Origin of the sequence: Paenibacillus sp. GbtcB18, from assembly GCF_019091125.1 — a bacterium.
Classification (GTDB): domain Bacteria; phylum Bacillota; class Bacilli; order Paenibacillales; family NBRC-103111; genus Paenibacillus_F; species Paenibacillus_F chitinolyticus.
In genome coordinates, this window is record NZ_JAGXJX010000001.1 from 574,801 (window position 1) to 631,762 (window position 56,962).

A 56,962-nucleotide genomic window follows, 5' to 3' on the forward strand; every position below is an offset into this window, starting at 1 on the left:
CTGGTGATGTGGTCGGCCGTAGCCCACCCGCACAACGATATTGTACGAATTGTCGGCAAGGAAGCTTATCGTCAGCTGGAGCCGGACAAAGGCATCGACTATCAGGGGTATCTGCTTACCCCGGCTTTTTTCGACTCTCTCTCCAAGCATCAACCGTTCGAGCAGCTGCGCAAATTCGGGGGAGATGTTCTCATCGCACACGGCACGGCGGACGAAGATATACCGGTAGATTACGCCCCGCTTTATCAAAAAATGTTCTGGCTCCGGGCGGACGGACGCTGCGATCTGGAACTCATTTTCCAGGCCGACCATACGTTCTCGAACCGGGACGCCACCTTTACTTTAATAGGCAAAACGTCCGCTTGGCTGGTAGACCTGCAGAAGCGTAAAAGAGAATGGTACGATTGGATGATTTGAATCGAGAGTAGAGAGGATGAGAATTATGGCCAAACCTGTTGAACTGAATGAAGTCTGGATTGACCGGATCATTCAAAGCATTAACGGATTGGAGTACGGAACCGTTCAAATCATTATTCATGACGGCCGGGTCGCTCAAATCGAGCGGACGGAACGGAAACGTTTCGACAACGAGACGAAGCGGAGCGCGGCAGGCGCCGAAGCCAAGCTGCATATCGAACGCAAAGCGAGCGACGGCCGGGGATAGCCTTTTTTTCCTGAATCCTGTACTTAATGAAGACCTGTTATCCATGGGGATAGCGGGTCTTTTTCGTCGATAGGGCTTGAAACTAAGGGGTATGGGAAATAATGTTAGATATTGGAATCGGAAAAAAGGTGGGGCCATTCAAGCGTGAAATAAATTCAGCGTGAAGTCTATCTCAATCCATGATACAATTCTTGATTAGCGGCAAGGAAAGGACTGGAATTGATTGGACAAGGCAGAAGCATGGTTTAAGTTAAAAGAGCGCCGGACGACGATCGGCACGGAAGTGCTGGCGGGATGCACGACGTTTATGACGATGGCGTTCGTGGTGATCGTGAATCCCGGCATTTTAAGCGCATCCGGTATGGATTTTCATGCGGTGTTCATCGCAACGATCCTGACGACTATATTTTCGACGCTCATTATCGCACTGGCGGGCAACTACCCGATCGTCATCGCTCCCGGCATGGGCATTAACGCGTTCTTTGCCTTCGGCGTCGTTCAGGGAGCGGGGGTATCCTGGCAGGTAGCGCTGGGCTCCGTATTTTTGGCCGGGCTTCTTTTTATGCTGGTATCACTCAGCCGGCACGGCCGGTTGTTGATCGAATCCATTCCGGCATCGCTAAAATATGCGATTACAGCGGGCACGGGATTGTTTATTTGTTTTGTAGGGCTGCAAAACGCCAAGCTGATCGTCGCTTCACCGGATACGCTCGTCACCATCGGAAGCCTGCACGAACCGGCAGCTCTGCTGTCCGTTATCGGACTTGTGCTCACATTGGTCTTGATGTCGTACCGCGTCCGTGCGGCGCTTTTTATCGGAATGCTGCTGACGGCGGCAATCGGCTGGCTGATGGGGCTGCTGATTTTGCCGGATCACTGGTTCGCCTGGCCGGGAACGATGACGGGGACGTTTATGCAGATGGACGTGAAAGGCGTATTCGAGCAGGGGCTGTTTGCCGTCACGTTTACGTTTCTGCTGATCTCGGTGTTCGATACGACCGGAACACTGGTCAGTTTGGCGGAGCAGGCGGGACTCATGAAAAACGGCGTTTTCCCCCGTTCCCGGAGCGCGCTTATGGCGAACGCCGCAGGCGTTACGGCCGGTGCCGTCATGGGAACAAGCCCGGTTACGACGCTGATCGAGTCGGGCTCCGGAATAGCCGCAGGAGGCCGGACGGGCTTGACGGGGGTCGTCACCTGCGCGCTGCTGGCCGCCACGTCATTTCTGGCCCCGGTAGCGGAAACGTTGGCTAACCTGCCGTCGGTCACGGCGCCCGCGCTCATTGTGGTCGGGTATTATATGATTACCGACCTGCTGCATATCGACTGGAAAGATTTCGAAGAATCTTTCCCCGCTTTTCTCGTTCTCGTTACGATGCCGCTGACGTACAGCGTATCGACGAGCATCGGGATCGGATTTATTTTTTACATTGTGCTGAAGGCGGCCCGGGGACGGTTCAAGGAAATCCATCCTGTGCTTTACGTGTTCGCTGCGCTGTTTATCGTGCAGATCGGATTTTTCCATGGCTGATCCCCGTCCCGCTCAAACCGAAAAACAAGGGTGATCGGATGAAAGAAAGTCATTTTCATTTAAACGAAGAGACGCGGACGCCTGTCTTTGTTTACCGGTGGGAGCCGGAACCGGGCACTCCTCTTCGAGGCGCCGTACAGATCGCGCACGGTATGGCGGAACACGCGCTGCGTTACAAGCGGTTTGCGGAGAAGCTCACGGCCCGCGGTTATATCGTCTACGCGAATGACCATAGGGGGCACGGAAGAACGGCCGCCCACAAGAACGACTTGGGATATCCGGGGCCGGACGGGTTCGCGGGGATGACGGACGATATGATCGATCTGGGCAGACGGATACACGAGGAACAGGGCGGGCTGCCTCTGTATCTGGTCGGGCACAGCATGGGCTCGTTCCTTTCCCAGAAAGTCATGTACCGGGCTCCGCAGCTTTATGAAGGCGTAGCGCTTCTTGGGACGAACGGACCGAAAGGCGTGATTTTGAAAGCGGCCATTCTGCTGGCGAAATTGCTCGTTTCCCGCAGCGGCGAATGCGCACGCAGCAAGTTTCTGAGCCATACGGCGCTCGGGAGCTTTAACCGGCCTTTTCGTCCGAACCGGACGGAATTCGACTGGCTCAGCACGGACGAGGCGGAGGTCGATAAATTCGTGAAAGATCCGCTTTGCGGATACATCTGCACGACGGGATTTTTTAGAGACTTCTTTATCCATCTGTCCGATATCCATCTGAAACGTCATATGCGGAGCATTCCGAAACATCTTCCGGTTCTGCTTCTGGCGGGTGATAAAGATCCTGTCGGCGGGCAGGGCAAGGGCGTGAGACGTCTTGCGGCCTTGTACCGTAAACTGGGGCTGGAGCAGGTGGACTGCAAGCTGTATGAGAACAAACGTCACGAGATTTTGAACGAAGTGAACCGCGAAGAAGTGATGGAAGACTTGATAAGCTGGCTCGCTTCTACCGGGGGGCTGATTAAAGAACCTGCTACATCCTGAGGAGCAGACCGGACCGCGAAAGCGGTCTATTTTTTTTAGATGCGGCACCGTATAATTAGGGCTTAACAAAAATTCCAAATAAAGGTATTATGGAATCATCTAATCAGGGATGTGATCTTCATAGTGGTTACCGGCACGGTGGTTGGTCTGCTTTTGTTGGGCTTTGTGGCCTGGAAGACTTATCAAGCCCGGCAGGCTTTTAAGAAGGTAGGCGTTGTGGTGGCGAAGGGACACCTGTATGCCCTCGATTTTTGGGTTTTTGCTGCCAGCATGCTTATCCTTGTTCTTTTAATGGGGCAAGACGGCTTGTGGTTTGCCGCAGCATGCGGATTTATCTTTTATCTGGAATGGGTCAAATTGTTTTATTTGGGTACGGAAGGACTTAAATCCGGGACGAAATTTTACGAGCGCAGCAGGTTGATCACTTACGAAATTACGGAAGGAAACGGTCCTGTCATCCATATTATTGTTGCGGGTGAGATGGATCCCGTGCGGCTTTCCTGCAGGGAGAACGATTTTGCTATCTTGAAGGATCAGGTAATCCGTTATTTCGAGGAAAGGCCGGAAGGCTCCCGGTCGGCGGACACGGGAAGAGGGACCATTTCCACGGTGTGAGGACGGTAAAGAAGTACGGGAAGTATGGCATGCTAAAACAAATGAGAAACGTCCTGCGGCAGACCGGTGAATTCCGGATCGCTGCAGGACGTTTCTTATTTAAGCGGAAGGCAGCGACTGCCCTCCGTTCAGTAAAGGCCGAGCGAGATGTATTTGATCTCTACATATTCCTCGATCCCGTATTTGCCGCCTTCCCGGCCGAGGCCGCTTTCTTTCATGCCTCCGAACGGGGCTTGGGCGGAAGAAGGCAGGCCGTCGTTTACGCCGACGATGCCGTACTGGAGTCGTTCGGCGAGTCGGATGGCGTGATTGATGTTGGAAGTAAACACGTAGGACGCGAGCCCGTAAGGGGAATCGTTCGCCTGCCGGACGGCATCGTCCGGATCGGTAAACTCGACGATCGGCGCGACGGGGCCGAACGTTTCTTCCTTCATGATCAACATGGAGCTGTCCACACCTGTCAGCAGAGTCGGCTCGAAAAAGTAACCGGCATGCTTAGGCACTTCCCTCCGGCTGCCACCCGTAATGACGGCTGCTCCGCGTTCCACGGCATCCGACACGTGCCTCTGAATCTTGTTCAGGCCGTCTTCGTCAATGACAGGCCCGATTGCGGAGTCCGGGTCCATGCCGTCGCCGACTTTCAAGGCCCGGATTTTATCCGCCAACAGCTTCTCGAACGCCGGACGGATGCCCTTCTGAACGTAAATCCGGTTGGCGCAGACGCAGGTTTGTCCGGCATTACGGAACTTCGACAAGAGGGTCTGCTCGGCGGCGAGCTCCGCGTCGGCATCGTCCAGCACGATCACCGGGGCGTGTCCGCCCAGCTCCAGCGATATTTTCTTCATCGTATCGGCGGAAGCGCGCATGATGTGCTTGCCGACTTCCGTCGATCCGGTGAAGGTCACTTTCGCCACCCGGGAATCCGCAAACAGCGTATCGCCGATCACGGAAGCTTCTCCGGTCACGATGTTAAGTACCCCGGCGGGTATTCCCGCTTCTTCGGCCAGCTTGGCCATGTACAGCGCCGTTAACGGCGTCTGCTCCGCAGGCTTGACGATGCAGGTGCAGCCTGCCGCGAGCGCCGGGCCTACCTTGCGCGTAATCATGGCGGCGGGGAAGTTCCATGGCGTGATCGCGGCCACGACACCGACGGGCTGACGCAGAACAAACATCCGCTTGGCCGAGCTGGTTGCCGGGATGATGTCCCCGTATAGCCGCTTAGCTTCCTCGGCATACCAGGATATGAAGCTGGCCGCATAGGCGATTTCACCTCTGGCTTCGGACAACGGCTTGCCCTGTTCGGCCGTCATCGTTCTGGCCAGATCTTCCTGATGCCGCATCAGCAGGTGGTACCAGCGCATCAGCATATCGGAACGCTCGTAAGCGGATAAAGTGCTCCACGATTGAAAAGCGGTGTGAGCCGCTTCGATAGCGGCCTTCGTTTCCGCTTCTCCCGAATCCGGTACGGTCGCAATCTCGGCCAGAGTGGAAGGGTTAACGACCGAAATCGTCTTACCGCTGTCCGCTTCGATCCATTGGCCGTTCACGTAATTCAGCCAGCGTTCGGAAGTGCTTCCGGAAGTTGTCGTAGTCATGAAGATCTCCTCCTTTTTGTTACGAAAAAAGCTTACGCAGTAAAAAAGGCGCAAAATCGCCTTTCGGAAAAATATACATGAGGTGAATGCCCGGTAAATGAAAGCAGGCGGAGCCTGTAAAGCTTTTCGCCAACCGGTATCCCTAATGTATTATACCCCTTCCAAAAGCGGATCGCACACCGGACCCCCTGCGGGTTCTATTTCCGTGCTTTCACGGGATTGCGGCAGATAGACAGCACGTGGAAAATGCCTCAATATCCCAGAGGGATTAGGGGATTTTATCAGCAGAGGCCGATCCTTTCCAACTTGCGGGTATCAGCGTCAGCTAAAACGGGTATCTATGAAAGGAGGCTTTTACCGCAAATGGGTAAGACGTCCGGCAGGACGAAGAGTAAATAAGCGCGGGAATTACCGGAACCGTCAACGCGCTCTTGTCACGAGAGACCGAAGAAGATTGAACGGAAGGAAGGGTGAGATCATGAGCGAACAACAACCATCCATGGAGAAAAATACGCAACAGCGCACCGCAGGCGATTCTCTGGGTCAGGTTCAGCTCCCGGCCGATGCCTATTACGGAGCCCAGACTCAGCGCGCGGTGTTGAATTTCCCGATCAGCGGATACCGTCTGCCGAGGGAATTTATCAAAGCCCAGGGCATTATTAAAGCGTCGGCCGCTGCCGTACATAAAGAACTGGGCGAGTTGGACGGGGAGATCGCGGATGCCATCCTGGCGGCGGCGGACGAAGTGATCGAAGGGCGCTGGGACAGCCAGTTTGTCGTCGACGCTTTTCAGGCCGGGGCGGGAACGTCGCAGAACATGAACGCCAACGAGGTGATCGCCAATGTTGCGCTTGAGAAACTGGGGCTGGAACGCGACCGCAAGGACAAGATCCATCCCAACGATCATGTGAACAAAGGCCAGTCGACCAACGATACGATTCCGACGGCCATTTGCATTTCCGTGCACGAATCCGTGGAGCGGAAGCTCCTGCCCGCCCTGGATAAGCTGATCGGCGAGCTCGCGAACAAGTCGAGGGAGTTCCATTCGGTCGTAAAATCGGGCCGCACCCATTTACAGGACGCGGTCCCGCTCCGCCTGGGACAGGAGTTCGAAGGCTACGCGGCCACTGTCGGCCAGATGCGAAAGCAGCTGGAGCAGGCCGCGGACGGCCTCCTGGAGCTGGGCATCGGCGGCAATGCCGTCGGCACGGGCGTGAACACCCATCCCGAATATGCCGCCAAGATGGTAGCGGAGATCGGACGCCGCACAGGCACACCTTACCGGCAGGCCCCGAGCCGGTTCGCCTTTATGCAGAACCCGTCGGCGGCTCTGCGTGTAAGCGGGCTTCTCCGGGATTTGGCCGTGCATCTGATCAAGCTGTCCAGCGATATCCGCCTGCTTAATTCCGGCCCGCAGACGGGCCTTGCCGAAATCCGGCTGCCTGCCGTGCAGCCCGGATCTTCCATTATGCCGGGCAAGGTGAACCCGGTCCTGCCGGAGATGCTGTACATGGTCTGTTGCCAGGTGATCGGCAACGACACGGCGGTGCAGACCGCGATGATAGGCAGCCAGCTTGAAATCAACGTCATGATGCCGGTCATCGCCCACAATGTTCTGCAGTCGGCTCACATTTTGAGCACCGCGGCGGAAGCGTTCTGCGAACGCTGCGTGAAAGGGATCGAAGCCGATGAGGAGCAGTGCCGTTACTGGATGGACCGCAGCTTGTCCCTGGTAACGATGCTGAATCCGGTTATCGGCTACGACAAAGCGGCCGAGATCGCGAAGGAGTCGCTGAAAACGCAGAAACCGCTTCGTCAGCTTGTCGTGGAGAAGGGAATTCTAACCGGGGATGAATGGGAGCGGATTGTCCAGAACAGTCTTTCCGAATAAAACGGAAGCCGCTTGCTTGGGAAATCAGACAGATTGGCCGAAAAAAAGTCCCGGCTCGTGCATGCAGAATACTGCACGAGCCGGGACTTTTCGCTAGGGAATGAACAGGGAGCGGGGCGGGGAAATCGTTTGTGTTTCTGAACAGCAGGTTTCTGTCTTCCTTCCGTGCGGTTCAAACGGCTGCTAGCGCGTGAAGCGTACTTCTTGCGAGCCGCCGTGCTGTACAGCTTCAAATGTAGTTTAGCCCTGCCGTATACGGGAAAGGAAGCGGGAAGACGGACTTCAGTTCCTCCTGCCACCGGGCAGGTACTATCCGGACAGCGGCATCGGGATTGAACAGCAGCGTCATCCAGTCGTCCACGCTCAGGAGAAGATCGGGCAGTCCGTTCAGCGTCAGCCGTACGCCGCCTTCGCCGGTTTCCCGGACGCCGAGCCGCTCCCCGAGCCTGCTCCCGCTCTGCTCGTCCAGATAGGGACGGAGCTGGCTCAGAAGAAGCGGCGCGTCCGTTACGAGAAGGGTGCCTTCATTCCGGCTTTCTTCCGACGGGAAGCTTCGCAGGGCTTCGTGCAGTCCCGTTTCATAAAACGGGACTGCCGCCTGAAACTCGGCCAGCTCCAGCTTTGCGGTAAGACCGGTGAGGAGCCGGGCGGCCGCTTCGGGTGCGCCGGCCCACTCGATCAGCCGGGGAAACCGCATGGATGCCACGGCCGGGTCCGGCACGGCCGCGACGATAAAGGCCGCCGGCTCACCGTCCTTCTCGGCGATCCACGTCTCGTGCCGCAGCTTCAGGCAGGCGGCATAAGCACGCGCGTCGATCAGGCTGCCGAGATCCCACGGGCTCTGCTCGAAAGCCGAGCGGCGGGCGGCGGCCAATCTGCTCATGGCCGGCAGGTCGCCCCGCTCGTACGGCCGCAGCCGGTAGCCCCCTGCGGACTCGTCCGTCTGCAGGGCGGAAGCGCCTCCCAGCGCATAGCGGCGGAGGGAGCCGAACGGCCGGCAGCCTGCGCGGGTGTAGAGGGAGCGGCCGCCGGAGACGAGCAGCAGGGAGCCGCCCGAACGTGCCACCTGCCCGCGGACGGCGGTGAACAGTTCGCCGGCGATGCCTTTTCCGCGGCTTTCCGGGTGCGTGCATACGGAGCCAAGCGAGAAGACCGTAAGCCGTGCGGGGCCGATGCGGATGACAGACGGGAGCAGGCCCATGAAGGCGACGAGCCGCCCGTTTTCGAAAGCTCCCAAGGATTGGGAATGCAGAGCGGAGAAGAGGAATGGGAAACCCTCAGCCATCGAAATCTGCTCGGAATCCCGGAAAATCGAATCCGCCAAAGCGGCGGCCTCCCGCATCTCTTCTTGATTGACAAGCCGGATGTCCATGTAAACATTCTTCCTTTCCGCCGTTTTTAATGGTTTTCTCTATTATAGAAAATGCCCGGCCGCAAAGGCAGGTAAAATTTACAAAACCGTCATAATTTCTGACTAGCCGTTAAGAAGCGGCCTTGGCTGTCCGGACGCTGCGTCCAGTTTGTAAAGGCTAACGCCGGATAAGTAGGAATGTTCTTTATATATGGTATAGCGCCGAAAAGGAAAATTAAGGTATGGCGGTCCAGTGCCTGAGAATACGGTCAAGCACAGATATCGTCACCGACAGAAAAAGCGCCTCTTGGGGGGCGCTTTTTTCAGTGAATCGTCATGAACGGGGAGCTAGAGTCCGCCGAGGCTGTCTCTCCGGTAAGCGGATCTTGCGGCTCGAACCAGATATGACGGTAATCGATATGGCCGAAGGCGTTCAGTCTTAGCCCGCGTACGCTTTTGTGGTAAGTGGTTTGCATTCTCCGGTGATAGAGAAAATGGATCGAACAGTCTTCAGTGAGAAGGGATTCCAGCTTATCGAAAAGATCCAGCCGCTTGCGGGGTTCGGGTTCGGCAAGCAGGAGGGCCACTCTCCGGTTCAGCTCCGCGCGCAGCGGATCGTCGAACATGCGCCGGATCGACCCTTCCTCCTGCATGAACAGCTCCAGCAAAGAGAGCGTCTCGCTTTCATCCAATACGACTTCATATAGAACGAGATCGGCTTCATCCATGACATCGGGTGTTAGAAATTCATCCCGCTCATGGAGCGCCACCCTGATGTGAAGTCCGGCTTTGAGGCAGCGGTTCACGATCCAGTCGATATCTTCGTACGTTTTGTAGGAATCTTTGCAGTGGAGAGTAAGTTCGGTTCCGGCGTAAGCGGAGGAGTACGGAATATCGGCCGTTTCCTTCTCGTCCCGGTAAGGGTCACAGCCTATCCGCAGGCTTTTATCGGGCAAAAAGCTCGCGGCCGCAATGGCCCGGCTCTCTCCCAATTCTTCGACCATCGCGCAAGCTTGAATGACGGAACGCACGTACCGGCGGAGTCCGGCGTCCTGCAAGGGGCCTTCCTTGCGGCGGTTAAACGAAAGCAGCGCACATCCCGAGGAAATGCATTCCACCGCCTGCCAGTCATGCTCGGGCTTGGAGCGGGGCGCGTAGGGAGCACGCTGAACCATATTGCAGGCGTCCGTCATCACGACTAGCTCCGGAGAATCCCGGAGCAGGATATGCTCGACGACATCTAGAAACGGCCGCCCCAGGTAATAGCGTTCGTTGGCGTGCAGCAGATACCCGTAGCCGGGCCGGATCTCCAGCCGGAAAGGACCGGTACCGACGGGGCAGGCGAAGTAGGCCGCGGGGTCCGCTTCGCAAAGTTCCCGGGGCAGAATGGCCGCAGACGGCGAGGTCAGACAGTGCGGGAAAAGCACGTGCGGTTTATCCAGCACGAACTGGATGGTTATCCGGTTCAGAACGCGGATCTGCCGGACATCTTCGAGCATCCAGCGCTGGGGTGAGAACACCTCGGGACTCAGCAGTCTGCGGATGGAATAGGCGGCATCGGCTGCTTCCAGCTCGCGGCCGTGGTGAAAGAGTACGCCTTTGCGCAGATAGAACGTCCAGACTGTGCACGTTTCGTCCGATTCCCAGTGATGGGCGAGACTCGGCACAAAGTCGCCTGCGGCTCTGTCGTACCGCACGATGGTATCGAATAACTGCCGGCTTAAATGGACATCATTGGCAAAGAGCAGGGCGGCCGGATCGAACGTCCGGTAGGGTTTGTTAATGGGCAGGCGCAGCACGTCGGCGTCCTGCTCCGTGACTTTCGCCTTGTATCCGAAATAGCGGGAGACATGCTGGAGAAGCTGTTCTTTCATTAAAGGCGTATCCGCATACTGGTGTATCCATTCGAAAGCTTGCTGATACTGTTCTTTCTCGGCAAATTCAGCCGTTTGCTTCATCAGCATTTCTTCCAGGGTATAATGGAAGTGAAGTTCGGATTTGTTCCCGCGGCCGCGGCCGGGAACCCAGGTGATCCAGCCGGCTTCGGACATTTTGCGGATCACGAGTTTGACGTTGCGCACCGTGCAGTGAAGCCGTTCGGCGAGTTCCTCCAGGGTGAGGGAGACGGGAAGCCCTTGCGGCACCGCGCTGTACGCCCGGCACAATTCAAGATAATGATGGGCAATCTGCATCCCGATCCCGCCTTTACAAGAGAATTTTCTCCTGATTATACAAGAAGCGGGTACGGAGCGAAAGCGAACAGTCTCAAAAAATAAAACGATCCCGGGAGGGGTTCCAGCATGAAAACAGTGCCTGCCGGCAAAGCCGTTATTGTGACGGGAGTGGCATCCGGCATCGGCCGCGTAATCGCGCGCCGCTATGCCGAGCGAGGAAGCGCCGTCGTCCTGGCGGATACGGACGAGGCCCGCGGAGAAGACAACGCGCGGACGATCCGCGAAGGAGGCGGAGAAGCTCTGTTCGTCCCGGCGGATTTGAGCCGGCCCGGCGACATCGTCCGCCTTATCGAACGGGCAGCCGCAGCGTACGGCTCCATCGGCTGCCTGATCAACAACGCCGGCGTCTCCGAATGGAAGTCGCCGTACGATTTGACGGTGGAGGAGTGGGACCGCGTCCTCCATACGAATCTGCGCGGCACGTTCCTGTGCGCGCGGGAAGCGGCGAAGCGGATGCGTGAGACCGGAGGCGGCAGCATCGTGAACATCGCGTCCACGCGGGCGCTGATGTCGGAGCCGTCCTCGGAAGCTTACGCCGCTTCGAAGGGAGGGATCGCGGCGCTGACGCATGCGCTCGCGATATCGCTGGGCCCGGACGGCATCCGCGTGAACTGCATCAGTCCCGGCTGGATCGAGACCGGGGACTACGGGGCGCTGAAGCCGTCCGATCACAAGCAGCACCCTGCGGGCCGCGTCGGCACACCCGACGACGTCGCCAGGGCCTGCTTATATTTGACGGATCCCGCGAACGATTTCGTTACCGGAGAGAATCTTGTCATTGACGGAGGCATGACCCGCAAAATGATGTATGAAGAATAGAAAGACCGGAGCTTCCCGCTCCGGTCTTCGCTTTTTACCCAAAAAATTGTAAACTAATAGAGAAAGGGACTTTATACTAAAGAAGAGGTGTTCTCCATCAAGATTCTTGTCCTATATCTTCTTGTCGTTAATCTTGTCGCCTACGTCTGGATGGGCGCCGACAAACGCAGAGCGCGCAGCGGGGAATGGCGGGTACCGGAGAAGCGGTTGTTTCTGACGGCTCTTATCGGGGGGGCTCCCGGTATCTGGGCGGGCATGTATGCCTACAAGCACAAAACCAGACATTTCACGTTCAAATACGGAATTCCGCTTCTGCTGATCGTCAATGTGATCGTTTTCTGGAAGCTGTTCCGATTTGTGGGGGAGTAGAGTTTCATACCGGGGAGAGCCGGGTAAACGAGACTGGACTGCGCTTGAAGAATAATGAAGAAAAACTCCAATTGATGTGGTAGAATAAAAAAATACATAGAAACTGTTTCAAACGGGATTACACAGGTACAGTGATAGTCGTTAAGCCGGGAAGTCTCCTGAGGCACCGGCGGAAGAGCAGGGAAGTAAGCCATCCGACTTGACTCCTTGAACCAAACACCCTATGATGGAAAGGCTGCCGTCCGCTGCTGCTCGCGGATGGCTTTATGCTGTGGACTTCAATCCCCGGCTCTCGGCGCGATGCGCCCTGGTTTCGGCCGGAAACGCACATTCTTTTTAACGACCGGAGGAGATCGTGATGGACCATACATTTCTGATCGTCAAAGTGGCGGAACAGGAACAATTACATACGGTGATCCGAACCTTAAAACAACATATGCTGGCTCCGCTGGTGGCCTGGAAAACGCCCGGAAAGAGACACCGGTCCCATCTGATTTTGCGGGGGGATCTCGCCCGTTTGACGGAGGCCAAACTATTGCTGGGCGGACTGATGTCGGCTCAAAGCATCGAGATGGATTTTCAGGTGCTGACGCTCGCGTCGTAGCGGCTCTCTCCCCGTTTTGACTCGTTCGAATTGAATCCCCGTCAGGTTGTCAGTCCAATATCGGTATGATAAGGTGGACATACATCCTTTTTTTTGAAGGGGGCGCCAGACGGAATGAATCCCGATTTTATTTCCATCCAGATGACAGACGGCGAATTGAAATATTCCCATAAGAAAAGTGGTCTGGGACTTACGGTCACGACGAAAGAACTCATCGTCCAGAAACCCCACGTCAATTACTATATCCCTTTGCAGGCGATTCTCAGCATCGTGCCGTTCGAAGCCAAAGGACGCACGCTCACGTTCTCTTCCCGGAACGGAGGCGGGAGCGAGCTGACCTCGATGTCGGCGGGCCTTCCGCATTACAAGCTTAGCGTCAGCGGCGTAAGGCTTCATAACCGGAGCGGCATCTTTACGATGGGCGCGGTGGAATTCATCGTTCCGCTGCGCGACGAACTGCTGCTCACCGTCTCGCGTTTGAGCGGTCTTCACGCCGTCGAGTAATCGTCGCAGCGCAAGCGCATGCGCTTGCGATCCGGAGCGCCGGGAACAGCCGGCACATACGAAACCCCCGCAGTTTCAAAGCCCTACGGCATTGAAACTGCGGGGGTTTTTGCATAGCCGGTTCCGGTGTTCGGAGCGTCCGTGCCTTGCCCGGCTAACGCGTGTGCCGTTTGCAGCGGAAGGCTCAGGCCCTGTCCGACGAAGATTCGGGCCGGTAGCCGGCTTCCGCTTGCGTCTCCTCGCCCAAGCCGCCGTCGTCTTCGATGGTTCCGGCTTCGTAAGACTGGAGGAACTGCTCTCTGGTCAGTTCCGTTCCATGCGCGGTTGAAGCTTCCGCCGAATCCAACGAGGAATGCGGAGCACCCAGTACGAAATTGGGATCGTGATTGTCGGTCATAGACATCATCTCCTTCTACAAAACCTCCGCGGGGGAGGCCGTGATCGGATTTAGTATGTTCCGTATCCATACGGATTATAGAAAAGAAAAAACAGGCGGGACATCAAAAAAACTTAAGTCCCGTCTGTTTTTCGTTTTCTTCCGCGCCTTTGAAAAACTGCTCGACCAGTTTATCCAGCCGCACGATCTGGTGGCCGTAGTCATAGATCCCGGAAGCGACCACAACGAGCCGGTGCAGGTCACCGGTACTGCTGGAGGCGTCCGTAATGAGCCTCAGGAAGGCGTCGTTTTTGAGATCCATCGCTTCGAGCTTCTCGTAGGACTCGTTCTTGTATTTCTTCTCGAATTTCATCAGGACATACTCGTGGTATTGAGTAAGGGCTTCCAAATGCTCGTCGACGAACTCGTTCATTTTTGAAGTGCGCGATGCTTGGAAATAATGTTCTTCGACCAGTTGTAGGATATCCACGCCTTTGCGCAGGGTGTGAAGCATCTGCTTGTAGACGACAAGTCGCTTGGACTGGCTGTATTTCAGCCGTTTGAGTTTTTTCTGCTCTTCTTCGAAGAGCTTGTATTTCTCCTCCAGGCGGAACAGCGCGCCCACGACACCGTCTTTCGTTTCCTGAAAAACGGATTCTTTCATTTCATTGGAGATGACCGTCCTCTGAAGAGGCGATATCTGATTGAAGACCCCGTGAACTTCTTCCATAAATCGTTTCTGCCAATTAGGCGGGAAAAAAAGCACGTTAATGACGAAAGCGGACCCGACCCCGAGCGAGGTGAGCAGGAACCGGTTAACGGCGAACCACCAGTGGCCCCCGGAAGCATCCATTACGGCGATTACCGTTACGAGAGTAAGGCCGATGTTCGCTTCCATTTTCATTTTAAGACAGATCATGATGGCCAGAATACAAACGATCCCGATCGCGATCGGGTGCTTGGGAAAAAACGTACCGGCGACGAGGGCGAGCGCGGCTCCCAGTGTGTTGGTTTGCAGCTGATCGAGAAAATAACGCCAGGACCGGTAAATGGACGGCTGCAGGGCGAAAATCGCGGCAACAGCGGCAATAACCGGGGCGGTCGTATGCAAAAGCATACTTAAGTACAAAGCTAGAGTGACGGCCATGCCCGTCTTTAACATTCTGGCTCCGAACGTCACATGCGGTAACTCCCTTCAGATGGTTCGAGATGACGAACTCATTATCGCATTGCAGGTGCGGCTGAGTCAATCGGCCGGGAAATTCCCGGCAGAGCAGGCTGTATAAGCGCCTCGGAAAATGGTAAACGTGACCGACGAAAGGTAAATGCTGTTAGTTTCACATACCCGCGGGAGCGGTTATTGAAAAGGTGTAGAGGCTGGGAGGCGTATTATGGAGCTACTGTTAATCGTCATCTATTTGGGGATCGTCCTGCTCGTTATCGAAATTTCGGCGGTATTGATGATGCTCACCGGGCTTGACAACGAAATTGCCCGCTTTCAAGTCACTTCCTTGCTGACGGGCACGGGTTTCACCACACAGGAATCCGAGCTCATTATCCGGCATCCGGTTCGCAGGCGAATCGGTATTTTTTTGATTTTATTCGGCGTGTTTTCTCTTGCCGTCATCATTACGCTGGTGTCCAACCTGCTCGAAAAGCGGTTCAGACTACCGGAGCTGCTGGTCATAACGGGTATTCTGGTTTTTCTGCTGCTCGTTTTAAAACTGAAGCCGATGCAAGAACGGCTGAGCAAAAAACTTCATGCGCCTCTGGAGGAAGATGAAGGCGTGGAAGAGCTGCCGGTAAGTGAACTTCTATATAATGACGAAGAGGACTGGATCATTGATATTCCCGTTATTGAAAAATCCGAGTTCGTGCATTGTCATATCGACGATCTGTGCACGGCCAATGAAGACATTAACCTGCTCTTTGTCCAGCGGGGGCCCTTAAGAATCCGGAGACGGGGCGAGAATTCCGATACCCGAATAGAAGCGGGCGATGTTCTGTACGTATACGGAAACAAAAAGCAGATCTCTGAAAAATTCAGCAAAGAATTGGAGCATCGGCATGAAAATCTGGTAGATGAAAATAAGACGGTCTCCCTCTTATAACGAAACTATTCCTTCTTCCATGCGTTTAATAATATGGAAAACTCTAACAGACTGGGAGAGGGATATAGATGAACGACAAACGCGCTTCCCGCTTGCGTAAAGCGGGTATGCTTACGGTGGCCGGCTCTCTTGGAGTCGGTCTTCTGCTGCCCGGAGTGACAAATGCGGCGAATGACTCCGCTTCGGCGTACAGGTTTCAGGAGGACGCGAAAATCGTGTCCGGAAGCGGTCCGGCCCAGCCGTCCGAATCCTCGGATAGCGCCATTTTGGAAAAAGAAGCGAAGATTACAAAGGAAAAGGCGATCGGCAGATTAAGGGAATTATTTCCCGACTTGAAAAATGTAGAAGTATCGTCGGCGAGTCTGGGTGAGTCCACGAATCGCTTTCCCCCTGTTCCGAGGCTTGTATGGACCATATCCTGGTCTGTGACGAAGGGAAATTCCACTTCTTCCTTTCACAGTGAGGTGGATGCCCGGACAGGAGATGTTTGGTCGACTTCATTTCCCGGAGCCTGGCTTAAAGAGGAAGAGAGCTTTTATCCGCCGGCAGTCAACCAGGAGAAAGCTGCCCAGATCGCGCTGGAGTTTGTGAAAAAGGCGATTCCGTCCTTGCAAAACGATAAGCTGGAATCCTTTCTTTCCTACGGCTCGCAAAGCGCGCTTTTCGGTCCGGTCCTGTACGATTTTACATTCAGACGTAAAGTGAACGGCCTGTTTGTCGATTTCGAAGGCATCAACGTCCAGGTGAGGGGGGACGGCCGGGTTACGGGGCTGCTTGCCAGTTTGCACAAAAGCTCGTATCCTTCCCCGACCCCCAAAATAAGCGAGCGGGAAGCCGCCGCCAAATATAAGAAGGATTTTGCGGTCGATTTGCAATATGTAAAGCTTCAGAACGGATCGGGCCCAAAAGAATGGATACTCGGTTATGTGCGGAACCCGATCTTTTATGCCCCTGTCGACGCTCAAACCGGAGAGTATGTATTTCATGGGCTGTATGCCGCGTACGGCACTTCGGCCTACGCGGATGTCCCGAGAACAGGAGCTTCTTTCAAAGCGCATACGGGAGGACCGTTAAGTGCGGAGCAAGCCGAAGAACTCGTAAAAGCGACGGGGTACGTTCCGGAGGGAAGCAAGCTTACCCAGAAGTCCGAGCAGGAAGGCTGGCGTACGCCGGGGCAGGTCGTCTGGAGTCTGAACTGGAAGGAGGAGAACGGACACGGTACCCATGCGATTGTCGACACCCGGACGGGTCAAATCCTGGAACTGAGCGAGAACGGGATTTATCCGCCCTGGAACCAAAATCCGAATGTAAAGACGCGAAGCATACCGACGGAATCCGCGGATGCGAGAGCGCTCCAATTATTTGACGAGCTCGTTCCGCAGGCTTCTGAAAATTGGAAACTGGTGAAGAAGAACAGTGCGGGAAAAGACAACGTCTCATCTAAGAAAAACGAACCGTTTACGTATCAGTTTCAGCGGTTCTATAACGGAATTCCCGTCCAGGATCAGCAGATTATCCTTAACTTAAACGGAGACGGCAGTCTCTACACCCTCCAGCTTCCCTATGAGCAGGAGGCGATTGAGGAGGCTTTGAAGGCGGTGAATCCTGCCGCCGTAACGAAGGAAGAGGCATTGAAGCGGCTTCAGGCTGACGGCCGGGTGAGCTTGTCCTATACGATGAACGGGGCGTTTTACACGGGCGGCGACGATAAAGAAAGAAAACTGCTGCTTGTTTACCGGCAAGGTTCAGAGGAGGAAACGGCCTCGCAGGTGCTTGATGCCGCGTCGGGTAAGCTGCGTGATTTGAGGCCGGTACCGGCTGCGGCTAAGCCGTCCGAGGGGAAGGATATTTCGGGACATTGGGCGCAAAAAGAGTTGGCGGAACTCGTCCGTCTCCAAGTTCTCGTTCCCGGCGCGGATGGCAATCTGAACCCGGATGCCGTTCTTACTTACGGAGACTGGCTGACCATGTTCGCCCGCGGAATCAGACCGGATTCGTATTACGGAGAGAACTACCGCATGGATGAGGCGCTTTATGCGGATGTGCGGCCGGGGAGCCCGTACTATCGGACCGTCAGTTTGCTGACGGATATGAACCGGTTGCAGCCGGACCCGGACAGGAAGCTCGGCGTGGATGAGCCTTTGACGCGGGAGAAGCTGGCATCGGCGCTTGTGAACGAGCTCCGGTACGAGAAACTGTCGTCCTTGCTGGATAAGCCGCTCGGCAAACTTGCCGTCACAGATGAAGGCCGCATCACAAACAAAGCGGACGTTTTCCTCGTCATGAAGCTGGGCCTGCTGCAGGATATCGGGGGCGAATTCCGACCTCAGGACGCAGTGACGCGGGCGCAGGCGGCCATCGTTCTGATGAGGTTGGCGGGGCTTCAAGGCAAAACGGATCAGCCGATATCTTATTAAGCGGGGGAAGAGCCCGGGACAAAGACGAAGCAGATCCAGCTTTGCGAGATGAACGAGGCGTCAAAACGAGCGATAGGGACATAACCTGGCGCGGGAAGAAAGCGTGCGCGCGGGGCTCAGTCGTGACAGTAACGAAGTTCTAAAGAATAGTTGAAAAAAATGCTGCACGATACGTGAACGATGAGGAGTTAGCGGAGCGGCATATAGTCCGGAAGTGAAGTTAATAGAACGGCATTGAATAAGCCCGGCCTGAATGATTCAGGCCGGGCTTATTCGCGGTGCGAATCTGTTGCGGCGTGCAAAGTCAGCTTCATGACCTGCTAAAAGCGGAGTCGGATACAAGTAGGCTCCACGGCTGGTGCCCAAAGCGCGGCTTCGGTGCGATGGAGCCTGACGCGCCAGACACGCGTCTGACCAGTTGCCACTTGGATCGCATCGCAGGCTGGCGACTCCGCGTGCCGCTTGGGACCGCATCGCAGGCCGTAGACTTTGCGTGCGGCTAGAGGCTGCACGGCAGGTTGGAGGCTCCGCGTGCTGCTTGGGACCGCATCGCAGGCCGTAGACTCTGCGTGCCGTTTGAGGCCGCATAACAGCCCGCACGCCGGAAGCACGCAAGATGCGGAGACTCCGAGCCGCCGAGCCGAGGGTCCCGCGCGGCGGCTAGTATGTGCTGCGCGCCCGGCCGGGCAGCCTCCGCTGCAGCCAGCGCAGGGCCCGGGCCGCGTCCGGCTCGATGCAGGGCCGCATGACCGCGGCGAACCGGCGGCCCGACAGCGCGGCCACGATCACGGCTGCGGCCGCGCATCCCGCTGCAAGAGCCGCGGCAGTTCCCGCCGCTCCCGCGTCCATCAGCCGGGCGAGGAGCTGCAGGAGCCCGGCTGCGCCCAGCAGCTTGATGGCGGCGCCATGCAGCAGGAAGACATAGACCGTCCGTCCTCCGAGGACGGTCAAGCGGCTTTCCGCGCGCGGGAGCAGCAGCAGGAACGTGGCCGATGCGGCGGCTTGCGCCGCATAGCAGCCGAGGCGCAGCATCGTGCCGGCCGCGGCGGGGACGCCGAGCTGCGCGTAGCTGCTGCCGCCGGCGAGCCACTGCGCGGCGGTGTCTGCGCCCGCCGCGTGCCAGAACGCGGGCAGCGCCAGCAGCAGCAGCGCCGCGGCGGCCCGGATCGCGCGGCGCTGCGTGGCCGCGCGCCGGCGGGGCTCCCGTTCTTCCCGCCAGTAGTATCCGGCGAGGAAGAACGGGAAGAACACGAGCGTGCGCGTCAAGCCGAGCCACGCGCCCGCTTCCGCCGGCAGGAAGCCGGCCGCGACGCCGAGCAGGACGGCGGCGGCCACCGGATGTTTGAGCCGGGCGAACGGGATAAGCAGCAGCTTCCAGCCGAAGTGCGCGGTCAGAAACCAGAGCATCCAATACGGAAGCCAGAACGAATGCCGGATGCCGGGGCTGTGGAGCCAGAACAGATCCAGGACCGAGTACAGCGTCTGAAAGAAGAGATACTGCAGGGCGATCCGCAGCATGCCGGCTGCCGCCTCGGGTGTCTGCCAGTACTTTTTGGCGAAATAACCGGTTACAAGCACAAACACCGGCAGATGAAAAGTGAAGATGGCGGTCACGACAGCTTGCGCTGCATCCGGCAGAGGCGGCAGGGTAAGCAGCAGGTTGACCAGAACAACGAGCAGAATCAGAAAAAAACGGACATTGGTAAAATACACGGCGGTCGGGTTTCGCATAGGAGTCATCTCGCTTTATGTAAATTTGGTTTTATTCTTATAGAAGAAACGCAAGCAGCCAAACCTGCTGGATGCGGCTGTTAAAGGAATTTAGCTATCTAAAGAAAGTATAGAACTTCTTGTTTTAAGTGATTGTGATATTATTCACATGCACATATTAAGTAACGGTTTTCATTATGAAGAATGTTTGAACATGATTATAATCACTTATTTTGGGCTAAGTGTGATAAATATCACATACATAACTCTTGGCGAGGACTATACTAAAGTCAGAAAGAGAGAACAACACACGAAAGAAGGTGAAGGAGCCATGAAAGAGACAGCTGACCCGCAAGTTCAACAAGGAAGATGCCCACAGTGCGGTTCCCGTATCCACGCAGCCAAAGAAACAGTGTCCGCCTGGGTTTGCGAAGACTGCCGGTTAAAGCCTCTGGTATCCAGAGTCGAAGGCTCCGCCGGCTCATCCGATCTTCCTGAATGATTCGGGAAGAAGAGAAAGCTTTTTACGGCTAAGAATGTGAAAATATTCACAATAAAATACGGGATAAACGAAAGGATGCGAGTATCATGACCGCCCTTCATCTTGTAAACGCGGCACCCGCACATTGTCAGGCATGCGGAGCACGGCTTCAGACACATCCCGAAGGTTATAAGGATTTGTGCTTCGACTGTGTGCAGACTTGGCAAACCGCCAAGGCGCAAAACGCAGGCAAAACCGGACTTCCCCTTCCTCTGGAAGCGGAATGTGGCTTGATCGAGCAGTACTGGCTCTAAATATAGGAAACACACTCAACATCCAATACAGAATACGCAGCTTGAAAGGGGAAATTCATATGTTTAACTGGTTGAGAACGAACGTTTATGCGGCAGGTCTGATGGTGATCCTCCGCTTCTATCTCGGATACGCTTGGATTACGGGAGGATGGCACAAGCTGACGGGCGGATTTGACGCTACGGGCTTCCTGAAAGGCGCGGTAGCGAAGCCGGTTATGGATAAAGCGACCAATGAGCTGGTCTATCCGACCTTCACCGCATTCCTGGAAAACTTCGCACTGCCGAACGCCAAACTGTTTAACGTACTGATTCCGCTCGGAGAGTTCTTGGTAGGTCTGGGTCTTGTCCTCGGCGCACTGACAACGGCGGCAGCATTCTTCGGAGTCCTGATGAACTTCATGTTCCTCTTCGCAGGTACCGTAAGCACTAACCCTTGGATGATTCTGCTCGGTGTCATCGTCATCGCCGCTGGAGCCAACGCCGGCAAGTTCGGAGCCGACTATTACATCCTTCCTTACCTCCGCAAGCTCCTTCGCCATCGCGGAGATCACGGCGCAAACCCTACCCTCGGTGGAGGCAAGACACGCGCCCATATCTGACAGAATAAAATGATCTTCAAAAAAGCCCCGGGTATCCGGGGCTTTTTTTTGTTAAACGGAGAAAGAATGAGCTTGAATCAGCTTGAAGAAGCAACACTCAAATGAATAGGGTTACATGGAAGAGAATGGATGCGGGCTGTCCTTCGGGATTGTTTACAGGCCCTATTCGCGGAGGTAACATACTCTCATGGTCCGTCAGATCAGGCTTCGGACGCAATGTCCGGACGCCTGCTGCGGCCTAACCATCATCTTCATCTGCGCGCTTAATTCTCGTAAGAGAAGCGGGGGACCCACGAACTGGGGTGAATCGGAATGTTTATTCCGTAGGGGCCTCTCAAATCCGAACCCGACAGCTAACCTCGCAGGCGTCATTGGGAGAAAAGGAGTGGAAAAGGAAGAAATGGACCGACGAATTATCCGGATTGAATTGTTTGAATTCGATGTACCCTGCTGTTACCATCATGCCAGAGGAAAGCTTGAGAACTGCAGGTACGGGCTATTGAAACTCACGGACGAGGGCGGAGAGACAGGCTGGGGAGAATGTTTGATGTCTGTGGGCGAGAAGCATTTCGATCTTGTGAATTGGGCCCGGTTTCTGTACCGCTTTCAAAAAAGCACGCTGGCGCAAGCGCTAGACACTGTTCGCTTGTACCGTGTACTCTGGGGGAGTGTGAAGGCGGATCTGGTGGAAATGGCCTTGTACGATCTGAAGGCCCGATCGCTGCACAAACCGTTTGTGGACGTTCTCGGAAGCTTCAGCGGCTTCGGCAGTTTCGGAAATTTCGGAATCGCCGGACATTCCGGACGTTCAGGAAACGGCTCCTTCCGCCCGGAAACGGCTGCCGCCCGGAGTGTCGGAGGCGGCCCTTGTCCGGTCGCGGAACCGCTCTTTTCTTCTCGCGTGAGACAGGCGGTGGGCTTCGGATACGCTGAGGCGGACCGCGAGTTCCCGGTAAGCGGGCTCTTCCAGGCCGAGAGGGAACTTCACCCCGGCTGCTGCGGCTCTCTGCTGGACGATTTGCGCAACGCGTGCATGCTCCGGCAGGAAGGAATGGCGCTGGCGATGCACAAAGATTATTTGATCGGTCCGGCCTGCTGCTTGTGGGAGCACACCGCTGCGGTGCTGGGAGCGGACTGGCTGGAAGAGGGCGGCAACCCGGAACCGGTGCGCCTTGCTCCGCTGCAGGCCGGCGAGGGAATAGCCGGAACCGGTTTTCAGCTGGATCAGCCGGTGCTTTTTGCAGAATCCCGGGCTTATTTTGTCGTTTTATAGAACGGAACGTTTGCTTTTGAGGGGGAGTTCGCCTACAATAATACCAGAATTCCCCTGAAAGGAGAGGTTCTCGTGTCTACTAACGAATTGAACAACCAGGAATCACTTAAAAAATCACGTATCGTGGTCATCGGAACCGGTGCCGTAGGTTCCACCACGGCGTACACTCTGCTGCTCAGAGAGCGGATGTCCGAGCTTGTCCTCATCGATTATAATCACGCAAAAGCGAACGGGGACGCACTGGATATGAACCACGGCCTGCCGTTTACGGGCAGGGTGAAAGTATGGGCGGGGGACTATTCCGACTGTGAAGGCGCCGATATTATCATTATTTGTGCGGGCGTCGCGCAAAAGCAAGGGGAGACCCGTCTCGATCTGCTTAAGCGCAACGTCGACATTTTTAACGGCATCGTCGAGAATGTGACGAAGTACAATCAGACAGGCATTATTCTGGTGGCGACCAATCCGGTTGATATCATGTCTTATTTTACATGGAAAAAATCCGAATGGCCCGTTAACCGCGTCATCGGCTCGGGAACTTTGCTGGATAGCGCGCGTTTCCGCTATTTGATCGGCGAGAAGCTTCAAGTGGACCCGCGCAGCATTCATGCGGCGATTATCGGGGAGCACGGAGACTCGGAAGTGCCTTTGTGGAGCTTGGCTAATTTTGCCGGACTGCCTCTCGAATTGAATCAAGAGGATAAGGACGAAATTTTCCAGAATACGCGGGACGCGGCTTACCAGATTATCGAGGCGAAGGGATCGACGTATTACGCGATCGCGTTGGCGCTCGACCGGATCTGTACGGCGATTCTGCGCGACGAAGGCGCGGTGCTGAACGTCTCGACGTTTGTTTCCAGTTACCACGGACTGTCCGACGTTTATCTCGGGGTTCCGTGTATTGTGGACCGGACGGGCGTGCGGGAGGTCATTACGCTGCCTTTAAGCGATGAGGAAGAGAACAATCTGCGCAAATCGGGAGCCAAGATCCGGGAAATGATCGATTCGATTTCGGAACGCCTGTAAGCGCAGAGACATGAACAAGGATTGATCAAGTGAATAAAACGTTGAAAAAGCGGCTGGCTATCAGCCGTTTTTTTGCATGCCGTAAGTGTTTTTTAAGGGATCGTACAATTGAATTGACAAATTCACTTAACAAAACTTATAATTACTTATAAACAATTACCGTTTTGCATGAATTCACTTAAGGGTGTGCCGATATGTTTCAGGAAGAACGAATCGAAGCGATTATGGAATACTTAAGGGAACATCAGCGGATGGACGTTAAGGAAATCTGCGACCGATTTGACGTGTCGCGGGATACCGCCCGCAGGGATCTCGTGCGGATGGATGAGATCGGGCTAATCGTAAGGACCCGCGGAGGCGCTATGCTGCCGACCCTTAACCGTGCGGTAACCGCTTATAAGGACCGGATGCAGAGGGCTACGGACGAGAAGAGGCAGATCGGCCGGGAAGCCGCCAAGCTGATCCGCGACGGGCATTACTTGTTTCTCGACACGTCCACGACGGTTGCGACGGTCGCAGAGCACATTCGGACGACGGGCAACGTGATCGTGACGAATTCCATCGATATTGCGGCGAAACTGGCGGACAATAAAAGCTTGAAGGTGCATATGCTTGGCGGCCAGCTGGAACTGGAGCACCGGTTTCTGTTCGGAGCGACCGCTCTCGCGCAGCTGGCGGATTATTACGTCGATACGCTCTTTCTCGGCGCCTGTGGAATCAGTCCGGACGGATTGTCCTATCCGCATGAAGAGGACGGCTCCATCAAACGTGAAATGATCCGCAGAGCCGACCGTGTCGTCGTTTTGGCGGACCATACGAAGTTCGGCAAGCAGTTGTTTTATAAAGTTGCGGGTCTGGACGATCTGGATGTGATCGTGACGGACCGGGAACCGGAAGAAAGTATGCTCCGCCTGCTGGAAAGGCATGATGTGGAGCTGCTCATCGTAGAGGGGGACAATCAGCATGATTAAATTGATCGTTACGGATTTGGACGGTACACTCATGAATGCCGATCTGGAGGTTGCGGACGCGGATGCCCGTATGCTGCGGGAGGCGGCCGGGCAGGGCGTACAGATTTGCATCGCATCGGGCCGGCTGTATCCCGATATCCGCAAGATTATGGACCGTGTCGGGGTGAAGGCATACGGCATCAGCCAGAACGGCTCCGCGGTTTACACCCGGGAAGGGGAGCAGGTGAACGCTTCGCATTTCCCGGCGGACCACGCATCCGACTTGTTCGAAATTGTCTCGAAGCGGGAAATCGTATTCTTCGTCTGCTGCTCGGACGAAACGATTCGCCTTCATAAAAGTACGGACGCTTCCCGGCCTTATGAAGAGCGTCAGCTCAGCCCCGTCGTTCACCAGGCCGATATCGGCCGGGAGATCCGCTCAGGGCAGGTGAAGCCGTGCAAACTTTCCCTGTTCGGCGATATGGAGAAGCTTCTGTCTTTTCGCGAGGAACTGATGCAAAAATATGCGGGCAGCGTGGAAGCCGTCATTTCCGATCATGACTGCATGGACCTGATGCCGGCGGGGATTTCCAAAGGAGTAGGCTTGGCCCGGCTGCTTAAAGAGCTCGGGCTGAAGCATGACGAAGCCGCCTGCGTCGGCGATTCCTTTAACGATCTGCCGATGTTCGCCCTGACGCCTCACAGCTTTGCGATGATCAAAAGCCGGGATGAGGTAAAAGCGGGAGCCGGTCATACGACTTCGTCGGTGGCGGAAATGGTCACGGCTGTTCTGGAGCACAACCGCAGCGGCCGCGGCAATGAGGCGGCGGAAGCGCAGGTCTAACGCCGGAGCGGCCGTACGGCCGAAGCTTCCCGGCTTTCGAAGCCAGCCCCGTCTGTTCCTGCAGCCGCAGGACGGCCGGCGGTGTTCGTCAGCCGGAGCGGACCCGGCAGGAGCGTAATCCCGCCCGCGCCCAAGGAAGCTTTCCGCGGGTGGGAGCGTGATCCTGCGGGTCTGCAGGCGTTTTGCGGGAGAAGCCGCCCACACGGGCTTACCCGGCGCGCATCACCTGTGCCCGGTGCGGCACAACGGCGGCCAACGACAATAACGCGAAAAAGCCCGTCCGGGATACCCGGACGGGTTTTTAACGATGCGGAGCCCCGCACGCCGGACTCCTTTGAATATTCGACTGCCACAATCAGGCACCAACCTGCTGTTCCGCCCATATCCTGATATCAATTCCCGTTATTCATTCCATAAGAATACCTGATATACAGGAGGATGCGGCATGAATCTGCTTCAATCGATTGAACAACACTTCGGCGGCTTAAAAAAACCGACGATGAACGAGCTGAGGGCCGGGCTGGAAGCTTTGTCCCTGACGAGGGACAAAATTTCCCCGTACGTTACCGAGCCGGAGCGGCTGGCCTACGGCCGGCATGTGCTGCTTCGGACTGCCGATGTGGAAGTCGTCGTGATCCATCTGCCGGGGCACAGCAAAACGGCTATTCACGACCACGGGTCTTCGATCGGCTGCGCCCGCGTTATTGAAGGCGAGATGCTCAATGTATGGTACGAACTGGACCGGGGCGGTTATCCCGAGCCTTTTATGGCGGCTCCCGTCGCGGCTGGGGAGTGTATGTATGCGCCACGCGGGCAAATTCACGAAATGCGCAACGAACATGAGGAACGGATTGTAAGCCTTCACGTGTATTCGCCTCCCTTAACGGGGACGAAAGCGTACCTGCCCTACCGCGAGGTCCTCGATTTCGTGATCTGATGTTCACGCGTGAGTCTGCACATCTGCCGGCCCGACCGAATCCCGGGTTTGGTGCGGACGCCCTCCGGCAGCCGGTTCTGCAAAAAGAAAAAGCCCTGTTTCATTCAGGGCTTTTTGAGCTGTTTTCTCAAGCGGCCGGACATGCGCCCTGGCCTTTATAACGATCACACCGCGGACAACAAGCTATCCCGGAGTCGCGGTCTTTTTCGGCTTTTTGGGAAAAATGACATACGACAACGTAATGGCGGCGTCAACGGCCAGAATGATACTCCATACTTTCAAAACGGAGGCCGCAGTCTCGTGGTTCACGATGCCTGCCAAGACCAGGCGGAGCGCAAGCGGACCCGAGGGTTCGGGAGGGAGTGATCCCGCAGGCAAAATTCCGTATGTCACGATCAGGACGGCCGTAACGGCGGCATAGAGAATGAAATGAACGGAGAAATTTTTCAGCTCGCGGCATGTATGTGCGGCTCCCGTTAATTTAAGCGCCGGGGGAGGAAGTTCGTTTTCCGGTATGCCCCGCCATTTGGCCGTCTTTCGGGCGATAAAGGCATCCAGCTTGCGCAGATCGCCCCGTCCGAAGAACAGCGCGTAAGCGAGAAAGATCAGGATCACCAGCTGAAAGGTCTCGAATTGTCCGGTCCGTCTGTAATCCAGGTAGCCGATGGCCGCCATCCACAAATCGCTCAGCAGGAACAGCAGGATAAACAGCTTGCTCAGTTTCCGGTAGTTCCAGACGTAGCGAAGCAGGAGAAAGCACACGATACTGCACCAGAAAACCGCCTCTCCCACGATAAAAAACGCCCACTTATACTGCAAAATAAAATCTAACAATCGAACATCACCTCTGCTTTATGGCTATGTTATGGAGAATAACACATGACGCAGCGTGAGGTTCAAGAGATAATCGTCCCGGGTTACATCGGGGTCGGCTCGACGTGCACATGCACATGACCGACCTTGTGCTTGCGGAGCATCCGCTGCTCCACGTCCTCCGCGATATCGTGGCTCTGGGCGACGGTCAGCTGGTGATCCACGACGATCACGACGTCGAGAAGCACCTGATTGCCGTGAACGCGGGCTCTGACGTCTTCGATGGCTTCCACACCGGGTGTGCCGGCAATCGTCTGTTTATAGAGCGCCAGCTTTTTGTCGTCGAAGCCGTCCGTTAAGGCGTGGGCGGCATCGATGAAAATGCCCCAGGCCGTCTTGCAGATCAGCAAGGACACGAGAACGGCCGCGACGGGATCGAGCCAGGGAAGCCCGAGCCTCGCGCCGATAATGCCCGCGAATGCGGCCAGGCTGACGAAAGCGTCCGAACGGTTGTCGTAAGCGGCGGCCAGCAGCGCTTTGTTGTTGATCCTGCGGGCAAGCCGGATATTGTAGACATACACCCCGTACATAATCGCCGCGCACAGCAAAGCGACCCAAGCGGCAAGCATCCCGGGGGCTTCCAGCTTCGGTCCCGTGAAAGAGCTTATCGCTTGGATAAATACCTGAATGCCGACGGCAAACATGATAAAGGAAGCGATGAGCGCCGCGATGGTTTCGGCGCGGAAGTGACCGTAAGGATGATCGCTGTCAGGCGGTTTGCGGGAGATCCGCAGTCCGATGAGGACCGCCACGGAAGCGATCAGATCTGTGGCATTGTTGAGGCCGTCGGCCGTGAGCGCTTCCGAACCGGCCTGGTATCCGATGCCGAGTTTAAGCACGGTCAGTGCGATATAGGCGACAATGGATGTCCAGGCACCCCGTTCGCCTTGTTTTAAGTCGTTGTATGCTTCCACTTGCGCTGCCTCCATTACCCTGCTTAGTTCTGGACTTCTATCGTACCGGACGATACCCGTGTGGGTCTAGAGAAACAGTGTTGACCCCCGGCTGAAAACATGGGCCGGGTCCACTATGTTGGTACCGGACAACTTTCGGAGAGGGGGAAAAGGCGTGCTTTTCAAGCACCATATTCGCCGGGGGTGGAATGAAAGCGAAAAATTCTTTACAATAGAGTGAGGTATTTAACCCCGCGAAATTTTATAGAGGGATGTTATCCATTACAAAAAGCGCCGATTGCCGGCAAAACGGCATACAAAGAGGCTTACCAACAGGCCCGCCAAGAGAGTAATACAAAGGGTTGTATTTGATCGGTTAGGAGGTATCAGCATGATTCGCAGAAGCACTCTGCTCCTGATAGGACTGCTGCTTGCAGGCATGTTAAGCGGCTGCCTGAGTACCGGCTCCAACGAGGCCAAAGCGCCGCAGGCGCCGGAACCTACGGTGACTCCGGAACCGCAGCCGACGGCAAAACCGGGAGCGGATACCAAGAAGGATACGCCTTCCGAGTTTCAGATCCAGACGAGGCTGCTCGATTTTCATCTGATCGACGAAAGGACGGGTTATGCCTGGGGCGTGACGAATCAGTCTTTGCGCATGTACCGGACGCTGGACGGCGGGCAGACTTGGCAGAACGTATCCCCGCCGTCGGCCGGTAATTTTAAATTTTCACCGGGCTACGGGCAAGCGATATCCTTCCTCGACAAGCAGAGAGGATGGATCGTCCGCAGCGACCTGGAGGGCAAGCAGTCCACGATCTGGCAGACGGAGAACGGGGGAGGAAGCTGGAAAGCCGTGGATCTGCCCGAACAGATGAATCCCGTCGTGCTGGATTTTCAGACGCCGCAGAACGGCTGGATGCTCAGCATCACGGACCCGTCCAAGGCGGACTCGGGCCGCATCCTGTATTCCACCTCCAACGGAGGATCGACTTGGCAGCGGGCGGCAGATGCCCAGCTTCCCCAGGAAGGCACCATTACCGGGCTGACTTTTCAGAATCTGCGGACAGGCTGGCTCTCCATGGAAGTGAAAGGACAGCCGAAGATGTACCGGAGCGAGGACGGCGGGCGGACCTGGAAGGAAAGCAAGGTGATCGCCGCGGCCCGGAGCAGCGAAGCTTGCGAGGTTGTGGACGTGCTCCAGCCGGTTTTCTTCGGATCGGACCGCAGCAAGGGCTGGATTCCGTTTAGCTGTCCGAGCAGCGAGGCGGATCAGTTCCACGGCTTGTTCACGGACGACGGGGGCGTCAACTGGAGTTACGCGCCTTTCAAAGTCGGAACCGACAAAGAGTCCAACGCCTTCACGCTGCCTTTTTTCCTGAGCGAGACCGACGGGTGGTACCTGGATAAAAATATCGTCTATCATACGTCCGACAAAGGTAAAACGTGGGCACCGCTGAACGAGGACAAAATTTTGTCCAGAACGTGGAGCAAATATCCTCAATTGACGCAGCTCCAATTTGTTTCTGAAAATGTCGGCTGGATTCTTCTCGAAACGAAGGATCAGAAGAGGTCTGTTCTCGTACAGACCAAAGACGGCGGCAAATCGTGGTCCGTTTTATAAAAATAAAGCTTCAACCCAAAAACCGCCCCGTAAAGGGCGGTTTATTTAGCTATCATACCCGTCAGTTAAATTAATTCGTTGTCTGTTTTTATTGCGTGTCTTCGTCGCTTTTGTACTCCATCCGAAAGCTCCGTTACGCTCAATTTTCGTTTTGCTAACATCACATCAATATGAATAATAATCGCCATATCCTCCACCTCAGACCGTCAAATCATTTTCTGATTTTATGAGAATCGCTTCTTGCAAAAGCCGTTGCAGGACAGCGGCAAAAAAGGCGATAACCAACGAAGAAAAAATGATAATGAGTCCCAATAATCCAATAGGCGGGTCAACTTTCTTGGCTATAAAATGAATGAGTGGCATGCCTAATACATATAAACCGCTGATGGTAATCGCACAATGTTTTATATGCTTTAATGCATGTACGGATAATTGCGAAAATGAGTTGCTTTTATCTATATAACGCAAAAGATTGAAAGCTTGATAGAGAGCGAAATAGAAAGGGATAGCCGCTCCGTACATAAGGGTGAAAACGAGATATTTCATTGAAGCGACAGCTGGGTATAATTCGGATGCAAAATTCGCTACACGAGGCACTAAAAATATACACAGAGCAAGAACTGGAATCCCCATAAGAATAACCGCTGATTTTAAAAACAATGTGGATGCTTTTTTCATTTATAACCCTTCTTTTTTATCCAGGAGATTTTTTATTGGTTTTTGAAGAACTTCTAAAATGACTGCAACGATACTTGTTGCAAAAATACCCATTAGACTTAGCGATATCGGACCCGCTGCGTCATCTCCTGTGGTTTTAGCAAGCACCATTAAGTTTACGATCACTAACAAAATGAAGAGAATGACAGTAAAGGCACATCTCTTTATAACCTTCAAAGATTTTAGGGATAACTCGGAGAAAGCATGGTTCTTTTCGATATAAGTTAATAGCTTAAATACATGATACAATGCAACAGAAAACGTAACACAGATTCCATACGCGCATACTAAAAGCGGGTAAACCTGGTAATGGTAATCTGGGTTTGCTATGGCATCTCTTCTCGTTGCTTCAGGCAACCCATAGATACACAAAGCAAGCAGTGCAATTCCAGCCAGAAAAATTACTACCTTTAAGAAATTGGTTGAACCTTGTTTAACATTCATTTAAAACACCTCACTTGTTTATGAGAACATGATTTTAGCATATGATTTATCGTTTTACAATAAATTTATATTGTATTTTATCATATTATTATTGTTATTGGAATATCCTTTTGATTTTGACAAAAATAAAAAACACCCGTCCGTAAAGGCGGGTGTTTTTGTGCGGCCGGCCGGTTCAGCCGGGTTTTCCTGAAATTCTATTGCTTCAGTAAAAATTCGTTTCCGTCGATATCCGCAAAACGCGCGTAAGTTCCCCAAGGCATCTTGTTCGGCGCTTCCAGAAAACGGACGCCTTTGGCGGACAACGTCTTGTAGGTTTCCTGAATATCGTCGCATTCGAAAACGACGGCGGCTTTCTGCTTTTCCCACCCCGGCATGATGGCCTTGGGATAAAGCACGAGGCGTGTCTGGGCGCCGGTCGGCGCCACTTCTATCCAAAACGCATCCGGGCCCATCGGGTGGTTGGCCACTTCGGCGAACCCGGCCCGCTCCGTCCAAAATTTGAGGGATGCCTGCTGGTCATCCACATAAACAGCAATCGTGCCCGCTTGTTTGATCATGGTTGTCCTCCTGGAGTATACTCGACATAGGATCTGGATGGTGTATCCAGCCTATAGTATAGTCAAGCTCCCGTCCGAGATCAAATCGGCAGGGAGAAACGGGAGCTAGCGGATCGGCCGAAGCCGTCCACGAACTGACCCCAACAGGACCCGACGAACCGCAAACCGCTGGGCCAGCCTTAAACCGATTCGGCCGAACGTAACCCGGACCCGGCCAACGTAAGATTCACCGATCGCAGACCAGAAAAGAAAGGGGAGCGCAGACTCCCTTAAACCGTTCCGAGGAGTGATTGAAGCCATGAACTTAAACTTATCGCACAAAAGCCGTATGCTGATGATGACAGCCGTTATGTCCCTGCCGCTTGCCCTGGGGGCATGCGGCTCGGAGTCGCAACCCGCGCCCAGTCCCACGGCCGCGCCGACCGTAACCGCAGAACCGACTCCGTCCGCAAGTCCGAGCGGAAGCCCGGAACCGAGCCCAACCCCGGCACCATCGGCCAAGCCGGGTGAAGGAGGCACGACCGGTTCCGATAAAGCCGCGCAAGTTAAAGGAATCATGGAGCTGGCGCGCAAAGGTCAGATTGCGGGCGTGGAATATGCCGCCCACACGGGACTTTTTGACGACGTAGAGAAGAAATGGGGCAAGCCCGACAAGCAGGAAGGCGCGGGAAAAGGCCAGTATGCGACCTATTCGAAGCGCGGAGTGACCTTCGGTTTTAACAAAGGGATGGTGATCTTCGATGTCCGTTCCTATGACAAAGCGCTGCAGCAGCTTGCTCTGTCGGATATCAAACAGACGCTCGGCGAGCCTGCTGAAGTAACGGTCAACGGCGACGACACGATTTATACGTACGGAGCCGGAAGCCAGTATCAGTTGAAATTCGTTATCCCTAAATCGACCGGCAAGGTGGATCACATCTCGGTTTACAGTCCCCAAGATACCAAAAATCTGATGGCCGGATAAAAGTCAGGAGGCTGCCCCTAATTCACGAAGTGATGAAGGGACAGCCTCTTTTTTAATTCTAACCTGATTTAAATGAAGCGCTTCGGCAGGTAAATGAAGCTTGCGGGCGAATTTCAATTGTACAGAGCCTGTACCGATGGAGGGAACAACATAAGACAGGGGGAGCACGACCTTTCTTCATGCAATGGAATTCATTGGGGCAGAGGGAACACCTTTAACGTAAATGTGTATGCGTATGTTTGAATGTAAGGGCTCTCTGCGGAGCTTTGCAAAAAGTTCTGTCGTACCTGAGCCGTTTTTATCACGTAATCTTCGGAGGTGCTATTATTCATGCATTACTTGGCGGATAAAGATCGCTATGCTTCCATGGTTTACAATCGGACTGGCCGCTCCGGCTTGAAGCTGCCGGTTATTTCGCTGGGCCTTTGGCACAATTTCGGCGGATCGGATTCCTATGAGAACAGCCGCGCGATGATCAGAAAAGCGTTTGATCTGGGAATTACCCATTTCGATCTCGCGAACAATTACGGGCCTCCGCCGGGTTCGGCGGAAGAGAATTTCGGCCGGATTTTGAAAACGGACCTTGCGCCTTACCGGGACGAACTGATCATTTCTTCGAAAGCCGGTTATCTGATGTGGGAAGGCCCTTACGGAGAATGGGGGTCGCGCAAAAATCTGACGGCCAGTCTGGATCAGAGCCTGAAGCGGATGGGGCTCGATTATGTGGATATTTTTTATTCCCACCGTTTCGATCCCGAAACGCCGCTCGAAGAAACGATGATGGCGCTCGATTCGATGGTCAGACAAGGCAAAGCGCTCTATGTCGGCGTGTCCAATTATACGGCGGAACAGACGGCCGATGCGATCCGTATTCTCAAAGAGCTGGGGACGCCTCTGCTCATCCATCAGCCGTCGTATTCCATGTTCAACCGGTGGATCGAAAACGGCCTGCAAGACGTGCTGCGGGACAATGGCGTCGGCAGTATTGCTTACTGCCCTCTGGCGCAGGGACTGCTCACGACCAAATACTTGGGCGGAATCCCGGCGGATTCACGCGCGGCCAAACCGTCGGTCTTTCTGCAAGAAAAAGACGTGACGGACGAGAAGCTGGAACAAATCCGCAGGCTGAACGAGCTCGCCGGCGACCGCAAGCAGACCCTGGCCCAGATGGCGCTTGCCTGGGTGTTGAGAGAGGGACGCCTGACCTCGGCGCTGATCGGCGCAAGCCGGCCGGGCCAGATTGAAGAGAACGCGGCCGTTGTCGCCAATCTCGATTTTTCCGAGGAAGAGCTGGTCTTGATCGAATCCGTGCTCGCCTGAAGAAGGGAGCAGTTCCTTGCCATCACCCCCCGGCCGGACAAAATATTCCCATAATGCTGGAAGGACCCTACAGGAAGTGTTATGATGGTAGTTGACTATTTTGGCTGTGCCGATTTACAAAGGGGGAAGAGATGATGGGCCGACGCTTTATTATCGAGTCCGTCCTGGTTGCCATATATGGACAACTGCTGGTGCCCGGGCGTCCGGTAGAGTATATTCTGCCGTATTCCACCGTTGCCGAGCTGTACGAGTTGAAGGACAGCCCGGAGCCGGTTATGCCCGATCCGCAGGAGGACGCGCATGTAAAAGAGATGATCGGAGAGCTGATCACTTTTTTCGAGGATCCGCTGAACAAGAAAAAAATCGAACGGGCCTTGACCGTTCCGTGGCGTAAAAGCCCGCCGATCCTTGTGAACGATATGGTATCCTTCACTGTTGTGAATTCCGTGGACAACGCTCATTACGGGGAATCGTTCGATCCGGTGGAAACCGAACTGATTTTGACCGCGTTGCACGAAAAAGTGCCTATGCTGACCGATCAGGTCGAGCTGGTGGAAAAAATCATTCAGGCGGAAATTCCGGTGCAGATTTACGATGTGGACGATTTCGAGTTTGCGGTGGAAGAGGGCATATCCGCGGACGATTTCAAAAATTTGCTGTAAGGTGCTTCGTTTAAGTGACGCGGGCACACGAAAGACCGCCGAAAGGCGGTTTTTTTCGTTTTCGTTTTCGTTTGGCAGTACCTGTCGACTCCTGTAGACTCACGGGCATATTGCACATTTTCACACTGTGCCGTAGGATAGAGAGTAGACGATTTTCGAGTTGGATCGTTATAAACCGCACCCCGGATTCGACACCTAAGACCTTATCGCAAGGAGGACAAGACTATGTACAAAGCATTAACGATTGCGGGTTCCGATACCAGCGGAGGAGCCGGCATCCAAGCCGACCTGAAAACATTCCAGGAGCGCGGCGTATACGGAATGACCGCCCTGACCACGATTGTCACGATGGACCCGCACAACGGCTGGGCCCATCAGGTTTTCCCGATTTCCACCGAGGTGCTTGCGCCGCAGTTGGAGACGGTCCTTCACGGAGTCGGCGTTGATGCCATGAAAACAGGCATGCTCGGCTCGGTTGATATCATCGAACTCGTAGGCCGTACCATCGACCGGGAGAACGTCGGAAATGTCGTAATCGACCCGGTTATGGTCTGCAAAGGCAACGACGAGGCGCTTCATCCCGAAACGACTGTCAGCCTGCGCGACGTCCTGGTGCCGCGTTCCACGATTGTGACGCCGAACCTGTTCGAAGCGGCCCAGCTTAGCGGACACGCTCCTCTGCGCACCGTGGAAGACATGAAAGAAGCGGCTGCGGCGATCAAGAAGCTCGGCGCCAAATATGTGCTCGTGAAAGGCGGCGGCAAGCTGCAGCACGACAAAGCGGTCGACGTTCTGTACGACGGCGAAACGTTCGAGCTGCTGGAGTCCGAACGCATCGAAACGGCGAATACGCACGGCGCAGGCTGCACGTATTCGGCGGCGATTACGGCGGAGCTGGCCAAAGGCAAGTCCGTGAGAGAAGCCGTTCATACGGCGAAAGCTTTCATCACCGAAGCGATCCGTCATTCGTTCCCGCTGAACCAGTACGTAGGTCCGACGCTTCATTCGGCGTACCGGGTGTACGGCGGCGGAAACTGAGAAGTTTTATCGTTAAGGCCTCGCTTGCATCGAAAAAAACCCGCATCCGGAGATTTTCTCCGTATGCGGGTTTTTTGTGCGTTTATTGGGTCAGGCCTTACTTACGGTTGTCCGTATTGCCGTTTTCGGCGTTTTTCGCCGCTTCGCGGAACATATCCCGCAGCGTGTCCCGGTATTTCCGGTCGTCGTACTTCTCGTCCTTTCGCGGTTCCGGCACGTTTTCCGGTTCCGGCTCGGGACGGAGTCCGCGGCGAAGCGCTTCGCGGTAGTCCATGTCCGAGTGGACGCCGCCGTCTTCACCGGCCGATCCGGACCTTGCGGCCGGGGACTCGTGAGCCGAGGCGCCCATTTCGGCGGCATGCGGCACGGGAACGCCGGACGGTGCGCGATCCGCTGCCGGGGTGCCGCCGGCTGCGGCCGCAGGGGCGGACGGCGTCGGGCGTTCCGCCGGCGTTTCGTCCGCCCGAAGGCTGGCTGCGCCTTCCGCGTGCGGCGCTTCGGAGCGGCGCTTGCGGTCCGCGAACGGGTGCAGCTGCAGCCGCGGCGCCTCCTCGGTGGAAGCGGCCGCGCTTTCCGCAGCGCTCGTTCCAGCGGTGTCCGCGGAAAGCGCTCCGGCTGCGGACGGCTCGGCCGCTTCATGCGGCGGCAGCGGCGCCTCGGCGCGCGGTGTCTGCGCCGCCGGACGGATGCTGCTGCCGCGCAGCGACGCTTTGCGGCCGTGCGTGTGGCCCGCGTGCCGCTGGCTGCGCGGTGGCAGCTCCGGCTCGGCCTCCGGCTGCGCGGGAGGAGCCATCTCTTCGGCCGCAGGGGCGAAGCGTGCTTCCTCCTGCTCTACGGGAGCAGGAGCGGAAGCGGCAGCCGTGCCCGGACGTGCGGGGGCGGGATCCGGCTCCCTGGAAGAAGCGCCCGGAACGGTCTGTTCCGGTGCGCGATGTTCTTCCAGGCTCTCGCGATGCGTGCCGGCACGGTCCGCTTCCGTAAGGTTCGGAGCGGCTTCCGCTCCGCCATTCGCAGAAGGAACTTCTCCATGCGGCCCGGCGGTTTCGGGAGCGTATCCGTCCGTTAAGTTGTTGACCCGGCTAGGGGAAGCTGACTCCTCGGCCGGTTTATCCGGCTGCTGGCTTTGCGCCGACTTGCGGAACAACTTCAGGTTAACCGGGATGAGCACCAGAAGGCCGATGACCACAATGGCCAGAAAATAAAATAAGTCCAACGGGTATCATCCTTTCCTTAACGCATTAGGCTAGCTTTTGGGCGATATCGGCAACCCGTTTGCCCAGAGCGCGTCCCAGAGCCAAATCCGACTCGGTCGGCAGGTTGGGAGGGGCATCCTTGGACGCCTCGACCGGACAAGTGATGCCGACGCCGTAATAGGAGCCGTAAAGCACATTTTCCGGTACGTTGCTCGGCAGGCCGACGATGATCATGCCGTTGTGGAGCATCGGTGTAATCAAGTTCCAAAGCGTCATTTCAATGCCGCCGTGGACAGTCGCCGTTGTGCAGAACGCGGCGCCGACTTTCCCGATGAGCTCGCCTTTGGCCCACATGTAGCCGAGCTTATCGATCCAGCTCTTCAGCCCGGAGCTGATCGTACCGAAATGGCCGGGACAGCCCCAGATAATCGCATCCACGTCTTCCAGCTCGCTGATTTGTGCCTCGTTAACGTGGCGGAGGAGTACCTCGGCCTCCGGGTGAGCGGCGGCGCCTTCCGCGATGGAGCGGGCAAGCGCTTCGGTATGGCCGCTCTCGCTGTCGTAAACTACAAAAATTTTCATAATAGACTTCCTTTCCTGACAAGATCAAATGAGAAGGCGCGGATGTTACACCCGCGCTGTTTGCCCTCTCGAATCCGTCAATTCAATCGGTTCTGCCGGCTTCTCGGCCAATTTTTTCTTGGCGGATTTGCCGTGAGCGACGCGGCGGAAGAAGAAGGAGACAACCAATGCGACAATCGTGAGTCCAGTCGCAACGACGAAGGCGTCATTGATACCTTGAATTGTCGACTGCTTCGTAACGAGTCCGTACAGCATCTGGCTGGCATACGCTTTGCCTGCCGCAAGGGACTGGCCCATCTGTTGGGCGAATGCCGCGCCCATGCTTTCCAGTCCGGACGGATTGTAGTTCGGGTTGGATAAAGACAGGTCGTTGGCATATTGTCCGACATGATAGGTTGTGCGATTTGTCATGATGGTAACCAGAACTGCCGTACCGATCGAAGAAGCGATCTGGCGTGCCGTATTGGATGCCGCCGTCCCGTGACTGGCCAGCTCTCTCGGCAGTTGGTTGAGTCCGGTCGTCATAATCGTCATCGCAATGAACGACATGCCGAACATGCGGATCGTGTACAGCCACATCAGGGTCGAATAGGTCGTATCCGCATTAAGATGGGCGAACTGCCAGGTTGTGATAGCCGTAATGGTAAGGCCGATAAAGGCGAGCGGCTTAATGCCGAAACGGTCGAACAAGGCGCCCGAAATAGGCGACATGACCCCCATCAGGAGCGCGCCGGGCAGCATAAGCAGACCCGCTTCGATCGGGCTGTACCCTCTGATGTTCTGAACATAAATCGGAACGAGGATAGAGGCTCCGAACATGGCCATGTTCACGATACAGCTGACGACGGTACTAAGGGAAAACATGTTGTACTTGAAAACCCGCAAATTCAGAAGCGGGTTTTTGGCGGTCAGCTCGCGAACGATGAACAGGGCGATAAAGACAATGCCGATGACGATGGTAGAGACGACCGTAACGGACCCCCAGCCCTTGCTGCCGGCTTCACTGATGCCGTACAGGAGCGAGCCGAAGCCGATCGTCGACGTAACGAATCCGAGGAAGTCGAATACGGGCTTCGTTACTTTCGTGACGTTTTTCAGCACAAGGAAGGCAAAAATAATATCGAGGATGGCAATCGGCATCGCGACATAGAACAAGATTCTCCAAGTCCAGTGCTCGATAATCCAGCCCGACAGAGTAGGGCCGATCGCCGGAGCAAAGAACATGGCGATGCCGATCATACCCATCGCACGTCCCCTTACTTGAGGGGGATAGATGTTCAGAATAACGGTCATCATGAGCGGCATAATAATACCGGCGCCCGCGCCCTGTACGATACGGCCGATCATCATAATGGTGAAGTTCGGCGCCATGCCGCATATCAAACTGCCGACGGTGAATGAAATCATCGCGGAGATGAACAGCTGCCGGGTCGTAAACGTACCGATCAGGAAGGCGGAAATCGGAATAATGATCCCGTTAATCAGCATGTAACCGGTGGACAGCCATTGAATGGTGTCCGCAGACGCATTGAAATCATTCATCAAATGGGGCAGGGCCACATTGAGAAGCGTCTGATTAAGAATGGTGACGAAGGCACCCAGAATTAAAACGAGAAGCACCGTACCACGATGCTTCGTCATGTCTTCTTCGGGTTCTTTCTCCTTATAGACAACTAATGCTTTTGTTTCAGACATTCCTTAATCGCTCCTTACTTATGGATGCGGACCTCGGCGCTCATACCGGGTACGAGTGCAACCCCTTGATTATCGGTCAGCATAATTTTAACCGGGACAACTTGAGTGACTTTCGTGTAGTTCGCGTTGCTGTTGCTTTGCGGAAGCATGGAAAACGTACCGGCAGTAGCCTGGCCGATCTGATTCACGGTTCCGGTCAGCGTATTGTTCGGGAAAGCATCGACATAGATATCGACGGTCTGGCCGACTTTCACGTTTTTAAGCTGCGTTTCTTCAATGTTGGCATTTACGAAAAGACTTCCCATGTTGTAGGCATAACCGAGCGGTGTGCCGGGAGCTACGGTTTCATTGTCATAAGCGCTAGTCTGTACGACTGTGCCGTCTGCAGGCATAGACACGTTCACCGCGGTAGTTCCTTGAGCTCCGGCCGTTTGAACGGTACCGATCACGTCGCCGGCTTTGAACACTTGGCCGACTTTGCCTTTCCAGTCTTCAAGCTTTCCTGTGGCGGGAGCGGTAATCAGCATTTGCTGGCCGGCGATCTGCGCATTTTCGGTTTTGATATAGGTGGTCGACTGATTATAGAAATAATAGCCGGTAACAGCGGCAACAATTAAAACAATAATGACAACTACGTTGGTAATAACGATTCTGGTGTAACCCATCTTACTTTATTCCTCCTTGGCGTTAAGCCGATCTAAAATTTTTTGGTGCGTGTCCAGCATGCATTGAATCTCCTGAGGCGGGACTTCCAAGATCCGCACAAGCTGTTTATAAAGATGCGAATCTTCATTCATTGAAAGCCTTACCTTCTCCGTACCTCTATCGGTCAAGTTTAATTTGACGTTCCGGCGGTCTTCTTTGCTGCGGATTCGATTCACAAGTCCCATCCCGACCAATTGTTCGATGGCCACGCTGACCGAGCTGTTTGTCTGCTGCATACGCTCGGCAAGCTCCGTCACATTCGTGCCGGGACAATTACTCAGGAGTCGAAGAATCGTGAACTGCACATGGGATAACCCCATCGCTTCCGCATTCGTGCGAAGGATACGCTTGATCGTCTGATTAACTTCACGAAAAGAAGTATAGATGGGGTAAAGCGGGCTCTCCATGCTCTCGCCTCCTATCGTTGCACTGTTTAATGATTCACAAGTGAAACATTCTATAGTAAATATTATGCTACGGAACAAATCACATGTCAAACAAATCAAAACGGAAGATTCTCCACATCTATCCAATCGCGTCTAGGCCGCTTTCGGGCAAAAAAGAAAGAAGGTCGACGCCCTTGGAGGGCGCCGCCTTCTTGTACAGTTGCCGGCGGTATATTCCGGCAACTATCCTTTTAACGATACATTATTTGCGGACGGGAAGCAGCTTTACATATTCATCGGATAGCTGCATGAGGTCCATGATGTAGTCGTAATCTTTGCGGTACTGGCTGAAATCAGCCACGGGCCTGTGCGTTTTGAGCGAGACCGCGGTCCCGTCGTCAAAGCCTTCCCCCGGAACGAACAAGATATCGTTATTGACGAAAGAGCCGGTCGGCAGGTAGTACCGGATTCCGGAAACGTTCTTCGTCACATTGAGCAAATCGTGCCCGAACGGCACAATCCCCGTTTCATCCAGCCGGATGCCGAGCAGGTTGGCTACGGTCGGCATAATGTCCAGCTGGCCGCCGGCCGTTTCGATCTGCTTGCCTTCCTTTTGGGAAGGGGCATGGATAATGAGAGGGATGTTGTACCGGGAAATCTGCTCGTGGTAATCGATTCCGAGCGCCTCGCTGACCATCTTCGGATCGTTATCCTGCGGCTGCAGGCCGAAGTGGTCCCCGTACAGAACGAGAACGGTATTGTCCCACATGCCGTTCTCTTTGAGCTGATTGATCAGCGTTCCGAGGGCATAGTCCGTATAATGGACGGCTTCCAGATAGTCACCGAGCTGCTTGCCCTTGATGTTCTCCGGCAGATCCAGCGTCTGTTTATCCTCGGGTATTTTGAACGGATGGTGGCTGGAAGCCGAAATAAACTGAGCGTAGAACGGCTGATTTTCATTCTTCAGCTCAACGAGCCGTTTCATGCCGGTCCGGTACAGCTCTTCGTCCGATGCGCCGAAGGCATTGAAATTATCGTTCGTATAGGACGGCTTGTCGAAATACTGTTTAAATCCGAGCGCGGGATACATCTTGTCCCGGTCCCAAAATTTGACGTCGTTCACGTGAAACGTATTCGTTTCGTATTGAAGGGCGTTGAGCGCTCTCGGCAGACCGGGCAGCTCGCGGTTGTTGAAGCCGCTGGACATGGCCACGGTAGCAGTCGGGTAAATGGACGTGTTGGAAATAAACTCGGCGTCCGAAGTGTTGCCCTGCCCGACCTGCTGGAAGAAATTGTTGAAATAGAAGCTGGACTTGAGCAGCTCATTCATATTCGGCGTGATGGCTTGGCCGTTCACTTCCAGATTGATCGGGAAGTTCTGGAACGCCTCCAGTTGGACGACGATCACGTTTTTACCTTTCTCGGTGCCGAAATAATTAGGCGCCGCCCCTGGCGCGAGCGGAGCGCTGCGAGGGAAGGAAGCTTCCAGCTCCGTCAGATTTTGTTTCACCTCGGAAATGTCCGCGTAATTGGTTCTGTTGGCGCGGAGTCCGTCAAACAACGAAACGGCCTGATAGGCGAAGAAACCGAGCTCTTCTCCTTTTTTCAGTTCGTTCTTCGTGCCGGAAGCGGCCGCTATGGAACTGGAGGCCAGCAAAACGCTCACGATCATGAGAGCGTAGGTAACCGGCGTCGGAAGCCGGAATGGCACGCGGTTTCTTTTCGGTTTTTTGCGCACGACGATTTTGAACAGCAGAACGATGAGAATATCCGCGAAGAACAAGAGGTCAGCGGGTCTCATAATCGAACGTACGGATGAAGAAACTTGTCCCACTTGATGCAGCTGTTTTAACGTTGTGTAGATGGGGACTGTTCCAAAGTTTTGGAAGTAAATAGCGGATGCGAGCAATGCCAAACTGACTAAGAGATTGAAAATCCAAAAAAGTGCCGTTTTTACACGCCCGGGCCGGAAAAGCTCGATTAGACAGGCGATTACCACCACATCGAAGGCGTCTATTAAAATTTTGTCCAGAGTCAGTTTGTCATAGACCAAGATCCGGAACAGTGCCATTTTGGCAAGCAGCAGCACGATCGTCCAAACAAACATGCTTTTATACCATTCTTTCCATCGAATGCTCATGCAATAGGCTCCTTTCCTTTCGATCTATACTTTTATACAAGAAAAATATTAAGGAATTATGAACGAGTCCCTTTTCATGTCAATCCAAATCGTGGATATAAGACTTTAATTGATGAAATGCCCAGTCATATTAAAAAAGTCTATTTATTAACAAGGAACCGATATACCCCATATTCTTCTGGACTATTGTACCCCAAAAAAGGGAATTGACCAATTTTTTTGTCTGAAAATGTCGCTAATTGTCTAAAAAAGGAATTAAAATTAGAATATATTTCCTGAAGCGCGGCACAATAAAGCGCAAAAGGATGGTGAGTTCCATGTGCAAACAATATTCGTTGACGGCCGATTTAGCCGAGCTTCAGAACCGGTTCCAAGTGGACAAGATAGCGGTTCCGTACAAACCCCGGTATAACATCTCGCCCAGACAGCATGTGCCTGTAATCGTTTCCGTAAACGGGGAGCTTGTGCTGGATGAATACCGGTGGGGGTTCGTTCCCTTTTGGGCGAGAGATGCGGTTAATGCAGACGGGATGTCGGTCCACCAGGACCCCGCTTACCGTAAAATTTTTATGCGTCAGCGCTGTATCGTTCCATGCTCGGGCTTTTATTACTGGAAGACGGAGGGGAAGAAAAGCTTTCCCGTTCGCGTGGTACCCCGGAATCGTGAGGTTTTCGGCATCGCCGGTTTGTATGATGTATGGAGCGACCCGAGAGGGAAAGAGCTTCGGACCTGCACAATGTTGATGACGGAATCGAACTCGCTGATTACTTCTTTCCATAACCAGATGCCGGTTATTTTGAATCAGCATTCGATGGGGGAGTGGATGTCACAGGGGGCGATGGATACCGACCGGCTGATCCCGCTGCTCAAGCCTTTTCGGGCCGAAGCGATGGAAGCCTATCCCGTCACGCCGGCCATTTCCAACCTGGAACTGGACGAATCGCATTGTATAGAAGAGATGAATTTAAAAGTCGCCTGGATAAAAGAGTGATAGGTGAAGCAGCAAGATAGAAAGAAGGAGAAGGAAGGATCGTTCCGAGAATGTGGGTTCCGTAAAAGAGGAGGCTTGTCCCTGGAGACAAGCCTATTCAATTTTTAGGCGGGAGAAGGCTCCGTTTTGGGCCGGGTCTCTTCATCCGTGGACGGATGGATGGCGAATAAAGCGAGAAGAGCCGCCAGAAGGCAGGCCGCACCGAGTACATAGAACAGAATAGTCGGATATCTGGACAGCAAAACGGATACGGCGGGTGGACCGATCGCAACGCCGATGAACCGCATGGAACTGTAGAAGGAAGAGATCGTGCCCCTCTGGGCTTTGTCGATTCCCGCGGTAATGAAGGCGTCCAGACAGGGAAGCGCGAGCCCGATTCCGATTCCGAGCAGGGAAAGCATCGTTAGCAGGCCATACAGCGAGTTGAAGGGAAGACAGCCCAGAGTCGCGCCCAAAGCAAGCAGGCTTCCGATAAAGGTCAGCCATTTCATCCGCTTCTTATGCTGACCGATGATTTTGCCGGTAATAAAAGACGTCAGGCAGAGCAGGGTCAGCGGGATCGCCAGAACGAATCCTTTGAGAATACCGTGCAGATTGTATTTCTCTTCGAGCAGCTCGGACAAATAAAAAAGAGCCCCGAAAAGCAAAAACATACAGATGCAGCCGATAGCGAAAATCGCGTACAGCCATCTGCCCTTCCTGGAAAAGATCCATTTCAGATCTTTCAGAAAAACCGGGAGCGAGATCGGCGCTCCGTCGGTGTTACCGGATTCTTTGGCGGAATCCGTATGCGGCTTTCCGTTTTTGTCTGCCGCTTTGCTTGCCGCCTTCGCGCTCTTTTGGTCCGGGCCGGCTTCCTTGCCGCCGCTTTTCTGCGGTTTTTTGACGAGAAAGAGGACCATCAGGACAGAAATCAGACTGAAAAGGGGAATAGCCATAAAAGGCAGGAACCAGACCAGGGCGGCAAGCGCGGACCCTAGAATAGGGCTTAGTACTTTGCCTCCCGTGTTGGCCGTTTCTATAACGCCCAGGCCGCTGCTGACGTCGCTTTCCTTCACGAACATGTCTCCGACGAGAGGCATGGCGACAGGGGCCGCGCCGGCGGCTCCAATACCCTGCAGCAGACGGCCGAGCAGGATCGTCATATAAGGGTTAGGCATAAACCAGGCTGCAAATCCGCAGACGGCACCCCCGATGCCGGCGATAATCAGACTGGGAATGATAACGATTTTACGGCCGTACCGGTCCGACAGGAACCCTGCGACCGGAATAAGTAGGATCGCCGCAATCGAATAGACCGTAATGAGCAGGCTGACCTGAAACGAGGTCACGTGAAGTTTTTCACGGATCAAAGGCAAAATAGGAATGAGCATGGAGTTTCCAAGAGTCATGATCAGCGGGATGGATGCCACAGAAATGAGATCCCATTTTTTTTTCGCCTCCATAAGGCGGATTCACTCTCCTCGGTCAGAATTCCTCAGAATCTCCGGTGATCCGGTCGCCAAAGCTAGGAATACTTTGTGCAGATGAGAGGAATTTTATCCTGCCGTCCGGAGGCGTCTTCTCGCGGCTCCCTGAGCGGATGAGAGCGGACGATGCTTCAGCCCGCCGAAAGCAGCCGAAGGAGCTGCCGGCTTAGCTGCACGGGATGCCGCGGGAATGCCGCCAGCCGGAAATCCCTTGTCAGCTCGGCAGCCTGCACCGGTTCCGGCCGGTCGGTCAAGCCCGACAAGTATGCGAGGACGCCGAGCAGCGTCTCGGCAGGGACTCCCGCGCGGCGGATGGCGGACACGGACAAGGAGCCGTGCCGCTTGGACAAGCGCTGGCCGTCGGGTCCGTAGAGCAGCGGGACGTGGGTGTAGCGCGGCGGCTCGCACCCGAGGGCACGCAGCAGCATCAGCTGCCGCGGGGTGGAGTCGAGCAGATCCCAGCCGCGCAGGACGTCGGTGATGCCCATGGCCGCATCGTCGACGGCGGCGGCAAGCTGGTAGGCCACGATGCCGTCCGCCCGCTGCACGACGAAGTCCCCTCCGGCCCCGCCGGGAAAAACCTGCGCACCCGCGGCCAGATCGCGGAAAGCGATGTCTTCCGAAGGCATCGCGAAGCGGAGTGCGGGCGCTTTGACCGCCGCGCGCGCTTCACGCTCGGCCTCCGTCAGGTTGCGGCACGTGCCGGGATAGGACGGGCCTTCGGAGGAGAGGCCGTGCGGAGCGCTGGAGATGGCGTGAAGCTCGGCCCTGCTGCAGTAGCAGGGATACAGATGCCCGCGCTCCCGCAGCGTCCGGAGCGCCTCTTCGTAGAGATGCCCTCTGGCGCTCTGCACGAAAGGCCCGGAAGGACCGCCCGCTCCCGGCCCCTCGTCCCAGTGGAGGCCGAGCCACCGCAGGTCTTCGGTGATTTGTTCGGCCAGCTCGGGCCGGCAGCGGGGCTTGTCGATGTCCTCCATCCGCAGGACGAACGTACCGCCCGCCGACCGGGCTTGGAGCCAGGCGAGCAGGGCGGTACGGGCGTTGCCGATATGGAGTTCGCCGGACGGAGTAGGGGCGAAGCGCCCCCGTACTAGGTTTGAGCTCATTGTGGTTACGCCCCTTTCATACGAGATATCTATGAAGATACTCCTTTAAGCGGCATCGTTCAACTTTTCGAGAATGCGGCGTTTCCGGTATAGCATTTTGCCGGCTTCGGCAACGTCCCGTATCGTCCCCCGGTTAAAATACGCCCCGAACAGCATACCGGCGATCGGTATCATCTGAAACAGCTTTTTCCAGCCGAAATTATCCCGGTACGTGGTGACGACTTCCCGCCAGCCTTGGAGCTGGGAGACGGACTGCCGGCCTTCCGCATCGTAAGCGGACAATTTCTCCAGGATGGCTTTCTTTCCCACGATATCAGAGGACGAAAACTGCAAACAGTTGATAATAAAAATACGTTCTTTTTTATCATTGGGGTCATAACCGTAACAGACGGCAATCTCCTGGAGCACTTTCAGGGAAAGGCCCAGCAGGGCGGGAATATCGATCGCCAGTGTAAAAATGCCGCCGAAACCCGTGGTGGCCCCTTGCACGGTCGCGAGCGCGGATCTGGATTCGGCCAGGGAATCCGCGGCCCGGTCCATGACGGCAAGCGGAAGATACGCGGCTTCCCGGATGGAAGGGACGTCATGACGGGCATTTTTTTCCTCCGCCGTATGTTTGGAAAGATGGTCAAGCATCCCTTTCTCCGAAACGAGATATTTTCCGCCGGTTTGAATGTAGCTTCCGATCTCATCGATAAGCTGTCCGATGCGGTCCTGCAGAAAGCGCGGGGTAACCTTGTCCAGCAGGGCGAAGGGGAGGCGGCCGAGCTTTTCCCAGAAAAAGATATCTTTTTGGTCTTGTTCCCATTTGTCGATTTCGTTGAGCCGCATGAGAAGTTCGTCTTTGGTTTCCGTCGGTTGCATGGCCAGACCTCCTGGGTGGTTTCGTGTGTTTTTTAGTAATACGAACAGAAGAAGTAAACCGGTTCAGAAAAGGGGAAATCCGTTTTCGATCATTTACCTTTTTTAGTCCGGAGCGATTTGGTAAACTGGGAAAATCAAAACAAGCACCCAGTACCGACGGAAGATGAGGAAACGGATATGAGATTCAGAGATTTTCACCCCAATGTAAAAATACGGATAACGATGCACTTTGTGACGGGCATCCTAAGCGGTATGGTTCTTCCGTTCATGGCGGTTTATTTCGCCAAAACGCTCGGAACGACGACAGCCGGACTTGCGGTCATGGGCAATATAATCGCAGGAGTCGCGGCGACGTTTATCGGCGGGTATTATGCGGACCGCATCGGTCGCAAAAAACTGATGCTGATCAGCGAACTTGTCTGTACCGCGGCTTATGCCGTAATGGCGGCCGCGAATTCGCCCTGGTACGAGTCTCCGTACCTGACCCTGGGGATGAGCCTTGTTATCGGAGCCGCCTGGGGACTGAGCAAGCCGGCGGCGGACGCCATGCTGATCGACGTGACGGAGCCCGCGGCCCGTAAATTCATGTACCGCATTACGTACTGGCTGAACAACTTGTCGATCTCGATCGCGGGTATCATCGGGGCATTTCTGTTCAGCTCGCACTTGTTCGAACTTCTGCTCGGGGCATCGGTAGTTACGTTTATCTCTTACCTCGTTACCCTGATCTGGTTGTCTGAAACGCTCCAGCCGGCGGCGGGGCACGGTGAACGGGAAGGCGTCCCGAAAACCGGCGGACCTTTTCATATTTTGAAAAGTTATGGAGAAGTATTCCGGGATCGGACGTTTATGATTTACGTTCTGGCCAGCCTCCTTATGGTTTCGGTGGAGTTTAATTTGACGGAGTACATCGGAATCCGCCTGGAGAGAGACATTCACGGAGCCGTTCTGCTGCCGGGCATGACCGGTCTGAACGGTCTTGAGCTTCTGGGCATTCTGAGGACCGAGAATACGTTCGCCATCGTTGTCCTATCGCTTTTTACCGGTTATCTGCTCAAAAAATACGGAGGTACCCGCACGATGTTCGTCGGCCTCTTCCTGAACATTGCGGGCTACAGCTATCTGGCCATGGGCAATCATCCTTGGGCGCTCCTTGTTCTGATGCTGATCGCCACCATCGGCGAACTGGTCTATGTTCCGATTAAGCAGGCGTTCCTCGTGAACATCGTTCCGGACCATGCACGGAGCTCATATATGGCGGTCAACGGCATGCTGTACAGCGGCGCCCATTTCATCTGCGCCATCAATGTCGTGATCGGCGGGTTCCTGCCCGCGTGGGGAATGGCCCTGGTGCTTTTCGCGACAGGCCTGACGGGTATGCTGCTTTTGGGCTCTATCCTTCCGAAGCTTGCACCAACTCCCAATACGGCCGCCAAAAGCAATGTCGCCTCCGCTCTTTGAGAAAAGAAGGGGAAGAGAGCGGCTCGATTTAGAAGGTATGAAACAAGGAAGATGAACGCGGATATATGTACTTGCCGGATCCGGGCTTAACGGGAAGCGACCGGTTTACGGCCTGGGAGGGGCACCTCGTACAAAGCGTTCGCTTCAAAGGGGACGATGGCATCGTCCTCTTTTTTGTGCACTCGGGTGAATGGACGGGAAGCGGTCATTTGGTTTATGCTGTGAAAAGAACTTCCGGACATTTGCTTTGCCGGATTGACCGGTACAAGACCGGTCGCGAGCGGAGCGGTTCTTTTGTGTTTTGGAAAAAACGATTCGGCGCAAACCTGCAAACCGGGCCGTAAACAGGATCGGCCGGAATTCGGCTGCGAATGACTGCGACCCTGCCAATAAAAAAGATTTTGCCTGCGGGAAAAACGTCGCGGTGACTCGTTTTCCGCAGCCATGAATACATACCCAGGGTCGGATGAACCCTTAAAGTTCGGCAGGCTGTACGGTTATGCGTTCAGGCGACTTTTAGAATCGCTTCTATATAATAGAACAAAGCATCATTAAAAAAAGCAATCGTTGACTTTGGATGAATTAAACGGGGGATACAGATATGAACGTACCGGTGGAGGCAGTGCTCCCGGAACTGCTGAATGTGCTGCGGCGGGAGCGGAACGCCGTCCTTATCGCCCCGCCAGGGGCGGGTAAAACGACACGTGTGCCGCTTGCTCTCCTCAAGGAGCCCTGGCTGGACGGCAAACGCATTCTGATGCTGGAGCCGCGGCGAATTGCGGCAAGGGCAGCCGCGGCTTATATGGCGTCCCTGCTGGGGGAAAAGACGGGCGAGACGGTCGGGTACCGGATGCGCTCGGATACGAAGGTCGGGCCGAAGACACGCATCGAGGTCATTACGGAAGGAGTCCTTACACGCATGCTTCAGCGCGATCCGTCTCTTGAAGGAGCGGGAATCGTGCTGTTCGACGAGTTTCACGAGCGGAATCTGGCGGCGGATCTGGGCCTGGCCCTTTGCCTGCAATCCCAGTCTCTGCTGCGGGAAGACCTGAAGCTTCTGGTTATGTCCGCAACTTTGGAAGGAGACGCAGTGGCGGCGCTAATGAACGGTGCACCCGTCGTAACGAGCGAGGGCAGAATGTACCCGGTCGAAACCCGTTACAGGCGGGAACCCGTAAAAGGACCCGTGACAGCAGCCCTCCTGGATACCGTTCTGCAAGCCTGGCGCGAGGAGGAAGGGGATCTGCTCGTATTCTTGCCGGGAGCTCCCGAAATACGGCGGGCGGAAAAAGAACTCGCCGCCCGGCTGCAGGCCGGGCAAGCCCTTGTTGCACCGCTGTACGGCAGCCTGACGCAGGAGCAGCAGGACCGCGCGATTTTGCCGGACCCGCAGGGAAGGCGCAAGATCGTGCTGGCGACGACGATCGCCGAGACAAGCCTGACCGTCGAAGGCGTGCGCATCGTCGTTGACAGCGGCCTTGTGCGCGTTCCGCGCTTCTCGCCGCGCACGGGCATGAGCCGCCTGGAGACGACGGCGGTCTCCCGCGCCTCCGCGGATCAGCGGCGCGGCCGCGCCGGCCGGCTTGCGCCGGGTGTCTGCTACCGGCTGTGGACGGAGCAGGAAGAGAGGCGCCTGGCCCCAGCCGGACGGCCCGAAATCGCGGAGGCGGATCTGGCCCCGCTGGCGCTCGACCTCGCCGTGTGGGGAGCCCGGCCGGACGAGCTGGCCTGGCTCGACGCGCCTCCGGCGGCCGCTTACGCGCAGGCGTGCAGCCTGCTCCGCAGGCTCGGGGCGCTGGACGAATCGGGCGCCGTGACGGCTCACGGCCGCAAGATCGCCGCGCTGGGCCTGCACCCGCGTCTGGCGCACATGGCGCTGATGGCGCTTCCGCTGGGCGCGGGAGGGCTTGCCTGCGAGCTGGCGGCGCTGCTCGGCGAGCGCGACATTCTCCGCGGCACGCCATCGGCCCGGGACGCGGACTTGCGGCTGCGCGCCGAGGCGCTGCGGGCCTACAGCGGTCCGGGGCGCGGATCGCAGCGACCGCCGCACGACAGCGCCGCCGCCGGCACTTCCGCCGCGGAGCCCGAAAGCTTCGCGGACGTGGCTGTGCCGGGGAGCGCGGATGCCTCCGTGCTGCGCCGTCTCGGAAGCGATGCGGCCCGCTGGAAGCGGGAGCTCGGTGTGCCGGAGGGCGAATCCGGCAGTACGGAACGGACGGGCCTGCTGCTCGCGTTCGCTTTTCCCGACCGCATTGCGGGACAGCGGTCGCCCGGGCGGTTTACTCTCAGCAGCGGCAGAGGGGCCGTGCTGCCCGACATGCAGCGCCTCTCGTCGGAGCCTTGGCTCGTTTGCGCCGACCTGGACGATCAGGGCGCGGAAAGCACCATTTATTTGGGAGCTCCCGTGGGGCGGGACGAACTTGAAGAGCATTTTGCCCATGAAATCGTCGAGGAAATAACGGTGAACTGGGACCGGGAGGCTCAGGCTGTACGGGCCCGGAAAAGAACGTCGCTCGGCATGCTTACCCTCCGGGAGATCACTATTGCCGCTCCGGATCCCGAACTTATAAAGGATGCCCTTCTTCAGGGGGTCAGAAGCCAAGGGCTGGAAATGCTGGGCTGGAGCAAACCGGCGAAGCAGCTCCGCGAGCGGTTGAGCTTTATGGCGCATCATGATGACCGGTGGCCGGATGTCTCGGACGAAGCTTTGCTTGCCGCTCTGGAGGACTGGCTGGGTCCGCACGTGTACGGGATGAAAAGCCGGGGAGACCTTCAGCGTCTGAATCTGGCGGCTGTGCTGGAAGCGATGCTCACTTGGGAGCAGCGGAGGATGCTGGATGAGCAGGCGCCGACCCATCTGACCGTGCCGAGCGGCTCCCGCATCCCGGTCGATTACAGGATGCCGGAAGCGCCGGCTCTGTATGTCCGGCTTCAGGAGATGTTCGGGCTCCAAGCTACGCCGGCCATCGGCGGGGGACGCGTGCCCTTGACCCTTCACCTGTTATCTCCGGCACAGCGGCCGGTGCAGGTTACGCGCGATCTGGAGAGCTTTTGGAAAGAGGCTTATTTTGAAGTGAAAAAAGATCTCAAAGGCCGTTACCCGAAGCATTACTGGCCGGACGATCCGCTTGAAGCGATTCCGACCAGCCGGGCGAAGCCGCGCAAATAGTCCTCATAATCAAACAAACCAAGTTTTAAGATAGGAAAAGAATGGAGGTGCCGCTGTGCTTATGAAGCGGGTAGGGCAAGCGATTGCCGCAGGAGTCCTGCTTTTGGGACTCGCCGCATGCTCCGCCGGACAAACCGGCAGCCAGGAAGGCAAACCGGACGCGAGCCGGGAAGAGAACGGAAAGGCGGCGGAACTGACGGTATCCGCAGCCGCAAGTCTCAAAGATGCGCTGGAGGAGATCGGCCGGCGTTACGAAAGCGCCAATAGCGGCGTTAAGCTGCTTTATAATTTCGGATCATCGGGCACTTTGCAGAAACAGATCGAACAGGGAGCTCCCGCCGATCTTTTCATTTCGGCAGGGGTGCCGCAGATGAAGGCTCTGCAGGATAAGCAGCTCATCGACAAGGACCGTTCGGGCGTTCTGCTGACCAATGAGCTGGTTTTGATCGTGCCGGGGGATGCGTCGGCCGGCATCGCCGGTCCGGAAGACCTTTTGAAAGAGCCGGTGAAGAAGATCGCGGTCGGGGAACCCAAAACGGTTCCGGCGGGCAGTTACACGCAAGAGGTCTTGAACGGAGCGGGGATCTGGGATAAGCTGCAGCCCAAAATCGTGTGGACGAAAGACGTCCGCCAAGTGCTGGCCTATGTCGAATCGGGAAATGCGGATGCGGGTTTCGTGTACAAAACGGATGCCCTTACTTCCGGCAAGGTGAAAACGGTCTACACGGCAAAAGAAGCGGCGGGAATTTCGCCGATCGAATACCCGGCGGGAATCGTTTCGGGCACGAAGCAGGCGGAGGAGGCCCGGAAGTTTTATGAGTACTTGTCCGGAGCGGAGGCGCGTGATATTTTTACCCGGTACGGTTTCGGCCTGAAAAGTCCCTGAGCCATGCCGGTGAACATGGAAATGTTCCTCTCTCCGGTCTGGCTGTCGCTGAAGATCGCGCTGCTGTCGGGAATGCTGGCGTTCGTATTCGGCGTATTGGCAGCCCGGCTCGTACATAAACGACCGTTCAAGGGGAGGACTTTGCTGGAAACGGTCTTTATGCTGCCTCTTGTCCTTCCGCCTACCGTTATCGGCTTTCTGCTTCTGCTCGCTTTCGGCCGGAGAAGCTGGATCGGCCGTCTGGCGGAATGGCTCTGGGACCAGCCGGTCGTTTTCTCCTGGGGAGCGGGAGTCATCGCGGCGACGGTCGTCGCTTTTCCGCTTGTCTACCAATCGGCCAAAACGGGCTTCCAGACGATCGACCCGGACCTGGAAGGAGCCGCCCGGTCTATGGGAGCCGGCGAACGGCAGGTTCTGTTCCACGTTACGCTGCCGCTTGCCGGACCGGCGCTCGCGACCGCTTTTGTGCTCGGCTTTGCCCGGGCGCTGGGGGAATTCGGGGCCACGATCATGATCGCGGGAAATATCCCGGGACGGACTCAGACGGTACCGACGGCCATTTATACCGCAGTCGATTCGGGTGACTATGCACTCGCCTGGTGCTGGACGGGGGCGATTGTCGCCTTTTCTTTTCTGCTTCTGCTTGCGGGCAACTTCCGCAAAAATCCGAATGCCGGGAACTCCGCTCCATAAAAAAACCTGCCAAGGCATGCCTCGGCAGGTTTTTAGTCGTTCGTTTTTACGGGTCAGGACCAGCCGTCCTTCTTTAAACGTGCGTCCAGCACGAAGGTGCCGAACGGCAGGAAGGAGGCCAGGATGGCGGTCAATACTTTGAGAATCGACCAGCGGTGGACGAATGTGACGTGTGCGACGGCGAGCAGGAAGAGGACGAACAGCAGTCCGTGCAAGCCTCCTACGACCGTGACGGGCTGAGGGACATCCGCGAAATGCTTGAGCGGCATGGCGATAAACAGCAGCAGGAGGAATGAAATTCCTTCGAGAAAGCCGATCACGCGCAAACGCCCGATGGGAGTGCTGAGCATGGTAACATACACCGCCTGTGTAAGAAAAATAAGGAAGGGAAGAGCCTTCGCTTCTTTACTTTATCACAGAGCGAATGCTACTCTCAAACAAGCCTGCCGAGCCGGCTTCTCCGAGCTGTCCGTCGGCCGAAATCCGGAGGAGTTATTCCACAGTTTCCACTGTATAAACGGCCGGATCCAGCTTCTGGACGAACGGGGTCAGCGTTCCCGCCGAATAGAGCTGGAGCTTGTGCATGGCCCGTGTACAAGCCGTGTAAAACAGCTTCCGCTCGCTTTCGCGGCTGTAGGCGCCGGCGGATGCGTCGTAAATGAGAACGGCGTCGAATTCGACCCCCTTGGCGAGATAAGCCGGGATGACCATGACGCCTTTCTCGAACGAAGGCGTATCCTTGCGGATGAGGCGGAGCTCATCGAGGCCGTTTAGCGCTTCGAAGGCGCGCTCGCTTTCGGCGGCGGTTTTGCAGATGACGCCGATGGACGTGCTGCCATCCGCCTGCAGCGTCTTGATTTCCGCCGTCATCCGGCGAACGAGAGCGTCCGCGCCTGCATTTGCGTCAGTGCCCTTACCCGCACCCGCGGCCGTGAAAACAACGGGCTTGCCGCCTTCCCGGTCGAACGGCTCGATCTGGGCGCCGTCCTCCAGCATCCCGCGCGTGAACTCGACGATTTCCCTCGTCGACCGGTAGCTGCGGTGCAGCACGATCTGCTCGGTCTCGCCGGGACCGTACAGACCGGCAACCGGCGTGCTTCCTTCCAGCGTCGTCGCCTGGGCGAACACGGCCTGGTTGAAATCGCCGAGCACGGTCATGCGGCAGCGCGGGAAGAGTCTTTTCAGAAATTCGAACTGAAAAGGGGAATAGTCCTGCGCTTCGTCGATCAGGACGTGCCGAACGATTGTGTTGGTACGGAAGCCTTCGGTCAGTTCCTGCAAATACAGGAACGGAGTCGCGTCTTCGTACGGCAGATCGCCCCGGTTCATCCGCTCCAGCGTATACGCGCAGATTTCATCCCACCGGGCGGGAAGTCCGTCCCTGTCGTCGGCGTTCTCCGCGGGAACCGGAGTATCCGCCGCCGCAGCCGTCCGGTGCAGGGACTGAAACAGGAGCTTGTTCTCGTAAAGCTGCCGGTACAGGCCGGGAACATCGACGAAGCGAAGCCGCTTCACCCGTGTCCGCAGGGGCTTGAAATGTTCCCGGACGATCATTTTCCGCAGAAGCTGCTCCTCCACGTCGGCATCGTCGAAGCTTTCGCCGCGTCCCCGCCGTTTGCGCAGCTGATTGTAGGCCCGCTGGTACTGCTCTTTATCGAGGAAATCGAGCTCGTCGCGGACCCAGTCTTCCTGCATTTCCCGCTCCTGATAGGCCGCAAGCTCTTCCAGCAGCCATTCTTTCATAAGCTCGATGCGGTTGGCCAGTCGGATAGCGGGATCGTAGCCGTAAAAGCGGTCCGATAAGGCTTGACGGGATACTATTACTTGATCCCGGAAAACGATGTCTTTGAACAGCATATGGTCCTTCAGAAGCCGGTCTTTATACGCTTGAATGACGTGCAGGAAGCGGGTGGAGGCCTTGTAGCGGATTCCGCTCACCCTTGCGGCATACCCGGGCGTCTCTTCATCGGCCAGCACATATTCGATCTGATCGAACGGGTCCTCGATGTTGAAACGTCTGCCGAGCCGGTGATGCAGATACTCCTGAAACGTCGTCTGCTGCATATTTTCCTCGCCTAGCTCGGGCAGAACGGTGGACACGTAGCTGTTGAAAAGCGGGTTGGGCGAAAACAGCACCATCTGGTCGGCGGTTAAGGTTTTCCGGTGTTTGTACAGCAGATAGGCGACCCGCTGGAGAGCCGCGGACGTTTTTCCGCTGCCGGCGGCGCCTTGAACGATAAGCATTCGTGAGCTGTCGTTGCGGATAATGCGGTTCTGCTCCTTCTGAATGGTGGCGACAATCGTCTTCATCTGGGAGCCCGCTTCTTTGCTGAGCACCTGCTGGAGCAGTTCGTCGCCGATCATCAGCCCCGTGTCGAACAGGAAATGGATATGGCCGTCACGGATGATAAACTGGCGCTTCAGTTCGATTTCGCCCTCCACAAGGCCGCCGGGCGTATTATATTCGGCCGGACCGGGCGCGTAATCGTAGTAAAGACTCGCAATGGGCGTTCGCCAATCGTAGACAAGGAAGGTTTCGCCGTCTTCATCGAGAAAGGAAGACACGCCGACGTACACGCGCTCGGCACCGCTCGGGCCGTCTTCTTTAAAATCAATCCGACCGAAATAAGGGGACGGGAGAAGACGATTCATCCGGTCGGCCTGCCTTTTGAGCTGCCGATGGGTTCTCTCTCTCTCGGATAAAACTTCAGCCTGCTGCCTCAAGCTGAGGTACGTATCCAGGATATCGTCGTCATGAGACAGATTGACGGTCACTTCATCCCAAAAATGTTTGCGGATATCGACAACCTGAGACTTGAGCTGCCCGACATCGGGTTCGATTTTACTCAGCTGCTTCCGAAGCTTGGTTCGGACAAGATCGACCCTTTGCTGTTCATGCTGCCATTCTTCTTTGGAAACCGACAAGAAAACCCCTCCTTAAACGTGAAAAAACAACCCGCATAAGCGGCGATACAAAAAAAGTTGACAAAGCTGCGCGAAGGTGATACGATAAGATCAGATAAAAGCGCTCAATACGTTTAATTACTAGTATTGACAGCGGTTTTTTATTTTACCATGCCTACTTAACAAAATCAAACTTAATTTTAAGCCGCCAGGATATCTGGCGGTTTTTTGATTTTTCAGGGATCTGATGAAAGACGGAAACCTGCTCAGGTGACGATTTTGTAAGCCGGCAGCACGTGTTTTGCAAGGGAAATCGATGGGTCATTTCTCTTTATCGCCTTAGACTGGTTCTATCAGCGGAAATGATAAACCCGGAGGAGACTGGATGAGGATGTACCTAGCAGCTATAACCAAACTTGCAAGAAGCGAGAAAGTACGAACGGGAATAGGGGCGCGGACCCTGCTTGCGGCGGCCGCGGCACTTCTTATTGCGGTGCCGGTACCCGCCAAAGCGGCGGGGAGCGTTTCCGGCAAGCCGGATACGACCGCACGGATCGACGCTTACATGGAAGCGGCTATGAAGAGGCTGCATATCCCCGGCGCGGCGCTCGGCATTGTGAAGAAGGACGGCGATACGTTCTATCTTCAGGGCTACGGCACGAGCGATCCAAGCGGCGCGAAAACGACCCCGCAAACCGCTTTCGTGCTGGGATCGACAAGCAAATCGATAACGGCTGCGGCCGTGATGCAGCTTGCGGAGCAAGGGAAGATCAATCTGGAGGCGCCGGTACGCCGCTATTTGCCGGACTTCAGAACGGCTGACCCGGAGCGGTCCGACCGGATACGGGTAAAGGATCTGCTTTACCAGACGAGCGGGTTTTCGAAATACGACGGCGTTGCCGCCCTGACGCAGGGGGATTCGACAATCGGAGCCCATATCGGCGGTTTACATAAAATTTCGCTTGTCCGGGATCCCGGAACCGGTTTCGAATATTCGAACCTGAATTACAACGTACTGGGCGGCCTGGTGGAGAAAGTATCGGGAACGTCCTACACAGCTTATGTAAAAGACTATCTTTTCGAACCGCTCGAAATGAAGAACAGCTTCGGTTCGCCGCAAGAGGCGGAGGGTGCGGACATGGCGGCGGGGTATCAGTCGGTTTTCGGCTTCAAAGTTCCGACCCGGCAGCTTGCGCATTCGGGCACGGTGCCTTCAGGCTACCTGATTTCCACGGCGGAGGATATGACCCATTATCTCAGCGCGCAGATGAACGGGGGCCGTTACAAGGGGAAATCGGTCTGGAGCGAAAAGAGCGGCGCTGCGCTTCACAAACCGGAAGCTTCCATGGGCGGCGGTGCTTCCTACGCGATGGGATGGACGGTCAAAAACGGGGTTCTTTTTCATGACGGAGCGA

The 56,962-nt window shown here is 55.6% G+C and carries 54 protein-coding genes, 1 pseudogene and 1 riboswitch (2 of these 56 running past the window's edge); of the genes and pseudogenes, 31 read left to right on the forward strand and 24 right to left on the reverse strand.

Features of this window, described 5'->3' with window-relative positions:
* The 5 genes from KVT34_RS02840 to KVT34_RS02860 form a co-directional block, all read left to right on the forward strand.
* Positions 1–417, forward strand: the 3' portion of a protein-coding gene (locus KVT34_RS02840) for an alpha/beta hydrolase family protein (RefSeq protein ID WP_042228027.1). The gene continues 417 nt to the left of window position 1, outside the view; the window shows 417 of its 834 coding nt (coding positions 418–834); the start codon falls outside the window, past its left edge; it ends in the stop codon at positions 415–417.
* A 25-nt stretch (positions 418–442) separates the two neighbouring features.
* Positions 443–664, forward strand: a complete 222-nt coding sequence (locus KVT34_RS02845; protein WP_042228026.1) for a YezD family protein — start codon at positions 443–445, stop codon at positions 662–664.
* Between the two features lie 223 nt (positions 665–887).
* Positions 888–2,195: an NCS2 family permease gene (locus KVT34_RS02850; protein WP_217556570.1), complete on the forward strand. Its 1,308-nt coding sequence runs from the start codon at positions 888–890 to the stop codon at positions 2,193–2,195.
* Positions 2,196–2,233: 38 nt separating this feature from the next.
* Positions 2,234–3,187, forward strand: a complete 954-nt coding sequence (locus tag KVT34_RS02855; protein WP_217556571.1) for an alpha/beta fold hydrolase — start codon at positions 2,234–2,236, stop codon at positions 3,185–3,187.
* Positions 3,188–3,310: 123 nt separating this feature from the next.
* Positions 3,311–3,802 carry a hypothetical protein gene (locus tag KVT34_RS02860; protein WP_217556572.1) on the forward strand — a complete coding sequence of 164 codons (492 nt, stop codon included), beginning with the start codon at positions 3,311–3,313 and terminating at the stop codon, positions 3,800–3,802.
* A gap of 128 nt (positions 3,803–3,930) precedes the next feature.
* Here KVT34_RS02860 and KVT34_RS02865 read toward each other — a convergent pair whose 3' ends face one another.
* The gene (locus tag KVT34_RS02865; RefSeq protein ID WP_217556573.1) at positions 3,931–5,397 is read right to left on the reverse strand and encodes an NAD-dependent succinate-semialdehyde dehydrogenase; all 1,467 of its coding nucleotides are present in this window, start codon (positions 5,395–5,397) and stop codon (positions 3,931–3,933) included.
* A 478-nt stretch (positions 5,398–5,875) separates the two neighbouring features.
* Here KVT34_RS02865 and KVT34_RS02870 point away from each other — a divergent pair, with 478 nt between their 5' ends.
* Positions 5,876–7,288, forward strand: coding sequence for a class II fumarate hydratase (locus KVT34_RS02870; protein ID WP_217556574.1), 1,413 nt, complete (start codon positions 5,876–5,878; stop codon positions 7,286–7,288).
* Between the two features lie 229 nt (positions 7,289–7,517).
* Here the strand turns inward: KVT34_RS02870 and KVT34_RS02875 are convergent, their stop codons facing one another.
* Positions 7,518–8,660, reverse strand: coding sequence for a GNAT family N-acetyltransferase (locus tag KVT34_RS02875; RefSeq protein ID WP_217556575.1), 1,143 nt, complete (start codon positions 8,658–8,660; stop codon positions 7,518–7,520).
* 302 nt (positions 8,661–8,962) lie between these two features.
* Positions 8,963–10,831, reverse strand: a complete 1,869-nt coding sequence (locus KVT34_RS02880; RefSeq protein ID WP_217556576.1) for an ABC transporter substrate-binding protein — start codon at positions 10,829–10,831, stop codon at positions 8,963–8,965.
* Positions 10,832–10,939: 108 nt separating this feature from the next.
* Here KVT34_RS02880 and KVT34_RS02885 point away from each other — a divergent pair, with 108 nt between their 5' ends.
* The 4 genes from KVT34_RS02885 (at position 10,940) to KVT34_RS02900 (ending at position 13,169) form a co-directional block, all read left to right on the forward strand.
* Entirely contained in the window at positions 10,940–11,692 is a 753-nt protein-coding gene (locus KVT34_RS02885; protein ID WP_217556578.1) for an SDR family NAD(P)-dependent oxidoreductase, read from the forward strand.
* An 87-nt stretch (positions 11,693–11,779) separates the two neighbouring features.
* Positions 11,780–12,061 (forward strand): DUF1294 domain-containing protein, encoded by a 282-nt coding sequence (locus KVT34_RS02890; protein WP_042228008.1) that lies wholly within the window; start codon positions 11,780–11,782, stop codon positions 12,059–12,061.
* Between the two features lie 358 nt (positions 12,062–12,419).
* On the forward strand, positions 12,420–12,665 hold the full coding sequence (locus KVT34_RS02895; RefSeq protein WP_217556579.1) for a hypothetical protein: 246 nt from the start codon (positions 12,420–12,422) through the stop codon (positions 12,663–12,665).
* Positions 12,666–12,779: 114 nt separating this feature from the next.
* Positions 12,780–13,169 (forward strand): hypothetical protein, encoded by a 390-nt coding sequence (locus KVT34_RS02900; RefSeq protein ID WP_217556580.1) that lies wholly within the window; start codon positions 12,780–12,782, stop codon positions 13,167–13,169.
* 184 nt (positions 13,170–13,353) lie between these two features.
* Here the strand turns inward: KVT34_RS02900 and KVT34_RS02905 are convergent, their stop codons facing one another.
* Both KVT34_RS02905 and KVT34_RS02910 read right to left on the reverse strand, forming a co-directional pair.
* A complete protein-coding gene (locus tag KVT34_RS02905; RefSeq protein WP_217556581.1) occupies positions 13,354–13,566 on the reverse strand; it encodes a hypothetical protein in 213 nt (70 codons plus the stop codon).
* 103 nt (positions 13,567–13,669) lie between these two features.
* Entirely contained in the window at positions 13,670–14,725 is a 1,056-nt protein-coding gene (locus KVT34_RS02910) for an FUSC family protein (RefSeq protein ID WP_042228001.1), read from the reverse strand.
* A 211-nt stretch (positions 14,726–14,936) separates the two neighbouring features.
* On the opposite strand from KVT34_RS02910, the gene KVT34_RS02915 reads away from it, so the two are divergent.
* Together KVT34_RS02915 and KVT34_RS02920 are read left to right on the forward strand one after the other, a co-directional pair.
* On the forward strand, positions 14,937–15,656 hold the full coding sequence (locus KVT34_RS02915; protein ID WP_217556582.1) for a potassium transporter TrkA: 720 nt from the start codon (positions 14,937–14,939) through the stop codon (positions 15,654–15,656).
* Positions 15,657–15,724: 68 nt separating this feature from the next.
* Complete coding sequence (locus KVT34_RS02920) at positions 15,725–18,073, forward strand: YcdB/YcdC domain-containing protein (RefSeq protein ID WP_217556583.1); 2,349 nt, start codon at positions 15,725–15,727, stop codon at positions 18,071–18,073.
* A 660-nt stretch (positions 18,074–18,733) separates the two neighbouring features.
* Here the strand turns inward: KVT34_RS02920 and KVT34_RS02925 are convergent.
* Positions 18,734–19,804, reverse strand: coding sequence for an acyltransferase family protein (locus KVT34_RS02925; RefSeq protein WP_217556585.1), 1,071 nt, complete (start codon positions 19,802–19,804; stop codon positions 18,734–18,736).
* Positions 19,805–20,371: 567 nt separating this feature from the next.
* On the opposite strand from KVT34_RS02925, the gene KVT34_RS02930 reads away from it, so the two are divergent.
* The 6 genes from KVT34_RS02930 (at position 20,372) to KVT34_RS02955 (ending at position 25,270) form a co-directional block, all read left to right on the forward strand.
* A complete protein-coding gene (locus tag KVT34_RS02930) occupies positions 20,372–20,578 on the forward strand; it encodes a hypothetical protein (RefSeq protein WP_217556586.1) in 207 nt (68 codons plus the stop codon).
* A gap of 59 nt (positions 20,579–20,637) precedes the next feature.
* Positions 20,638–21,177: a DoxX family protein gene (locus KVT34_RS02935; protein ID WP_217556587.1), complete on the forward strand. Its 540-nt coding sequence runs from the start codon at positions 20,638–20,640 to the stop codon at positions 21,175–21,177.
* 250 nt (positions 21,178–21,427) lie between these two features.
* A riboswitch (cyclic di-AMP (ydaO/yuaA leader) is annotated at positions 21,428–21,560 on the forward strand.
* A 2-nt stretch (positions 21,561–21,562) separates the two neighbouring features.
* A complete protein-coding gene (locus KVT34_RS02940) occupies positions 21,563–22,450 on the forward strand; it encodes an enolase-like domain-containing protein (protein ID WP_217556588.1) in 888 nt (295 codons plus the stop codon).
* 87 nt (positions 22,451–22,537) lie between these two features.
* Entirely contained in the window at positions 22,538–23,476 is a 939-nt protein-coding gene (locus KVT34_RS02945) for an L-lactate dehydrogenase (RefSeq protein ID WP_217557233.1), read from the forward strand.
* Positions 23,477–23,670: 194 nt separating this feature from the next.
* A complete protein-coding gene (locus KVT34_RS02950) occupies positions 23,671–24,447 on the forward strand; it encodes a DeoR/GlpR family DNA-binding transcription regulator (protein WP_042227989.1) in 777 nt (258 codons plus the stop codon).
* A complete protein-coding gene (locus tag KVT34_RS02955) occupies positions 24,440–25,270 on the forward strand; it encodes an HAD family hydrolase (protein ID WP_217556589.1) in 831 nt (276 codons plus the stop codon). Before KVT34_RS02950 ends, KVT34_RS02955 begins: the two co-directional genes overlap by 8 nt.
* Here the strand turns inward: KVT34_RS02955 and KVT34_RS02960 are convergent.
* Entirely contained in the window at positions 25,267–25,653 is a 387-nt protein-coding gene (locus KVT34_RS02960; protein WP_217556590.1) for a hypothetical protein, read from the reverse strand. The two genes, KVT34_RS02955 and KVT34_RS02960, sit on opposite strands and share 4 nt — an antisense overlap.
* A 62-nt stretch (positions 25,654–25,715) precedes the next feature.
* Here KVT34_RS02960 and KVT34_RS02965 point away from each other — a divergent pair, with 62 nt between their 5' ends.
* Positions 25,716–26,207 (forward strand): cysteine dioxygenase, encoded by a 492-nt coding sequence (locus tag KVT34_RS02965; protein ID WP_217556591.1) that lies wholly within the window; start codon positions 25,716–25,718, stop codon positions 26,205–26,207.
* Between the two features lie 183 nt (positions 26,208–26,390).
* On the opposite strand, the gene KVT34_RS02970 is transcribed toward KVT34_RS02965, so the two are convergent.
* Both KVT34_RS02970 and KVT34_RS02975 read right to left on the reverse strand, forming a co-directional pair.
* Positions 26,391–27,041 carry a hypothetical protein gene (locus KVT34_RS02970; protein WP_217556593.1) on the reverse strand — a complete coding sequence of 217 codons (651 nt, stop codon included), beginning with the start codon at positions 27,039–27,041 and terminating at the stop codon, positions 26,391–26,393.
* A gap of 83 nt (positions 27,042–27,124) precedes the next feature.
* Positions 27,125–27,994, reverse strand: a complete 870-nt coding sequence (locus KVT34_RS02975; protein ID WP_217556594.1) for a cation diffusion facilitator family transporter — start codon at positions 27,992–27,994, stop codon at positions 27,125–27,127.
* A 370-nt stretch (positions 27,995–28,364) separates the two neighbouring features.
* On the opposite strand from KVT34_RS02975, the gene KVT34_RS02980 reads away from it, so the two are divergent.
* Positions 28,365–29,597 (forward strand): WD40/YVTN/BNR-like repeat-containing protein, encoded by a 1,233-nt coding sequence (locus tag KVT34_RS02980; protein WP_042227982.1) that lies wholly within the window; start codon positions 28,365–28,367, stop codon positions 29,595–29,597.
* A gap of 113 nt (positions 29,598–29,710) precedes the next feature.
* Here the strand turns inward: KVT34_RS02980 and KVT34_RS31675 are convergent.
* The 4 genes and pseudogenes from KVT34_RS31675 to KVT34_RS02995 all read right to left on the reverse strand — a co-directional run.
* Positions 29,711–29,794: pseudogene (locus KVT34_RS31675) on the reverse strand (helix-turn-helix domain-containing protein); the annotation flags it as partial.
* 1 nt (position 29,795) lies between these two features.
* Positions 29,796–30,275 carry a DUF2975 domain-containing protein gene (locus tag KVT34_RS02985; protein ID WP_217556595.1) on the reverse strand — a complete coding sequence of 160 codons (480 nt, stop codon included), beginning with the start codon at positions 30,273–30,275 and terminating at the stop codon, positions 29,796–29,798.
* Positions 30,276–30,758 (reverse strand): DUF2975 domain-containing protein, encoded by a 483-nt coding sequence (locus tag KVT34_RS02990; RefSeq protein WP_217556596.1) that lies wholly within the window; start codon positions 30,756–30,758, stop codon positions 30,276–30,278. It lies immediately after the preceding gene.
* A 197-nt stretch (positions 30,759–30,955) separates the two neighbouring features.
* Positions 30,956–31,318, reverse strand: coding sequence for a VOC family protein (locus tag KVT34_RS02995; protein WP_217556597.1), 363 nt, complete (start codon positions 31,316–31,318; stop codon positions 30,956–30,958).
* Positions 31,319–31,616: 298 nt separating this feature from the next.
* Here KVT34_RS02995 and KVT34_RS03000 point away from each other — a divergent pair, with 298 nt between their 5' ends.
* The 4 genes from KVT34_RS03000 (at position 31,617) to pdxK (ending at position 35,302) form a co-directional block, all read left to right on the forward strand.
* Positions 31,617–32,282 carry a YjgB family protein gene (locus KVT34_RS03000; RefSeq protein ID WP_217556598.1) on the forward strand — a complete coding sequence of 222 codons (666 nt, stop codon included), beginning with the start codon at positions 31,617–31,619 and terminating at the stop codon, positions 32,280–32,282.
* A gap of 330 nt (positions 32,283–32,612) precedes the next feature.
* The gene (gene mgrA, locus KVT34_RS03005) at positions 32,613–33,602 is read left to right on the forward strand and encodes an L-glyceraldehyde 3-phosphate reductase (RefSeq protein ID WP_217556599.1); all 990 of its coding nucleotides are present in this window, start codon (positions 32,613–32,615) and stop codon (positions 33,600–33,602) included.
* Between the two features lie 134 nt (positions 33,603–33,736).
* Positions 33,737–34,264, forward strand: coding sequence for an ADP-heptose synthase (locus KVT34_RS03010; RefSeq protein ID WP_217557235.1), 528 nt, complete (start codon positions 33,737–33,739; stop codon positions 34,262–34,264).
* Positions 34,265–34,489: 225 nt separating this feature from the next.
* Positions 34,490–35,302 carry a pyridoxine/pyridoxal/pyridoxamine kinase gene (gene pdxK / locus KVT34_RS03015; RefSeq protein ID WP_217556601.1) on the forward strand — a complete coding sequence of 271 codons (813 nt, stop codon included), beginning with the start codon at positions 34,490–34,492 and terminating at the stop codon, positions 35,300–35,302.
* 97 nt (positions 35,303–35,399) lie between these two features.
* Here the strand turns inward: pdxK and KVT34_RS03020 are convergent, their stop codons facing one another.
* The 6 genes from KVT34_RS03020 to KVT34_RS03045 all read right to left on the reverse strand — a co-directional run bounded on the left by KVT34_RS03020 (position 35,400) and on the right by KVT34_RS03045 (position 42,003).
* Positions 35,400–36,515 carry a hypothetical protein gene (locus KVT34_RS03020; RefSeq protein WP_217556602.1) on the reverse strand — a complete coding sequence of 372 codons (1,116 nt, stop codon included), beginning with the start codon at positions 36,513–36,515 and terminating at the stop codon, positions 35,400–35,402.
* Positions 36,516–36,540: 25 nt separating this feature from the next.
* Positions 36,541–37,077: an NAD(P)H-dependent oxidoreductase gene (locus KVT34_RS03025; RefSeq protein ID WP_042227966.1), complete on the reverse strand. Its 537-nt coding sequence runs from the start codon at positions 37,075–37,077 to the stop codon at positions 36,541–36,543.
* Positions 37,078–37,122: 45 nt separating this feature from the next.
* Entirely contained in the window at positions 37,123–38,772 is a 1,650-nt protein-coding gene (locus KVT34_RS03030) for a DHA2 family efflux MFS transporter permease subunit (protein ID WP_217556603.1), read from the reverse strand.
* A gap of 14 nt (positions 38,773–38,786) precedes the next feature.
* Entirely contained in the window at positions 38,787–39,437 is a 651-nt protein-coding gene (locus KVT34_RS03035; protein WP_009672433.1) for a beta-barrel domain-containing protein, read from the reverse strand.
* Between the two features lie 6 nt (positions 39,438–39,443).
* The gene (locus KVT34_RS03040) at positions 39,444–39,884 is read right to left on the reverse strand and encodes a MarR family winged helix-turn-helix transcriptional regulator (protein ID WP_217556604.1); all 441 of its coding nucleotides are present in this window, start codon (positions 39,882–39,884) and stop codon (positions 39,444–39,446) included.
* Between the two features lie 241 nt (positions 39,885–40,125).
* A complete protein-coding gene (locus tag KVT34_RS03045; RefSeq protein WP_217556605.1) occupies positions 40,126–42,003 on the reverse strand; it encodes an LTA synthase family protein in 1,878 nt (625 codons plus the stop codon).
* A gap of 317 nt (positions 42,004–42,320) precedes the next feature.
* Here KVT34_RS03045 and KVT34_RS03050 point away from each other — a divergent pair, with 317 nt between their 5' ends.
* The gene (locus KVT34_RS03050; RefSeq protein ID WP_217556606.1) at positions 42,321–42,995 is read left to right on the forward strand and encodes an SOS response-associated peptidase; all 675 of its coding nucleotides are present in this window, start codon (positions 42,321–42,323) and stop codon (positions 42,993–42,995) included.
* A gap of 104 nt (positions 42,996–43,099) precedes the next feature.
* On the opposite strand, the gene KVT34_RS03055 is transcribed toward KVT34_RS03050, so the two are convergent.
* The 3 genes from KVT34_RS03055 to KVT34_RS03065 form a co-directional block, all read right to left on the reverse strand.
* Positions 43,100–44,440: an MFS transporter gene (locus tag KVT34_RS03055; protein WP_217556607.1), complete on the reverse strand. Its 1,341-nt coding sequence runs from the start codon at positions 44,438–44,440 to the stop codon at positions 43,100–43,102.
* A gap of 155 nt (positions 44,441–44,595) precedes the next feature.
* Entirely contained in the window at positions 44,596–45,570 is a 975-nt protein-coding gene (gene gluQRS, locus KVT34_RS03060; RefSeq protein WP_217556609.1) for a tRNA glutamyl-Q(34) synthetase GluQRS, read from the reverse strand.
* A 45-nt stretch (positions 45,571–45,615) separates the two neighbouring features.
* Complete coding sequence (locus tag KVT34_RS03065; RefSeq protein ID WP_217556610.1) at positions 45,616–46,434, reverse strand: EcsC family protein; 819 nt, start codon at positions 46,432–46,434, stop codon at positions 45,616–45,618.
* Between the two features lie 177 nt (positions 46,435–46,611).
* On the opposite strand from KVT34_RS03065, the gene KVT34_RS03070 reads away from it, so the two are divergent.
* The 5 genes from KVT34_RS03070 (at position 46,612) to modB (ending at position 52,643) form a co-directional block, all read left to right on the forward strand.
* Entirely contained in the window at positions 46,612–47,895 is a 1,284-nt protein-coding gene (locus tag KVT34_RS03070) for an MFS transporter (protein WP_217556611.1), read from the forward strand.
* A 65-nt stretch (positions 47,896–47,960) separates the two neighbouring features.
* Positions 47,961–48,239, forward strand: a complete 279-nt coding sequence (locus KVT34_RS03075; RefSeq protein ID WP_217556612.1) for a hypothetical protein — start codon at positions 47,961–47,963, stop codon at positions 48,237–48,239.
* 257 nt (positions 48,240–48,496) lie between these two features.
* On the forward strand, positions 48,497–51,064 hold the full coding sequence (gene hrpB / locus KVT34_RS03080) for an ATP-dependent helicase HrpB (RefSeq protein ID WP_217556613.1): 2,568 nt from the start codon (positions 48,497–48,499) through the stop codon (positions 51,062–51,064).
* A gap of 55 nt (positions 51,065–51,119) precedes the next feature.
* On the forward strand, positions 51,120–51,950 hold the full coding sequence (gene modA / locus KVT34_RS03085; protein WP_217556614.1) for a molybdate ABC transporter substrate-binding protein: 831 nt from the start codon (positions 51,120–51,122) through the stop codon (positions 51,948–51,950).
* A gap of 3 nt (positions 51,951–51,953) precedes the next feature.
* Entirely contained in the window at positions 51,954–52,643 is a 690-nt protein-coding gene (gene modB / locus KVT34_RS03090) for a molybdate ABC transporter permease subunit (RefSeq protein WP_217556615.1), read from the forward strand.
* A 53-nt stretch (positions 52,644–52,696) separates the two neighbouring features.
* Here the strand turns inward: modB and KVT34_RS03095 are convergent, their stop codons facing one another.
* Both KVT34_RS03095 and helD read right to left on the reverse strand, forming a co-directional pair.
* On the reverse strand, positions 52,697–52,993 hold the full coding sequence (locus KVT34_RS03095; RefSeq protein WP_042227947.1) for a DUF3817 domain-containing protein: 297 nt from the start codon (positions 52,991–52,993) through the stop codon (positions 52,697–52,699).
* A 142-nt stretch (positions 52,994–53,135) separates the two neighbouring features.
* Positions 53,136–55,568, reverse strand: coding sequence for an RNA polymerase recycling motor HelD (helD, locus tag KVT34_RS03100; protein WP_217556616.1), 2,433 nt, complete (start codon positions 55,566–55,568; stop codon positions 53,136–53,138).
* A gap of 364 nt (positions 55,569–55,932) precedes the next feature.
* On the opposite strand from helD, the gene KVT34_RS03105 reads away from it, so the two are divergent.
* Positions 55,933–56,962, forward strand: the 5' portion of a protein-coding gene (locus tag KVT34_RS03105; protein ID WP_254634509.1) for a serine hydrolase domain-containing protein. The gene runs 494 nt beyond the window's last position; 1,030 of the gene's 1,524 nt are visible here — the first part of the coding sequence; the start codon lies at positions 55,933–55,935; its stop codon lies beyond the right edge, outside the window.

Excerpts from the sequence above, each read along its gene's own strand:
- KVT34_RS02845 (WP_042228026.1), top strand. The coding sequence starts at position 443 with ATGGCCAAACCTGTTGAACTGAATGAAGTCTGGATTGACCGGATCATT.
- KVT34_RS02855 (WP_217556571.1), top strand. The coding sequence starts at position 2,234 with ATGAAAGAAAGTCATTTTCATTTAAACGAAGAGACGCGGACGCCTGTC.
- KVT34_RS02865 (WP_217556573.1), bottom strand. The coding sequence starts at position 5,397 with ATGACTACGACAACTTCCGGAAGCACTTCCGAACGCTGGCTGAATTAC.
- KVT34_RS02870 (WP_217556574.1), top strand. The coding sequence starts at position 5,876 with ATGAGCGAACAACAACCATCCATGGAGAAAAATACGCAACAGCGCACC.
- KVT34_RS02875 (WP_217556575.1), bottom strand. The coding sequence starts at position 8,660 with ATGGACATCCGGCTTGTCAATCAAGAAGAGATGCGGGAGGCCGCCGCT.
- KVT34_RS02880 (WP_217556576.1), bottom strand. The coding sequence starts at position 10,831 with ATGCAGATTGCCCATCATTATCTTGAATTGTGCCGGGCGTACAGCGCG.
- KVT34_RS02885 (WP_217556578.1), top strand. The coding sequence starts at position 10,940 with ATGAAAACAGTGCCTGCCGGCAAAGCCGTTATTGTGACGGGAGTGGCA.
- KVT34_RS02895 (WP_217556579.1), top strand. The coding sequence starts at position 12,420 with ATGGACCATACATTTCTGATCGTCAAAGTGGCGGAACAGGAACAATTA.
- KVT34_RS02900 (WP_217556580.1), top strand. The coding sequence starts at position 12,780 with ATGAATCCCGATTTTATTTCCATCCAGATGACAGACGGCGAATTGAAA.
- KVT34_RS02905 (WP_217556581.1), bottom strand. The coding sequence starts at position 13,566 with ATGACCGACAATCACGATCCCAATTTCGTACTGGGTGCTCCGCATTCC.
- KVT34_RS02915 (WP_217556582.1), top strand. The coding sequence starts at position 14,937 with ATGGAGCTACTGTTAATCGTCATCTATTTGGGGATCGTCCTGCTCGTT.
- KVT34_RS02920 (WP_217556583.1), top strand. The coding sequence starts at position 15,725 with ATGAACGACAAACGCGCTTCCCGCTTGCGTAAAGCGGGTATGCTTACG.
- KVT34_RS02925 (WP_217556585.1), bottom strand. The coding sequence starts at position 19,804 with ATGCGAAACCCGACCGCCGTGTATTTTACCAATGTCCGTTTTTTTCTG.
- KVT34_RS02930 (WP_217556586.1), top strand. The coding sequence starts at position 20,372 with ATGACCGCCCTTCATCTTGTAAACGCGGCACCCGCACATTGTCAGGCA.
- KVT34_RS02935 (WP_217556587.1), top strand. The coding sequence starts at position 20,638 with ATGTTTAACTGGTTGAGAACGAACGTTTATGCGGCAGGTCTGATGGTG.
- KVT34_RS02950 (WP_042227989.1), top strand. The coding sequence starts at position 23,671 with ATGTTTCAGGAAGAACGAATCGAAGCGATTATGGAATACTTAAGGGAA.
- KVT34_RS02955 (WP_217556589.1), top strand. The coding sequence starts at position 24,440 with ATGATTAAATTGATCGTTACGGATTTGGACGGTACACTCATGAATGCC.
- KVT34_RS02960 (WP_217556590.1), bottom strand. The coding sequence starts at position 25,653 with ATGGGCGGAACAGCAGGTTGGTGCCTGATTGTGGCAGTCGAATATTCA.
- KVT34_RS02965 (WP_217556591.1), top strand. The coding sequence starts at position 25,716 with ATGAATCTGCTTCAATCGATTGAACAACACTTCGGCGGCTTAAAAAAA.
- KVT34_RS02980 (WP_042227982.1), top strand. The coding sequence starts at position 28,365 with ATGATTCGCAGAAGCACTCTGCTCCTGATAGGACTGCTGCTTGCAGGC.
- KVT34_RS02985 (WP_217556595.1), bottom strand. The coding sequence starts at position 30,275 with ATGAAAAAAGCATCCACATTGTTTTTAAAATCAGCGGTTATTCTTATG.
- KVT34_RS02990 (WP_217556596.1), bottom strand. The coding sequence starts at position 30,758 with ATGAATGTTAAACAAGGTTCAACCAATTTCTTAAAGGTAGTAATTTTT.
- KVT34_RS02995 (WP_217556597.1), bottom strand. The coding sequence starts at position 31,318 with ATGATCAAACAAGCGGGCACGATTGCTGTTTATGTGGATGACCAGCAG.
- KVT34_RS03000 (WP_217556598.1), top strand. The coding sequence starts at position 31,617 with ATGAACTTAAACTTATCGCACAAAAGCCGTATGCTGATGATGACAGCC.
- mgrA (WP_217556599.1), top strand. The coding sequence starts at position 32,613 with ATGCATTACTTGGCGGATAAAGATCGCTATGCTTCCATGGTTTACAAT.
- KVT34_RS03010 (WP_217557235.1), top strand. The coding sequence starts at position 33,737 with ATGGGCCGACGCTTTATTATCGAGTCCGTCCTGGTTGCCATATATGGA.
- pdxK (WP_217556601.1), top strand. The coding sequence starts at position 34,490 with ATGTACAAAGCATTAACGATTGCGGGTTCCGATACCAGCGGAGGAGCC.
- KVT34_RS03025 (WP_042227966.1), bottom strand. The coding sequence starts at position 37,077 with ATGAAAATTTTTGTAGTTTACGACAGCGAGAGCGGCCATACCGAAGCG.
- KVT34_RS03030 (WP_217556603.1), bottom strand. The coding sequence starts at position 38,772 with ATGTCTGAAACAAAAGCATTAGTTGTCTATAAGGAGAAAGAACCCGAA.
- KVT34_RS03035 (WP_009672433.1), bottom strand. The coding sequence starts at position 39,437 with ATGGGTTACACCAGAATCGTTATTACCAACGTAGTTGTCATTATTGTT.
- KVT34_RS03040 (WP_217556604.1), bottom strand. The coding sequence starts at position 39,884 with ATGGAGAGCCCGCTTTACCCCATCTATACTTCTTTTCGTGAAGTTAAT.
- KVT34_RS03045 (WP_217556605.1), bottom strand. The coding sequence starts at position 42,003 with ATGAGCATTCGATGGAAAGAATGGTATAAAAGCATGTTTGTTTGGACG.
- KVT34_RS03050 (WP_217556606.1), top strand. The coding sequence starts at position 42,321 with ATGTGCAAACAATATTCGTTGACGGCCGATTTAGCCGAGCTTCAGAAC.
- KVT34_RS03055 (WP_217556607.1), bottom strand. The coding sequence starts at position 44,440 with ATGGAGGCGAAAAAAAAATGGGATCTCATTTCTGTGGCATCCATCCCG.
- gluQRS (WP_217556609.1), bottom strand. The coding sequence starts at position 45,570 with ATGAGCTCAAACCTAGTACGGGGGCGCTTCGCCCCTACTCCGTCCGGC.
- KVT34_RS03065 (WP_217556610.1), bottom strand. The coding sequence starts at position 46,434 with ATGCAACCGACGGAAACCAAAGACGAACTTCTCATGCGGCTCAACGAA.
- KVT34_RS03070 (WP_217556611.1), top strand. The coding sequence starts at position 46,612 with ATGAGATTCAGAGATTTTCACCCCAATGTAAAAATACGGATAACGATG.
- KVT34_RS03075 (WP_217556612.1), top strand. The coding sequence starts at position 47,961 with ATGTACTTGCCGGATCCGGGCTTAACGGGAAGCGACCGGTTTACGGCC.
- hrpB (WP_217556613.1), top strand. The coding sequence starts at position 48,497 with ATGAACGTACCGGTGGAGGCAGTGCTCCCGGAACTGCTGAATGTGCTG.
- modB (WP_217556615.1), top strand. The coding sequence starts at position 51,954 with ATGCCGGTGAACATGGAAATGTTCCTCTCTCCGGTCTGGCTGTCGCTG.
- KVT34_RS03095 (WP_042227947.1), bottom strand. The coding sequence starts at position 52,993 with ATGCTCAGCACTCCCATCGGGCGTTTGCGCGTGATCGGCTTTCTCGAA.